The organism is Microbispora sp. ATCC PTA-5024 (assembly GCF_000511135.2).
Taxonomy (GTDB): domain Bacteria; phylum Actinomycetota; class Actinomycetes; order Streptosporangiales; family Streptosporangiaceae; genus Microbispora; species Microbispora corallina.
The window spans coordinates 160,242-217,912 of the sequence record NZ_KI866526.1 but is presented as its reverse complement, the minus strand read 5'-3'; the positions used below and the strand labels follow the sequence as shown (position 1 = coordinate 217,912).

Sequence of the window (57,671 nt, the reverse complement as noted above, 5' to 3'; positions counted from 1 at the left end):
CCGAGCTCGCCAGAGACTGGGTGGCGCGCAACCCGCCCGGCGGGCGCACCACCAGCCCGTACGCCTGGTCGGAGCACCCGATCGCGCTGCGCGCGCCCGCCCTGGTCTGCCTGAGCAGGCACGTTCCCGACCGCTGGCTGAAGGACAGCCTGGCCGTCCACGCGAAGATGCTGTCCGACCCGCGGCATTATGACGCCGGCCACAACCACGGCCTCGACCAGGACATCGGCCTGCTGCGGATCGGCTGCCGCTACCGGCAGAAGAGCTGGCAGCGGCTCGCGCTGACCCGGATGGCGCGCTCCGCGAAGCTCGACATCGACTCCGAGGGCTCGCTGCGGGAGCAGGCCCCGCGCTACGCCCTGTACGTCTACGACCGGCTCAGGGTGGCCGTCGACACGATCGGCGACTGCGGCCTCGCGGTCCCGGCCGACCTGGCCACCCGCTGGAAGCGGCTGCCCGAGCACATCAGCGCCGCCACCCAGCCCAACGGCTACCTCGTGCCGATCGGCGACGGGCCCGCCAACGTGCAGCCGGCCGGGTTCGCCCACGCCGACGCCACCGTCCAGGTGTTCAAGGCCGGGTACGTCTTCGGCCGCACGGCCTGGGGTGACCCCCAGTCGGCCTACTACTCGATCCGCTTCGGGCCGGGACAGAAGTTCCACGGCCACGAAGACCATCTGGGCGTCACCTACTACGCCCAGGGCCGGTCGATCCTCACCGAGGCGGGCTTCGTCTCCTACGAGGGCACGCCGTACCGGCGGTGGACGCAGTCGCCGGAGGCCCACAACGTGCCGGTCGTGGCGGGGGTGAAGCTGCGCCCGCGCACCGCGACCGCCCTCACGCACCGCTCGATCGGCGCGGACCGGCAGTCGTTCACGCTGACCGACCGGGCGTACGGCGTCCGCCGCACCCGATCGGTGCTGGTCAACCACCACGACGATGTGATGGCCGTGCTCGACACCGCGGAGCGGCCCATGCGCGACCTGTGGCACCTCGACCCCGCACTGACGGTCGTCTCCTCCGGCAAGGGCAAGGTCGTGGTCGCCAACGGCTCGTGGCGGGCCTCGCTGGTCCAGCTGTCGCTGCCGTCGTGCAGGCCGGCGGGCGGGCAGAAGGTCGTGCGCGGGCGGACGAGTCCCTACCAGGGGTGGGTCTCACCGGCGTACCTGCAGCGGGTGCCCGCCTCCGTCGTGGTCTCGCCCACGGCGAAGGCCCTGCTCACGATCGTCGTCCCGGGTACGGACGACCCCCGTGTGACGTGCTCCGGCCACACGGTGATCGTGCACGCCCCCGGCGGGCCGGTCACCCTGCGGACGACGTCCTCGGGAGGCCTGGCGTAGGCCGTCCTCAGCGCGGCGAGGAGCCGTTGAGGACCTGCCGGCCCTGGTCGGGGATGTGCCCGAGCTTGCCGACCTCCTGGGCCAGCCCCTCCAGCACCGAGCGCAGCTGCACCTGGGTGACCTCGGCGAACGTCCGCAGGTAGGCGATCCGCCGCTCCAGCTCCTCGGCCTCGGCGCTGTGCGCGCCCTCGCCCGAGCGGTAGGCGCCGACCGCCTGGTTGGCGGCCTCCTCGGCCTGCCGCTGCGCCTCCTGGAGGATCTCCTCGTACTGCTGGCGGGCCTGGCCCACGATCCGCCGGGCGTAGTCCTCCGCCTCGGCGATCTGGGCGTCGGCGGTCTGCTGCGCGCGGGACAGGATGTTGATCGCGTCGACGCTGAGGCCCTGCTGCTGGGGGACGGCCTGCTCCGGGCTGAGACCGTGCTCCTTGTACCACTGCCTCATGCGCTCGATGTAGGCGCGCAGGTCGGCCTTCTCCTTGTCGCCGGCCGCCATGTCGTCCGCGATCCGGTACAGGAACGAGCGCACCTCGTCCTCGCTGTAGCCGCGGCGCCCGAGCGCGGTGCGCGAGAACTCCTGCTTGCGCACCCGATCCGGGGTGAGGGGCTGGCGGTCGCGCAGCGGGCGATCTCCCCAGGACGTCTCTGCCGTCATGACTCCCGACCTCTGTCGCTCGTGAACTCGTCGAAGTGGACCTGCTCGGGGGGCACGCCGGCGTCCAGCAGCCGCCCAACGGTGCCCTGAACCATCTCCTCCGAGCCGCAGACGAAGACCTGCTGGCCACGCCACGCCTGCAGTGCGACGTCCACCGCGTTGCCCCGGGTTCCGCGGTAGAAGGGGTCGTGGGAGACGGCCGGGACGACATTCAGCCACGGATGCTCGGCGGCCATCTTGGACAGCGCCTCGAGGTCGTAGAGCTCCCGGGAGTTACGGGCGCCCACGACGAGGTCGACCCTGCGCGACGGCCCCTCGTACATCACCTGCTCCACCAGCGCCCTCAGCGGCGCGAGGCCCGTGCCGCCGGCGACGAGCAGCAGGTCGCCCGGGGTGTCGGCGGAGATCGTCAGCCTGTCGCCCACCGGCGCCCCCACCCGCAGGACGTCGCCGCGCCGCGCGCCCATGACCAGGGCGGCGCTCAGCGCCCCGCCGTCGACCATGCGCACGTGGAAATCGACGGTGTTGTCCTGCCGGGGCGCGTTGGCGAAGGAGTAGAACCGCCAGATGCGCGGCCGCATCGAGTACGACACCGAGGCCGACTGGCCCGGACGGTAGGGGTACTGGTAGTTCAGCCGGGCCCGGATCACCGCGATGCCCAGGGCGCGCGTCTCGTGGCTGATGATCTCGCCCTCCCACCAGGGCGGCGAGGTCTTGGCCGCGTCGTCGGCGGCGTCCGCCATCACCTGCGCCACCAGGCCGTACGCCTGGGCCCAGTCCTGGGCCAGGGCGGGCGTCCACCGGTCGGCGAGGAAGTGCTCCAGCGTGGCGAGCAGCGCCCTGCCGACCGCCGGGTAGTGCTCCGCCACGACGGCGAACTTGCGATGGTCCCGGCCCAGCTGCTGCAGGAACGGGACCAGCTCGTCGACCCGGTCGACGTTGCTGACGACGTGCCCGAGCGCGTTGACGAGCCGGTCGCGCTGGCGGGCCATCGACACCGGGAACAGGTCCCGCGTCTCCGGGTTGGCGAGGAACAGTGCCGAGTAGAAGTACAGCGGCACCTGGTCGCCGGACCGGGCGACCAGGTGCCAGCTGTCCTTCAGAGCCTGCGTGTCCACTCAGTCGGCCGTCTCTGCGGGCTCGGCGACGATGGACGACTCCACCTTGTTCAGGGTCAGCACCACGTGCTGCAGGATCTCGTCGCCCACCCCGGCCTCCCGCAGGACGGACAGCAGGTGCTCCCCGACCTTCGCGTAGTGCTCCGGGGTGATGCCCATGCCGCGGTGCGCCTCGGCCAGGTCACGGCCCTCGTACGGCTCGGGGCCGCCGAGGACGGAGCACAGCAGCACCACCATGTGCCGCTTCAGCCTGGGCATGTCGACGCCGGCGAAGTAGGGCCTCAGATCGGCGTCGTCGAGGACGCGCACATAGAAACCGTCGACGACGGTGCGGACGGCCGGCGCGCCGCCGACCTGCTCGTAGTAGGACAGCGAGGTTGTCACAGGGCCTCCAAATGGGCGTGCGTCGAGAGACCGGTTGACTGTGTTCGATGATTTGTCGAACTCACCACGGTCATGACGCGGAACGTGCTGAACGGGCGCAGCCTGGCACCCGGGACGCTGGAATCAGGGCGCCCTCGAGTGGTGGGGATGAGTGATGGTCGTGTGCTTCCTGCCGTCACCCTCCGTCGCGACCAGAGCTCGGTACGCCGGGGCGGCCTCCGTGACCGACGGTCACGGTGGGGACACCGCCTCGGAGACTCCGCTTATCTAAGCAGCATTCGCACCATATGTCACAGCAACAACACGCCTTTTCACGATAAATCTGACTTGCGGCCGTCCTGGGGTGTTCGGAACCGGCAGAACGACCAGGGCCGGCCCCGCCTGCCGCGGCGGAGCCGGCCCTCTCCCCGCCCGGAGCCGGCCGGGCTGCCGGATCAGACGCTGTGCCCGGCCCGCAGGAGGCCGTACGTGACGGCCTGCTCCAGGGCGTGCCAGGACGCCTCGATGATGTTCTCGTCGACGCCGACGGTGGCCCACTCGCCGGTGGCGTCGCTGGAGGTGATGAGGACGCGGGTGACGGCGTCGGTGCCGTGCGCGCCCTCCAGGATGCGGACCTTGAAGTCGATCAGCTCGACCTCGGCGAGCTCGGGGTAGAGCTTCTCCAGCGCGAGCCGCACGGCCTTGTCGAGGGCGTTGACCGGGCCGTTCCCCTCGCCCGTGGCGACGATCCGCTCCCCCTTGGCGTGCAGCTTCACGGTCGCCTCGCTGACGACGTCCCCGCCCGGGCGGCGCTCGACGATCACCCGCCAGGACTCGACGGTGAAGTAGCGCGTGGGCTGCCCGCTGACCGTGCCGCGCAGCAGGAGCTCGAACGACGCGTCGGCCGCCTCGAAGGTGTGGCCGCGGGACTCCAGCTCCTTGACCCGGTCGACGAGCGCGCGCGACTGCTCGGCGGTCAGCTCGTAGCCCAGTTCGCGGCCCTTGAGCTCGACCGACGCCCGGCCCGCCATGTCGGAGACCAGCATGCGCATGTCGTTGCCGACCTCGGCCGGGTCGATGTGCTGGTAGAGGTTCGGGTCCACCTTGATCGCCGAGGCGTGCAGGCCGGCCTTGTGCGCGAAGGCGGAGGTCCCGACGTACGGCTGGTGGGAGTTCGGCGTGACGTTGGTGACCTCGGTGATGGCGTGCGCGATGCGGGTCATGTCCCGCAGCGACTGCGGCGGGACCAGGTCGAACCCCCGCTTGAGCTGGAGATTGGCCACCACCGTGAACAGGTTGGCGTTGCCCGACCGCTCGCCGTACCCGTTGGCGCAGCCCTGGACGTGCGTGGCCCCGGCCGCGACGGCCGCGAGGGTGTTGGCCACCGCGCAGCCGGTGTCGTCGTGGCAGTGGATGCCGACCCGCGCGCCCGTGGAGACGGCCTCGTGGACGACGTCGGCCAGTTCGTCGGGGAGCATGCCCCCGTTGGTGTCGCACAGCGCGATCACCGACGCCCCGGCCTCGGCCGCCGTGCGCACGACCTCCAGCGCGTACGCCGGGTTGGACGCGTAGCCGTCGAAGAAGTGCTCGGCGTCGAGGAAGACGCGCCGGCCCTCCGCACTCAGGTGGGAGACGGTGTCGCGGATCATCGCGAGGTTCTCCCCCAGCGTCGTGCGGAGGGCCAGCTCCACGTGCCGGTCGTGGCTCTTGGCCACAAGGGTCACGATCGGCGCGCCGGAGTCGCGCAGGGCGGCCACCAATGGGTCGTCGGCGGCCTTCACACCGGCCCGGCGGGTCGCGCCGAACGCGGCGAGTTGCGCGTGCTTCAGGTCGAGCTCGGTCTGTGCCCGCCTGAAGAACTCCGTGTCCTTGGGGTTGGCGCCCGGCCATCCGCCCTCGATGAAGCCGACGCCGAGGCCGTCCAGGTGACGCGCGATGGCCAGCTTGTCGGCCACCGTGAGGTTCAGCCCCTCCTGCTGCGCCCCGTCGCGGAGCGTCGTGTCGTACACATGGAAGCCGTCGTCGGCCATCGTGTCTCCTTCGCGGATGTCATCTCGCCGCGCGCGCTCACCGGTTCACCGGCCCAAACAAAAAGACCCCTCACGGACGTGAGAGGTCTGCGCGCCGGCGTTGTCCTTTTCAGCCGGCGCGCCTGCCGATAATGAGCAGACCGTAGCGCATGGTGCCTTGGAGTCTGCCACACGCCTTCACCATCTGGCACGTCGATCTCATACTACGAGACGACCGAGGGTGTTCCCGCAGCTCAGCGGCCTTGCTCCAGGACGGGAAACCGGACGTCCCCGCGCGCCCGCCCCAGCCGTCCTAAGGTGATGGCCATGAAGGCTGCCTCCTACATCTCCCCCGCCGTCGCCGAGTACGCCGCCGCCCACACCACGCCGCCCGACGACCTGCTGCTCAGCCTCGCGGACGAGACCCGCCGGCTCGCCGGCGACCGATTCAGCATGCAGATCGCGCCGGAGCAGGGCACGCTGCTCACGATGCTCGTCCGGCTGACCGGCGCCCGCCGCGCGGTCGAGGTGGGGACCTTCACCGGCTACTCCTCGATCTGCATCGCCCGCGGCCTGCCCGAGGACGGCCGGCTGCTCGCCTGCGACGTGAGCGAGGAGTGGACCTCGGTCGCCCGGCGCTACTGGGACAAGGCCGGCGTCGCCGGGAAGATCGAGCTTCGCCTCGGCCCGGCGGCGGACACCCTCCGCGCCCTCCCCCGCGAGGAGCTGTTCGACTTCGCCTTCATCGACGCCGACAAGTCCGGCTACCCGGTCTACTACGAGGAGGTCCTCGTACGGCTGGCCCCCGGCGGCCTCATCGCGGTCGACAACACCCTGCAGCACGGCGAGATCACCGACCCCTCCGCCGGCGGCAACGTGCCCGGCATGCGCGCCTTCAACGACCTCGTCGCCGCCGACGACCGGGTGACCGGCGCCCTGCTCCCGGTCGCCGACGGCCTCACCCTCGTCCGGAAGAACTGACTTTCGAATCCCCCGCCGGGGCGGGCCGGTTTGCGATTACATTACGTGTCGCGCCGATCACGTTACGACCGCCCCCCGGAGGAGATGATGAGTGCATGGCCAAGGTTCTGGACCGGCACGAGACGCCTGCCGAGATCAAATCGGCCGAGCTGCTGCGGCGGTATCGGGAGGTGTGCGACCTCCTGCCCGATGCGCGGGTGGAGGTCATCGACGGCCGGATCGTGGTGAGGGAGGTGCCGACCGGCGAGCACAACGACGTGGTATCTCGTCTGATCCTGCAGGTGGCCGCCCTGGTGGCGAGCCGCGGATGGAGCCTGTGGACCAACATCAAGCTGTTCCTGGGGCCGCAGGTCGACCGGTACATCCCCGACCTCACGATCGTCCCGAAGGACCGCCGCATGTGGGGGGAGGACGAGGTCTACGGCGCCAGCACACTCCTGGTGGTCGAGGTCGTCTCGAAGAGCAGCGTGCGGGACGACCATGTGGTCAAGCCTGAGAGTTGTGCGATCGCGGGCGTGCCGCTCTTCCTCGTCATCGACACGTTCACGGCCACGGCACGCCTCCTGTCCCAACCGGACGGCGGCACGTACCGGACGGAGGTCGAGGTGGCATTGGGCGACCCACTGGAACTCCCGAGCCCGTGGGACCTCACCGTCGACACGAAGGCGCTGACCGGGCAGTGAGCGTCAGGGGAGGCGGCGGGCCACCCGGAGCTCGGCCAGGTACCGCTTGGTGACGCGGCCGCCGTGGCGGGTGTCGATCAGACGGGCGATGCACGCGAGCAGTCCCTCGCGCGCGACCGGGTCGAGCGCCCGGTGCCCGGAGTACGTCAGGAGCAGGTCGAGGTACTCGGCGGTCGAGTACGACAGCTCCCACTCGTGCCGGCGGAAGACGGGCGGGCCGAACCGGCCCGAGCGCTCCAGTTCCCCGTCGTCGTCGTACGGGATCTCGGCGGCGGGCCGCAGGCGCAGCCCGGGCGCCGTGGCGGGGTCGAACCGCTCGTAGCAGTCCTGGACCCGGGCGAAGAAGTCCTCGGTGCCGCCCGCCACGTGATGCGTGACCACGGTCGCGAGGGCGCCGCCGGGCCGCAGCGCGTCGGCGCACCGGCCCATCCGCACGGCCGGGTCGAGCCAGTGGAATGCGGTCGCGCACACGACGAGGTCGAACGGCTCGTCCGGCGCCGGCCACTCCTCGAAGCTGGCCGTCACCACCTCCACCAGCGGGAAGGCGGCAAGGTTGCGCCGGGCCACGGACGCCATCCGGCTGCCCAGCTCGACCGCGACCACGGCGCAGCCGCGCTCGGCCAGTGGCCGCGTGGCCTGGCCCGTCCCGCACCCGATCTCCAGCACCCGGCTGCCCGGACCTGCCTCCGTCAGCGCGGTGAGGTCGTCGAACAGCGGCTCCGGATACCGGGGACGGGCACGGTCGTACAGGTCGGCCACCTGCGTGAAGGTCTCCCGCAGCCGTTCCCGCTCGTCCCGCGACCGCTCGTCCCGTGACCGCTCGTCCCGTGACCGCTCGTCCCGTGACCGCTCGTCCCGTGACCGCGCGGCGTCGCGGGTCATCGGCGTTCTCTCCTTCGAGGGCCGGGGTGCGGAAGGGTCCCCACCCGGGATCAGCAGATCTTGTGGATCCAGTCGTGGGTGTCGGGGCGGTTGCCGTACTGGATGCCGACGAGCTCCTCCCGGATGCGGTTGGTGACGGGACCGGGGGTGCCGTCGCCGACGGTCCAGGCGCGGTCGACGCCCTTGACGGAGCCGACGGGGGTCACGACGGCCGCGGTGCCGCAGGCGAACACCTCGGTCAGCTCGCCCGACTCGCAGCCCGCCTGCCACTCCTCGATCGAGATCTTGCCCTCCTCGACCTTGTAGCCGAGCTCGCCGGCCAGGCTGAGGATCGAGTCGCGGGTGATGCCGGGCAGCAGGGTGCCGGTGAGCGCGGGGGTGACGAGCCGGTCGCCGAAGACGAAGAACAGGTTCATCCCGCCCATCTCCTCGACCCAGCGGTGCTCGAACGCGTCGAGCCAGACGACCTGGTCGCAGCCCTCCTGGACGGCCTGGCGCTGGGCGACGAATGCGGCCGCGTAGTTGCCGCCGCACTTGGCGAAGCCGGTCCCGCCGGGGGCGGCGCGGGTGTACTCGGTGGACAGCCAGACCGAGACCGGCTTGACTCCTCCGGTGAAGTACGACGCGGCGGGCGAGGCGATCACCATGTACTTGTACGTCCGCGAGGGGTGGTTCACCCCGAGCGCGACCTGCGTCGCGATCATGAACGGGCGCAGGTAGAGGCTGTGCCCCTCGGTGGTCGGCACCCACTCCCTGTCGGTCTGGACGAGCAGCTCCAGCGACTCGACGAACGCGTCCTCGGGCAGCTCGGGCATGGCCATCCGCAGCGCCGACTGGTTGAACCGCGCCGCGTTCGCGTACGGCCGGAAGGCGACGATCGAGCCGTTCGCCTGCCGGTACGCCTTGAGGCCCTCGAACAGCTCCTGGGCGTAGTGGAAGACGGCGGTCGCCGGGTCGAGGAGGAGCGGGGCGTACGGCTGGAGCCGGGCGTCGTGCCAGCCGGTGCCCTCGGTCCAGTCGATGGAGATCATGTGGTCGGTGAAGGTCTGCCCGAAGCCGGGGCTCGCCAGGGCCTGCTCCCGCTCGGCCGCGCTGCGGGCCTGCTGATTGAGCTGCACGTCGAACCTGAGGTGGGTGGTCATGGCGAGGATCCTTCTTTCTACGTCGTCATAGTCATTGTGCGACGGCGGGGCTAACGGAAAACTAGGGCATTTGGAAGGTATGAAAAAGCGCATGGCGGCCCGAACCGGGCCGCCATGCGCGTTGATCGGGGAGTAGCGGCCCGGATCAGCCGGCTACTCGGGCGGCGATGTCGTCGCCGATCTCACGGGTCGTCCGCGGCGTCCAGGCGGTCTGACGCTCCAGCAGGTCGTCGGCGACGGCCTGCTCCACCCGGCCCGCGGCCTCGGTCAGGCCGAGGTGGTCGAGGAGCATGGCGACCGACAGGATCGTGGCCGTCGGGTCGGCCTTGCCCTGGCCCGCGATGTCCGGCGCGCTGCCGTGGACGGGCTCGAACATGGAGGGGGCGGTGCGGGCCGGGTTGACGTTGCCGCTGGCCGCCAGCCCGATGCCGCCCGCGACGGCGGCGCCGATGTCGGTGAGGATGTCGCCGAACAGGTTGTCGGTGACGATGACGTCGAAGCGCTGCGGCTGGTTGACGAAGAACATCGAGGCGGCGTCGACGTGGCAGTAGTCGGTCTCCACCTCGGGGAACTCGAGGCTGAGCCGGTCGACGGTGCGGGCCCACAGGTCGCCCGCGTAGGTCAGCACGTTGGTCTTGTGGACCAGGGTCAGCTTGCGGCGCGGCCGGGACAGCGCCTTCTCGAACGCGTACCGAACGACGCGCTCGACGCCGTACGCCGTGTTGAGGGACTCCTGGGTGGCGATCTCGTGCGGGGTGCCGCGGCGCATGACGCCGCCGGCCCCGGCGTACGGGCCCTCGGTGCCCTCGCGGACCACGATCATGTCGATGTCCTCGGGACCGGCCTCTCCCAGCGGCGTGGCCACGCCGGGGAAGAGCTTGACCGGGCGGAGGTTCACGTAGTGGTCGAGCTCGAAGCGGAGCCGGAGCAGCAGGTCGCGCTCCAGGACGCCCGGCGGGACGCTGGGGTCGCCGACCGCGCCGAGGAGGATGGCGTCGTAGCCGCGCAGCTCGTCCAGCACGGCGTCGGGCAGGGTCTCCCCGCTCGCGTGGTAGCGTCGCGCTCCGAGGTCGTACTCGCTGGTCTCGGCCTTGACGCCCACGGCGTTCAGCACCTTGAGGCCCTCGGCGACGACCTCGGTGCCGATCCCGTCACCGGGGATGACGGCCAGACGGATGTTGCTCGACTCCATGCGATTACCTTACCGGGTGTCTCGGAGCTTGAACACCAGTCTCACTATTCGGTCCTATCGGGCGCGTCTCAGCGCGCCGGGCCGGCGACCGCCCGTTCGAAGACCAGGTCGCGGGCCGTGGCCAGGCCCACGGCGAGCGCCCCGAGGAGGACGGCGTCGGGGCCGAGCGTGGACACCTCGATCCGCGGGGGCCGCAGCGCCACCAGCGACTCCAGCCGTTCGGACACCGGCCGGATCAGCAGATCGCCGGCCTGCGCGCCGATCCCGCCGCCGAGCACGACGAGCTCGGGGTCGAGGACCGCGATGACCCCGGCGAGGGCGTGGGCCACGTGGTCGGCCTCGGCCGCGACGGCCTTGAGCGCCGCCTCGTTGCCCGCGCGGGCCGCCTCGAACACGTCCTTGGCCGTGCCCGTGGACAGCCCGAGCCGCTCGGCGATGGCCACCACGCCGTCGGCGGAGGCGACCGACTCGAACATGCCCCGGCCGAGGTCGACCAGCGGGTCGCCCTCTCCCACCGGCAGATAGGAGATCTCCCCGGCCGCGCCCTGGGACCCCCGGTAGAGCTTGCCGTCGATGACCACGCCCATGCCGATGCCGGTCCCGATCGAGACGAACACGAAGTGGGACACGCCCTCGCCGAGGCCGTACGCCCCCTCGCCCACGGCGGCCAGGTCGACGTCGTTCTCCAGCACGTACGGCGACTCGGTGACGACGGCGAGCCGCTCGACGGCGCCCGGCCGCTCCCACCCGGGCAGGTTGGGGGCGAGCCGCAGCGCCCCCGTCTCCTTGTCGTGGATCCCCGGCGTGCCGAACACGGCCACGGTGACGTCGCCGGGCGCGAGCCCGGCCTGGGCGGTGAGGCCGGCGACCATCCGGGAGAGCTGGTCGAGCAGGCCGTCGAGTGACTCGGCCCGGGACGGCTCCTCGGCGCGGGCGGCGATCTCGCCGACCAGGTCGGCCAGCGCGAGCCGGACGTAGGCCCGGCCGACGTCGACCGCCAGCACCCAGCCGGCCTCCGGACGGATCTCGTACAGCAGCGCCGCCCGCCCGGCGTTGCCGGTGCGCAGTCCCACAGGCCGCACGAGTCTGGCACGCTCCAGATCCGCCAGGGCGACCGAGATCGTGGGCTTCGACAGGCCGGTCGCCTGGGCGAGCTCGGGCCGGGAGACCTTCCCCAGACGGAAGATCTCCGCGAAAACCGCCCGCTCGTTCATCACCCGGAGCAGGCTGGTCGTGTTGGCGGGCCCGCCGCCGATGCTCACCACGCTCCCAAGATTGGCATACCTTCCGCGGAAGGCGGGCCAGTTGACCTCCAGTGGATCCCAGCGCACAGTCCGCCCTCCACCATCCTCGCCACCCTCAGGGGCTAGCCATCCGGCTGATAGTAAAATACCTTTTTAATCAATGCATCGGGGGCCGTGAAGAAAGGATCCGGTGACATGCGTCGAGGGTTGGTGGCCATATCCGTCGCGGCGCTCCTGGCCGCGACCGCCTGCCAGAGCGGTTCGACCACGGCGACCCCCTCCGGGAGCCAGGGGGGCACCCGGACGATCGCCCTGTTCCTGCCAGAGTCGAAGACGACACGCTACGAGGCGTTCGACCGGCCGCTGTTCGAGGCCAAGGTGAAGGCGCTGTGCGCCGACTGCAAGCTGCTGTACAGCAACGCCGACCAGGACGCGGCCAAGCAGCAGCAGCAGGTCGAGGCGGCCCTCACCCAGGGGGCGAACGTGCTCGTCCTCGACGCCGTCGACGCCGCCGCGGTCGCGCCGCTGGTGAACCAGGCCAAGCAGCGGAAGGTTCCGGTGATCGCCTACGACCGGCTGATCTCGGGCATCGGCTACGAGTACTACGTCTCCTTCAACAACGTCCGGGTGGGCGAGATGCAGGGCCAGGCCCTGCTCGACGCCCTCAAGGCCAACGGGACCGCGGACAAGGGCGAGATCGTCATGATCCACGGGTCGCCCACCGACCCCAGCTCCGCCGACTACAAGAAGGGCGCGCACAACGTCCTCGACGGCAAGGTCAAGATCGGGCGCGAGTTCGACACCCCCGACTGGAGCCCCGACAAGGCCCAGCAGGAGATGGAGCAGGCCATCACCGCGCTCGGCCGCGACAACATCGTGGGCGTGCTGTCAGCCAACGACGGCATGGCCAGCGGCGCCATCGCGGCCATGAAGCGGGCCGGGTACGCCAAGATCCCGCCGATCACCGGCCAGGACTCGGAGCTGGCGGCCGTACAGCGCATCCTCGGCGGCGAGCAGTACATGACGATCTACCTCGACATCCGTTCGGAGGCCGAGAAGTCGGCCGAGCTGGCGGTCGCCCTGGCCAAGGGGGACAAGCCCGCGGCCCCGACGACCGTGAACAACGGCACGGCGGACGTCCCGTCCTTCCTGCTCGACCCCATCGCGGTCACCGCCGACAAGATCGCCGGAACGATCGTCAAGGACGGCTTCTACAAGGCGTCCGAGATCTGCACCCCCGAGCTCAAGGACGCGTGCGCGAAGGCGGGCATCCAGTAGATGATCTCGGTGACGGACGTCTCGAAGCGGTACGGCGCGGTCCAGGCCCTCCAGGGGGTGAGCCTGGACCTGCGTCCCGGCGAGGTCGTGGCGCTGGTCGGTGACAACGGCGCGGGCAAGTCGACGCTGGTCAAGGTCATCGCGGGGGTGGTCGCCGCCGACTCGGGCGCGATCGCCATCGACGGGGAGCGGGTCCGGGTGGGCAGCCCGCACGACGCCCAGCGGCTCGGCATCTCGACCGTGTACCAGGACCTCGCGCTCTGCGAGAACCTCGACGTGGTGGCCAACCTCTTCCTCGGCTCCGAGCCCCGGAGATGGTCGCTGCTGCGCCACATCCGCATGGAGCGGGCCACCCGCGACCTGCTGACCTCGCTCGACGTGCGGATCAAGGACATCCGGGTGCCCGTGGCGATGCTGTCGGGCGGCCAGCGCCAGTCGGTGGCGATCGCCCGCGCGCTGCTCGGCGAGCCCCGGCTGGTGATCCTCGACGAGCCCACGGCCGCCCTGGGCGTCGAGCAGACCGCCCAGGTGCTCGACCTGGTCAGGCGGCTGCGCGAGCGCGGCCTGGCCGTGCTCCTCATCAGTCACAACCTCGCCGACGTGCGGGCCGTGAGCGACCGCGTCGTGGTCCTGCGCCTGGGCCGCAACGCCGGCGAGTTCCGCACGGCAGAGGCCACACAGGAGTCGATCGTGGCCGCGATCACGGGAGCAGCCGCATGACCCAGGCAGCCGCGATCACGCGGGAGCCGTACACGCCGAAGGGCGCGCTCGACCGGTTGCGGCACGGCGACCTCGGCGCGTGGCCCGTCGTGGGCGGGCTCGTCGCCATCGCCGTCGTCTTCGGGACGCTGAACGAGCACTTCCTGTCGCCGGAGAACCTGACCAACCTGGCGCTGCAGATGGCGGCCACCGGGACGATCTCTCTTGGGATCATCATGGTCCTGCTGCTCGGCGAGATCGACCTGTCGGCCGGCTCGGTGAGCGGCCTGTGCGCGGTCGTCATGGCCATCCTGTCCGTACGGCAGGGCTGGAACCCCCTGCTGGCCATCGTCGTGGCCCTGGTGGCGGGGGCCCTCATCGGGCTGCTGCACGGGCTGATGTTCACCCGGCTCCGGATGCCGTCGTTCGTGGTCACGCTGGCCGGGCTGATCGGCTGGCAGGGCCTGCTGCTCTACCTGCTCGGGCAGGGCGGCATCGTCAACCTGCCGTTCGACGGGTTCGTGGCCAAGCTCAGCGACACCTGGCTCACCCCGTTGGCGGCGTGGCTCCTCACCCTCGTCCTGGTCGCGGTCTTCGCGGCGTCGAACCTGGTCACCCGCAGGATGCGGCTCGCCGCGGACCTGCCCGTCACGCCCGCCTGGTGGCTCGGCGTGAAGGTGGCCGGCCTCGCGGTGGTGCTGGTCGCGGCCGTGGCCGTCATGTCCGCCGACCGCGGCGTGCCGCTGCTGCTGGTGATCTTCGGCACGCTTGTGGTGGTGTTCGACCTGGTCCTGCGGCACACGGCGTTCGGCCGGTGGATGTATGCCGTCGGCGGCAACGTCGAGGCCGCCCGCCGCGCCGGCATCGACGTGCGGCGTATCCGCGTGCTCGCGTTCGTGCTGTCGTCGACGCTCGCGGCGTTCGGCGGCATCCTGTCGGCGAGCCGCCTGGCGGCCGTCAACCAGGGCTCGGGCGGCAGCGACATCCTGCTCATGGCGATCGCCGCCGCCGTCATCGGCGGGACGTCGCTGTTCGGCGGCCGCGGCCGGACCTACGCGGCGCTGCTCGGCATCCTGGTGATCCAGTCGATCACGAACGGGATGTTCCTGCTCAGCGTCGACTCCTCGGTCCGGTACATGGTCACCGCGGCCGTCCTCGCGCTGGCCGTGGCCATCGACTCGCTCAGCCGCCGCGGCGGCACGGCCTGAGGTCCCCGCCCTCGTCTCCCGCCGCCCGCCGGCGGCGGGCACGGGAGCCTCGCGGAGGGGAGGCCGCGGGAAACGGGAACGGTCTAGCGCTGGGGCACGCCACCGTTGTCGCGGCGGTCCAGCGCCGTCTGCAACGCCGCCGCGGCCTCGTCCTCGGCGTCCTCGGGTCGGTTCCAGGGATACATCTCGTACATGGCGGATCTCATTTCGGCGCTCGAAGGCTCGGCAGGGTGCGTCGTCGAGAGCGGATCCGCGAGGGCGGACCCGGCTGGCGTGCACGGCTCCGGGATCGGACGCGGGTCACGCGTCGTCGGCCGTTGGAGCCGGTGGCCGGAGGCGGCAGCGCCGCACACCGCGGCGGGCCGGCCTACCTGATCAGGCCCCGCCGCGGCAGGTGAGGAGTACGGACACCTGGCGCTTCATTACCGTTCACACTACCCCAGAATCTCGTAGGACGACCTAGTATCTCGCTATTCGAGACAGGGCAGGTGCGGACGCGTACCGATCCGGTCTTGGGAGTCTCCAGCCCCGGACATGACTCGGCCGGCCCCCGTCGAGGACGGGGGCCGGCCGTGTTCGTGTTGTCCGGCGCGGGCGCCGGGGGCGTCAGTCCGCCAGGTCGACCGTGCGGCCGCTGTCGGCGCCGATCTCGCCCGCGATCTGCTCCACGACGTCGGACGGGATGGCCGAGTCGACGGTCAGGGCGATCAGCGCCTTGCCGCCCTTGACGTCCCGGGAGACCTGCATCGAGGCGATGTTGACGCCGTGCTCGCCGAGCAGGCGGCCGACGATGCCGACGATGCCGGGGCGGTCGGTGTAGGTGAAGAACGCCAGGTGCTCGGTGGGCTCGATCTCCATGGCGTAGCCGTTCACCTCGACGATCTTGGTGATCTGCCGGGGGCCGGAGAGCGTGCCGGAGACCGACACCGTGCGGCCGTCGGCCAGGACGCCGCGCACGCTGATCACGTTGCGCCAGTCGGGGCTCTCCGAGCTGGTCACGAGCTCCACGACGGTGCCGCGGTCGCGGGCGAGCAGCGGCGCGTTGACGTAGGTCACCGCGTCCTCGACGACGTCGGTGAACACGCCCTTGAGCGCGGCCAGCTCCAGCACCCGCACGTCATGGGAGGCGATCTCGCCCCGGACGTCCACGTCGAGCCGGGTGGCCACCTCGCCGGCGAGGGCGGTGAAGATGCGGCCGAGCTTCTCGGTCAGCGGCAGGCCCGGCTTGACGTCCTCGGCCACCGCGCCGCCCTGGACGTTCACCGCGTCGGGCACGAACTCGCCGGCGAGGGCGAGCTTCACGCTGCGGGCGACCTGGGTGCCGGCCTTCTCCTGGGCCTCGTGGGTGGACGCGCCGAGGTGCGGCGTCACCAGGACCTGGTCGAACTCGAACAGCGGGCTGTCGGTGCACGGCTCCTTGGCGAACACGTCGATGCCTGCGCCGGCCACGCGGCCCTCCTTGAGGGCCGAGTAGAGGGCGTTCTCGTCGATGATCCCGCCGCGGGCGACGTTGATCAGGCGGACGGACGGCTTGACCAGGTGCAGCTCGCGGTCGCCGATCAGGCCGACGGTCTCCTTGGACTTCGGCAGGTGCACGGTGATGAAGTCGGACTGCTGGAGGATCTCCTCCAGCGACACCAGGCGCACGCCCATCTGCGCGGCCCGGGCCGGCTGCAGGTAGGGGTCGTACGCGATGATCTCGACGCCGAACGGCTGGAGCCGCTGGGCGACGAGCTGGCCGATCTTGCCGAGGCCGAGGATGCCGACGACCTTCTCGTCGAGCTCGACGCCGGTGTACTTGGAGCGCTTCCACTCGCCGCCCTTGAGCGCGGAGTGGGCCTGGGCGACGTTGCGGGCGCTGGCGAGGATCAGCGCGACCGTGTGCTCGGCGGCGCTGGTGATGTTGGAGGTCGGGGCGTTCACGACCATGACGCCGGCCTTGGTGGCGGCCTCCACGTCGACGTTGTCGAGGCCGACTCCCGCGCGCGCCACCACCCGCAGCTTCGGCGCGGCCGCGACGGCCTCGGCGTCCACCTGGGTGGCGCTGCGCACGATGAGGGCGTCCACGTCGGCGAGCGCGGGCAGCAGCTGCGAGCGGTCGGAGCCGTCGGTGTGACGGACCTCGAAGTCCGCGCCGAGCACGGCGAGGCCCGCTTCGGAGAGCTCTTCTGCGACAAGTACGACGGGCTTGTTCACTGGTGAGTCCTTCGGAAAGTGCGATGGCACGGACAGCGGTGAGTCTATCGGTGCTTGTGAAAGCCCTCACGAGCGATCCGGCATCCGAGACGGGGCGGGGGGCGGGACCCGTGTCCGTTCCACGGTTCCCGGTGCCGATGTGACGTCAGAGAGTCGTGAGACTCGCTCATATATTCGGCCAGTCGGTCGGTGTACCCGGGTTGGACCGGTCCCATCCACACAGCCGCTTTCTTGGTATTGATCGCACCTAATCTTCACGATTAGCCTGATTCGCCATGGTCCAGTCCCTATCGTTCAGGCTATGAGCATCGGGAACCCCTCCCTAGGCGACGTTCTCGCGCGGCACGGCAGCCCCCAGCAACTGCTGGCGGCCCTCGCGGAGTGGGGCATCCTGGTGGCCGTACGGCCCGACCGCTCGGTGGTGCTCGGCACGACCCAGAGCGGCGAGCGCGTGCTGCTCGGATACACGGGACCGGGGACCTACGCCCGGCACCGCGGCGGCCACTCCCTGTCGGTCTGCGACGCCGACACCATCATCGACATCCAGCGCGTCACCGGCGTGCGGGACATCGTGATCGACGCGGCCGGGCCGGCGGCGGCGGCCGTCCCGATCGACGATCTCAAGCGCTACCTCCAGGCCACCAGGACCGGACCGGCCCACGCGCTGTCCGCGCTCGGGTCTCCCATGGCGGCCCCCACGGCGTACGCGACGGGTGCGATGGCGACGGTGACCCGCGCCCAGGTGGTGCACGGCGCGCCGCCGCCCCCGGCCCCCGCCGCCCCCGCTCCCGTCCAGCAGCCCGTGCCGGCCGCGAACCAGTGGATCCCCGCGCCGCGCCAGCACCTGTCGGGGGCCATGCAGGTGGTGGACCCCGGCTACCGCAGGACGTCCCACCCGATCCTGCCCGCCCTGCGGGTGGCGATCGGCGAACTGCTGCGCGACTACCCCCTCGTGCACCACGTGTGGATCTCCGAGGCGCGGACGGTCTCCGGGTCGTGGGGGATCATGCTCCACGTCAAGGTGCACACGCTGTCGGCCGAGGACATCGTGCGCGACCTGCACCGGCGGGTGCGGGCCCGGCTGCCGCAGCTCGCCGCGAGCGAGGCGCCGGTGCTCATGGCCCGGGTGACCGACGCGCACACGGAACGGCGCATGATCGAGATCGGCGCCCACGTCGTCTGCGCCGACGTACGCGACTGACCCCTGGCCCCGTCCTGACCGGGGCCAGGCGTGGTCTGTTTGTGATGGTTTGACCTTCCGATCGGGTGCATGCTCGGCTTGAATGTCGCGCATGGTCTCCTCGGCGGCGACGCCCTCCCCCACCAACGTGCCCCTCGGGGTGCGCCTCGGCTACGCCGTCGGCTCGTTCTGCACGGCCAACTTCTCCACGATCCCCGGGCTCCTGCTGCTCTTCTACATGACGAACGTGCTGGCGGTGCCCGCCTTCCTCGCGGGCGTCGTGCTGTTCCTGCCCAAGGCGTGGGACCTGGTCGCCAACCCGCTCGTCGGCCGGTGGTCGGACCGCACGGCCGGCCGCTGGGGCCCGCGGCGCCCGTGGCTGCTGGCCGGGGCCGTCGTGCTGCCGCTGACGTTCGCCCTCATGTTCGCCGGCCTCCCGCTGCGGGGCGGCCCGGCCGCCGTCTACGTGGGCGTCATGTTCCTGCTCGCCGCGACCGGCTACGCCCTCTACGAGGTGCCGTACAAGGCCATGCCGGCCGAGATGACGACCGACTACCACGAGCGCACCTCGCTGCTCCAATGGCGGATGGTGTTCATCGCGATCTCGGTGGCCCTGAGCGGCATCGTGGCACCGATGATCGCGGGCCAGACGCTCGACGGCCACCGTCTGATGGGTGTGGTCTTCGGCGTGATCCTGCTCGTCGCGATGCTCGGGTCGTTCTTCGGCACCGCCCGCGCGCCCTTCACCGGGCAGCAGCGCTCGGAGGGCACCCTGCGCGCCCAGATCGCCGCGGCCCGCACCAGCAGGCCGTTCATGTGGCTGCTCGGGCTCAGTTCGGCGCAGAACCTCGCCGCCGGGATCATGCTGGCGGGCGCGCCCTACTTCGCCGCCTACACGCTGAACGACCCCGACGCCACCAGCACGCTGTTCGCCGCCCTCGTCGGGCCCATGCTGGTCACGATGCCGCTGTGGGTCTGGCTGGCCCGCAGGCTCGACAAGCGCGGCGCGATGGTCCTGGCCGGGTCGCTGTTCACGGGCGGCGCGGTCCTGGTCGTCGCTGCCCCCGCGTTCGGCTCGCTGTGGTCCCACCTGGTCGTGATGATCGTGGGCCTCGGCTACGCCGGGCTCCAGCTTCTCCAGTTCTCGATGCTCGCCGACGTGATCGCGTACGACGGGGCCGTGAGCGGGGAGCGGCGCGGCGGCGTGTTCACCGGGCTGTGGACGGCCGTCGAGAACGCGGTCTCCGCCCTCGGGGCGACGATCTACGGCTGGGTGCTGGCGCTGGGCGGGTTCCTGGCCTCCGACCCCGACAACCCGGTGACCCAGCCCGGCAGCGCCCACGTGGCCGTCGTCGTCGGCCTGTCCGTGGTCCCGGCCCTCATCACGCTCGCCGGCGTCGTGATGACGCTGAAGTACGACCTCACCGCGGGCCGGGTGGCCGCCGCCGTGCGCGCTCCCTCCGCCGCCCCCGGCCCCGTCGAGGCCTGACACCCGGGGATCACCCCGACATCCCCCGCTGACCTGGGCGTACGGGGGTGATTGGGCATGTTTCTGGTGGGGCAGAAGGTATAAGTGAGCCTTAAGGGATGGTAGATATTTTAGTCAAAGCAGTGATTTTTTCGGACAAGTGGGGTCCGAGCGCACCATAATGACGACTTCCATCCAGCGTCTAACCCCCACTGGAGGAATGATCGTGAACAGAGCGCTCGGAGCGGTCCTGTGCCTCGGGAGCGTCGCGGCTTTCGGCGTGTCCGCCGTGCCCGCTCAGGCCCAGGCCCAGCCCACGGGCTGCCGGGTCGCCTCCGCGAAGCCGAAGGTCGCCGCGGACGGGAAGATCCACGCGGCGGGCTCGCGGGCCGGCTGCTTCGACACCGCCCGATTCCGGGTCCGCATCTGGAAGGCGCAGCCCGGTCCCGATCGCGTCGTGAAGAGCGGGTCGAAGGCCGTCAGGAACGCCCGGATCACCGTGACCCTGCCCTGCGCGCGCGGCGTCTACTACACCGTCGTCACCGACTACCGCGGCCACTCGTCGCGGTCGAAGCCGGTGCGGCTGACGTCCTGCGCGCCCACCCCGACCCCCACGCCGACGGGGACCGCCTCAGGAACCCCGGCTCCCACCCCGACCGCCACCCCGACCTCCGGGGCCACCGTCGGCACGGACATCGAGAACGAGGTCCTGCGCCTGACCAACATCGAGCGGGCCAAGGCCGGCTGCGGCGCGCTGAAGCACGACGCGAAGCTCCACGCCGCGGCCTACGCCCACTCCGCGGACATGTCGGCCAAGAACTACTTCGACCACACGTCCCAGGACGGCCGGACCTTCGCGGACCGGATCAAGGCCTCCGGCTACTCGTTCACGGCCGCCGCCGAGAACATCGCCAAGGGCTACCCGAACGCCCAGGCCGTCGTGGACGGGTGGATGAACAGCCCCGGCCACCGGCAGAACATCCTCAACTGCGCCTACACCGACATCGGTGTCGGCTACGTCGCCGCCGGCGGGCCGTACTGGACGCAGGACTTCGGCAGGCACTGATCGCCGTTCCGGTGAGGCGGGGGCGCCGCCCGCGCGGGGCCCCCGACCCTCCCGGACGTCCGCGAGTTGTGGATTGGGAGGGAATGCACCGGTCTTCTGGACACCTCACGGCGCTCCAGCGGATACTCCAATCATGAGCTCTCCCCCGGTTCGCGCCTCGGACGGGGACCGCGACCGCGCGCTCAGCGAGCTCCGGGACCGTGCCGCCGAAGGCCGGCTGTCCATGGAGACCTTCGTCGGGCGCGTCGACATGGCGCTGCGGGCGCGCAGCCGCAGCGAGCTCGACGAGCTGATCGCGGACCTCCCGCACCGCGGGCGCTGGCGCAGGCGCATCACGGACGCCGTGTCGTCGGTCTCGGACCTCACCCGCCGCGTCGAGTCGGCCTGGCGCCGTCCGCGGATGCCCCGGCTCGCCCTGCCCGCGGACGGACGCACGCGCTACGTGGTCGGACGTGGCTCGGGCTGCGACCTCGTGCTCGCCGACCTCACGGTCTCCCGCGTCCACGCGGAGCTCAGGAGGGACGACGACGCCTGGATGCTGGTCGACCTCGGGTCGATGAACGGCACCCGGCTCAACGGCTGGCGGCTGGTGGGCCCGGCGAAGGTCCGCGCGGGCGACGAGGTGGCCTTCGGCGACTGCGTCTTCCTGGTGTCGGCTCCCGTCGTCTGATCCACGGCCCCAAGCCCAGATACGCATATTTCCGTATTGATGCCCCGGGCGGTCTCTCCGACGATCGCGGAAAGCCACTCACTCGGGAGCCTGCTGTGCGGTTGTCACGACGAACCACGATCACGCTCGCCGCCGTCGTCCTCGTCACCGGGATCGCGGGCTCCGGCGTCCCCGCCGGGGCGCTCGACCCGCCGCCGGGCGTGACCGACCTGACGCACGACCTCGACCGGATCCTCGGCGACTCCCGCCTGGCGCCCGCCCGCGCCGGGGTCGTCGTCCGCGACGCGGACACCGGCGAGGAGCTGTACTCCCTGGACGCGGGCAAGCTGTTCGCCCCGGCGTCCAACACCAAGCTGCTGACCTCGGCCGCCGCGCTGGACACGCTCGGCACCGACTACCGCTTCACCACCCAGGTCCTCGCCACGCCGAAGGCCGGGAAGGCCGTCGTGGGCGACCTCGTCCTCAAGGGCAGCGGCGACCCGACGATGCTGGCGGCCGACTACGACGCGCTCGCGGCCCAGGTGGCCGCCGCCGGGGTCAAGGTCGTCACCGGACGGCTGGTCGCCGACGACACCTGGTTCGACGACGTGCGGCTCGGCACCGACTGGGCCTGGGACGACGAGCCGTACTACTACGCCGGGCAGATATCGGCCCTGACGGCGGCGCCCGACACCGACTACGACGCCGGCTCGGTCATCGTGTCGGTCAGCCCCGGGGACGCCCCCGGCGCGCCGGCGAAGGTCGCCACCACGCCCGAGACCGACTACGTGACGATCGTGAACCGGGCGACCACGGGCGCCGAGACCGACGTCGCCGTCGTCCGGGAGCACGGCGGCAACACCGTGGTCGTCAGCGGGACGGTCGCCGACGAGTACGACGAGTGGGTGGCCGTCTGGGACCCCACGCTCTACGCGGCCTCGCTGTTCCGCCGGGGCCTGGCCGCCCATGGCGTGCGGGTGCTCGGGCCGACCGCGCGAGGGGCGGCGCCGGCCGGCGCCGCGGCGGTGGCGTCACACGAGTCGATGCCGCTCAGCCGCCTGCTGACGCCGTTCCTGAAGCTGAGCAACAACATGCACGCCGAGATCCTCACCAAGGCCATGGGACGGAAGGCCGCGGGCCGGGGCACCTGGGACGCCGGGCTGGCCGTCACGACGGCGTTCGCCCGGGCCAACGGCGTGCAGACGCTGCGGCTGCGCGACGGCTCCGGCCTGTCCCGGGTGGACGCGCTCACCCCGTCGGGCATCACGTCGCTGCTCCGCGCCGTCCGCGGCAAGCCCTGGTTCCGCACCTGGTACGACGCCCTGCCGGTGGCGGGCGTGCCGGACCGGATGGTCGGCGGCACGCTGCGCAGCAGGATGCAGGGCACACCGGCGGCCGGGAACGTCCACGCCAAGACGGGCTCCCTGACCGGCGTGTCGGCGCTGTCGGGGTACGTGACCGCGGCCGACGGCGAGCCGCTGGTCTTCTCCGTCGTGACGAACGGCTTCCTGGCCTCCTCGACCAAGGACATCGAGGACGCGATCGCCATCCGGCTGGCCCGGTTCAGCCGGGCCGCGGCGGTGGACACCGCGGACACGGCGCCGGCCCTCAGGTCCGCGGCGCCCGGCGGCGCCGACCTCGAGTGCTCCTGGCGCAAGCCCGCCGCCTGCTGACCTCTCGGCGGCCGAGCTCCCGGTGACGCGACGCCGGGAACGCGACGCGGCGCCGCCCCCGAGGGGACGGCGCCGCGTTCGCGACAGCCGGGAGGGTGTCAGTCCTGGGCGCCCTTGAGCCAGCTCATCATCGGGCGCAGCTTCGCGCCGGTCTGCTCGATCGGGTGGCCGGCCAGCTCCTCGCGGAAGCGCTTGAAGTTGGTCTGGCCGGAGTCGAACTCCTCGACCAGCTCGCGGGCGAAGCGGCCGTCCTGGACCTCGTCGAGGATGCGGCGCATCTCCTTCTTGGTCTCGGCGTTCACCACGCGCGGGCCGCGGGTGTAGCCGCCGTACTCAGCCGTGTCGGAGACCGACCAGTACATCTTGGACACGCCGCCCTCGTACATCAGGTCGACGATCAGCTTCATCTCGTGGAGGCACTCGAAGTACGCGACCTCGGGCTGGTAGCCCGCCTCGATCAGCGTCTCGAAACCGGCCTTGATCAGCTCGGACACGCCGCCGCAGAGCACGGCCTGCTCGCCGAACAGGTCGGTCTCGGTCTCCTCGGTGAACGTGGTCTTGAGCGCGCCGGCCCGGGTGCCGCCGATGCCCTTGGCGTACGACAGGACGAGCGGCCAGGCGTCGCCCGTGGCGTCGCGCTCGACGGCCACCAGACACGGCACGCCGCGGCCGGCGGCGTACTGGCGGCGGACGAGGTGGCCGGGGCCCTTGGGCGCCACCATGGCGACGTCGACGCCCTCCGGGGCCTCGATGAGGCCGTACCGGATGTTGAGGCCGTGGCCGAAGAACAGCGCGTCGCCCTCGACGAGGTTCGGCGCGACGTGCTCGGCGTACAGGTGCCGCTGGACGTGGTCGGGCGCGAGGATCATGGTGAGGTCGGCCTCTTCGACGGCCTCCGACGGCGTGAGCACGCGCAGCCCGTCGGCCTCGGCCTTCTCCCTGCTCTTCGACCCCTCCGGCAGGCCGACGCGCACGTCCACGCCCGAGTCGCGCAGGCTCAGCGCGTGGGCGTGGCCCTGGCTGCCGTAGCCCAGGACGGCGACGTGGCGGCCCTGGATGATCGACAGGTCGGCGTCGTCGTCGTAGAAGATCTCAGTCACAAGCTTGCCTTTCGGAATTGGTCTGTCGCGACGTGCGTGGCTCGACGCCGTACGGCTAGGCGCTGCGGTCGAGGGCGCGAAGCGAGCGGTCGGTGATGGAACGGGCGCCGCGGCCGATGGCCACCATGCCCGACTGCACGAGCTCCTTGATGCCGTACGGCTCAAGGACCCGGACGAAGGCCTCCAGCTTGTCGGTGGTGCCGGTGACCTCGATCGTCACGGCGTCCGGGGCGACGTCGACGCAGCGCGCCCGGAACAGGTTCACCAGCTCCAGCACGTGGGACCGGCTGTCGGAGTCGGTCCGCACCTTGATCAGCATCAGCTCGCGCTGCACCGACTGCGTGTTGTCGAGCTCCACGATCTTGATGACGTTGACCAGCTTGTTGAGCTGCTTGGTGACCTGCTCCAGCGGGAGCTCCTCCACGTTGACGACGATCGTCATCCGGGAGATGTCGTCGTGCTCCGTCTGCCCGACGGCCAGCGAGTCGATGTTGAACCCGCGGCGGCTGAACAGAGCCGCGACCCGGGCCAGGACGCCGGGCTTGTTCTCCACGAGAACGGACAGCGTGTGCCTGCTCATGCCGACCTCCCCGATGCGCCGGTCCGGTTGCTCCGCTCGTTCATTCTTCGCTCTCCCACTTCGGCGCCATGTCGCGGGCGTACTTGATGTCGTCGTTGCTCGTCCCGGCCGCCACCATCGGCCAGACCATCGCGTCCTGATGCACGACGAAGTCGATCACCACGGGCACGTCGTTGATCTCCATGGCCTTGCGGATGGTGGCGTCGACGTCCTCCGGCCGCTCGCACCGCAGGCCGACACAACCGTACGCGTCGGCGAGCTTCACGAAGTCGGGAATCCGCTTGACCCTGTTCAGGTCGCTGTTGGAGTACCGCTCCTCGTAGAAGAGCGTCTGCCACTGCCTGATCATGCCGAGGTTGCCGTTGTTGATGACCGCCACCTTGATCGGCACGCCCTCGAGGGCGCAGGTGGCCAGCTCCTGGTTGGTCATCTGGAAGCAGCCGTCGCCGTCGACGCACCACACCGTGGCGTCCGGCCGGCCCATCTTGGCGCCCATCGCGGCCGGGACGGCGAAGCCCATCGTCCCCGCGCCGCCAGAGTTGATGAACGTCCCCGGATTCTCGTAGCCGATGAACTGCGCCGCCCACATCTGGTGCTGGCCGACGCCCGCGACGTAGTACGCGTCCGGGCCCACGAGCGCGCTCAGCCGCTCCATGACGTACTGCGGGGCCAGGGAGCCGTCCTCGTACTGGTCGTAGCCCAGCGGGTAGGTCTCCTTGTAGCCGTTGAGGACCCGCCACCAGTCGGCGTAGTCGCCCTTGCGGCCCTCGTTCTGCTCGTTGCGCACCGCGTTGATCAGGTCGCCGATCACCTCGCGGCAGTCGCCCACGATCGGGACGTCCGCATGGCGGTTCTTGGAGATCTCCGCCGGGTCGATGTCGGCGTGGATGACCTTGGCGTTCGGGGCGAAGCTGGACAGCTGACCCGTCACGCGGTCGTCGAACCGGGTGCCGAGCGCGATCAGCAGGTCGGAGCGCTGCAGGGTGCCCACAGCCGAGACGCTGCCGTGCATGCCCGGCATGCCCATGTGCTGCGGGTGGCTGTCGGGGAACGTGCCGCGCGCCATCAGCGTCGTGACGACCGGGATGCCGGTCAGCTCGGCCAGCTCCCGCAGCTCGGCCGACGCCCGGGCCTTGTGCACGCCGCCGCCGACGTACAGGACCGGCCGGCGGGCCTCGGTGATCAGCCGGGCGGCCTCGCGGATCTGCTTGGAGTGCGGCCGGGTCACCGGGCGGTAGCCGGGCAGCTGCATGACCGGCGGCCACGAGAACGTCGTCAGCGACTGCAGGGCGTCCTTGGCGATGTCCACCAGCACCGGGCCCGGACGGCCCGTGGAGGCGATGTGGAACGCCTCGGCGATCGTCCGGGGGATGTCCTCGGCCTTCGTGACAAGGAAGTTGTGCTTGGTGATCGGCATCGTGATGCCGGAGATGTCCGCCTCCTGGAAGGCGTCCGTCCCGATGAGCGGGGTGGCCACCTGCCCGGTGATCGCCACGATCGGCACCGAGTCCATGTAGGCGTCGGCGAGCGGGGTGACCAGGTTGGTCGCCCCCGGCCCGCTGGTGGCCATGCACACTCCGACCTTGCCGGTCGCCTGCGCGTAGCCCTCGGCCGCGTGGCCGGCGCCCTGCTCGTGCCGTACGAGCACGTGCCGGACCTTGACCGAGTCGTAGAGGGGATCGTAGGCGGGGAGGATGGCACCGCCCGGGATCCCGAACACCGTGTCGACCCCGACGTGCTCCAGCGCCCTCACGAGGGCCTGGGCACCTGTCATCTGTTCGGTCATCGGCTCGTTCCTTGTGGCTGAGCTGGCGTGGCTGGAGTGTCTTCCGGCATAAAAAATGCCCCACCCGCCGGAGCGGAGCTGGGGCGCGCGCAGGACCTAGTGCTTCGTCAGGCTGCGCGCCTGCGAAGTACTACGAGGATCCCACCGCTATGCATGGCTACACCATGTCCGATGCACGCCCTCCACGTCAAATCATGTGGGACGCCGATCTCACACTGTGGACGGCGCGAGCCGGGAGGAGGCGGACGCTACGCGGTGTTCTGCAGGGTGGTGCGCATGAGGGAGTCGACGCCGCGGGCGGCCATCGGGCGGGCGACCAGGTAGCCCTGGCCCCGGGTGCAGCCCATCTCGCGCAGCAGTTCCAGCTGCTCGGGCCGTTCGATGCCCTCGGCGACGACGATGAGCCCGAGGTCGTGGCCGAGCCGGACGATCGTTCGGGTGAGCAGGGTCAGCGTCTCGTCCTGCCCGAGCCCCGCGACGAACGACGGGTCGATCTTGATCATGTCGACGGGCAGCTGGCGGAGGAACGCGAGCGAGGCGTAGCCGGTGCCGAAGTCGTCGATGGCCAGCCGCACGCCGAGGGCGCGCAGCTCCGACAACTTGGCGACGGTCTCCTCGGCGTCCTCGACCAGCATCTCCTCGATCACCTCGAGGGTGAGCGCGCTGGCCGGCAGGCCGCTTTCCGCGAGCGCCTCGGAGACGGTCTCGACGAACCGGGGCGCCAGGATCTGCCGGGCGGACAGGTTCAGCGACAGCCCGATGTCCCACGAGGAGGCCCGCCAGGCGGCCACCTCGCGGCAGGCCTCCCGGAGGATCCACTCGCTGAGCGGCACGATGATGCCGGTGTCCTCGGCCGGCCCGAGGAACTGCTCGGGCGGCACGAACGTGCTCCCCCGCCACCAGCGGACCAAGGCCTCCACGGCGGTCACCCGGGAGGTGGCGAGGTCGACGACGGGCTGGTACTCCACGGCGAACTGGTTCTCGTGCAGCGCCCGCTGGAGGTCGGAGGCGATCTCCAGGCGGCGTACGACGTCGGCGTGCATGTGCGTGGCGAAGACCTCGACACGTCGCCCGCCGAGCTCCTTGGCCCGCGACATCGCCACGTCGGCGTTGCGCAGGAGGTCGCCCGCGGGCAGGCCGTCCTCGGCGAAGGCGACGCCGACGCTCGCGGTGAGCGCGATGTCCCGGTCGGCGACCCGGAACGGCTCGTTCGAGACCGCGCGGACGAGCCGCTCGGCCAGGTCGATCGCGGTCTGCGCGTCGGATCCCGCGGAGGTCCCGCCCTCCAGCAGCACGGCGAACTCGTCCCCGCCCCACCGGGCGAGGGTGTCGTCGGCCCGTACGGCCGAGCGGAGGCGGCGGGCGGCCTGCCCGAGCAGGTAGTCGCCGCTGGCATGGCCCACGGAGTCGTTGACGGCGGTGAAGCCGTCGAGGTCGAGGAAGACCGCGGCGGTGCCGCCCGCGCCACGGCGGGTCAGCAGGTCGCGGGCGCGCTCCTCGAAGTACGCCCGGTTGGGCAGGCCGGTGACCCCGTCGTGGAAGGTCAGGTGGGTGACCTGGTTGCGCAGGGCGACCTGGTCGCTCAGGTCGCGCACGGTGACCAGGATCAGGTCGTCGCCCCTGACGTGGCGGGTGGCCACCGACTCGGTCGGCCGCCACGTGCCGTCGGCGGCGCGGACCCGGCAGGAGACCCGGCAGCTGCCGTGCTTGTCGGGCCCGTCCTCCTCCGCGGCCAGGCGGCGCAGCAGCGACTGGATGCCGGGGACGTCCTCGGGGTGCATGTAGTCGAAGACGGGGTGGCAGATCAGCTCGTCGGGGGGGTAGCCGTAGGTGGCCTCGACCCCCGGGCCGATCTCCTGGATGATCCCGTCCAGGTCGCAGACGAGCACGACGTCGCCGGTGTTCTCGGCGAGCTGGCGCAGTTGCTGCTCGCCCACGTCGACCAGGCGGCGCATCCCCGCGGTCTCCACGAGCAGCACGAACAGCCGTCCGAGCAGGACGAGGACCGCCGAGGCCGCCACCAGGGCCAGCGCGGCGTCACGGCCGCCGGCAGCGTGCAGCGCCACGACGACGGTCGCGACGGCCACCATGACGAGCGGCGCGGCGGCCGCGAGCGCCGCGGGCGGCGACCGCCGGGGCCGCGGGTCCCGGCGCACCCAGGGCACGACGGCGAGGACGAGGAAGGCGGCGGGCGCGACGAGGACGGCCGGGAGCGGCGGGGAGTCGCCGTTGATCCGGGCGAGGGCCGTCGCGGTCTCGGCGACCGTGACCGCGGCGAGCACGCCGATCCCGGTGAGGCCGACGAGACGGCCGCCCGACCGGGACGTGGCCACGGCCGGGGTGACGGCGCACGCGGCGAGCAGGCAGACGACCGGCAGCGCCAGCGTGAAGAAGAAGGCGCCCGGCTCCTCCGCCTTGGCGAACGCGGGGCCCAGCACGGTGACCCACGTCACCGAGAGGATGGAGGCCGCGCCCAGGTAGGCGTCGGTGGCCTGTCTCAGCACCCCCCTGCTGTACGCCGGGGGTTTGACCGACAGCCCGCAGCCGATGGCCAGGAGCAGCGACCCCGCCAGCATCACCAGGTCGGCGAAGGTCAGCACGAACGGGGTGCCGTCGGCCACCGGCCGCACCCCGATGCCGACGAGCCACGTGAACGCGCCGGCCGACAGCCACCGCCACGCGGCGGGCTGGCGGCCGTGACCGGGGACGACGCGGGAGGCCGCGGCGTTCAGGGAGGCGGCCGCGAGGAGGCCGGTGACGACCCCGGACACGGCCGCCACGACGGAGGCCGAGGCGCCCGCGAGGAGGGCGGCCGCGATCGCCGCCGCGCCGAGCCCGGCCGCGGCGCTGAGGGAGACCCGGGGGTCCCGCCTGCCGTTCACGTGCGTCGCCTCTGTACGTGTCGTCGGAACCGCCGTGACGGCGGCGCCGGTGCCGATGCCGATCGCCCCGGCCGTCGGCCCGTCAGGAGCGTCCGGTTCGGAGGCGGCCATGCCCGTCGCCTCGGCGACCGGGGACGGAGTCGTGTCGGCGTCGCCGAGTCCGGCGGGGTCTGACATCACTGCCCCTCCCGTCCTCGACTCGGCTTTACTCTCCCTGTCACATGGCAAGTGTGCGCACAGCCGCTGATCGACAGGAGGACAACGACCGAGTCGTCACCGATCTGATAACCAGCCGTGCGATGTGCATCACCGTACGCACCCCAGGTCACGGGGCAGCCACGTTCCGGAATCCTTAACGGAGCGGTCAGTAATGCCCGGTGATCATGTTAGCGAGCGGCTCGCCCGTGAGGTGGCGGATCACCTGCTCCCGCACCAGCTTCACGGTCCGCCGTACGGAGGCGGGCGTGCTGCCCGCCACGTGCGGGGTGATGAACACGCCGGGGGCGGTCCACAACGGGTGATCGGCGGGCAGCGGTTCGACCGGCGTGACGTCGAGGGCGGCCCGCAGGCGGCCCGACTCGAGTTCGGCCAGCAGGGCGGCGGTGTCCACGACCGAGCCGCGGGCGGCGTTCACGAGCAGCGCGCCGTCCTTCATCGCGGCCAGGAACCGGGCGTCGGCCAGGCCCGCGGTGGACACGGTCGCGGGCACCAGCAGCACGACGACGTCGGCGCGCGGCAGCAGGGCGGGCAGTTCGTCCTGGCCGTGCACGCCCGGACGGGCCGTCCGGGCCACCCGGACGATCTCCACCTCGAACCCGGCCAGGCGCCGCTCCACCGCCTCGCCGATCGAGCCGTACCCCACGATGAGCACGGTCGCGTCGGCCAGCACGCCGGTGTGGTGGTAGGTCCACTCGCGGCGCGCCTGGGCGGCGGCGAAGCCGGGGAACTCGCGCAACACGGCGATCATGGCGCCCACCGCCCACTCGGCCGTGCCGGCGTCGTGCACACCCCGGGCGTTGCACAGGACGGCGTGCTCGGGCACGTGCGGCAGGTACGGCTCCACGCCCGCGGTCACGGTCTGGAGCAGGCGCAGCTTGCCCATCCGGCCGAGCAGCCCGGGGATGTCGGGCACCGGCACGAGCGGCGGCACCCAGACCTCGACCTCCTCGGGACGGCCGGGCAGCGGTCCCTTCCCGTCGTACACCGAACAGTCGAGAGCCGGCATGCCTTCCGGCAGGCCGGACAGGGCGTCGGCGATGGCCTGTGAGGCGACCCAGATCTTCACGAGGACAAACCTAGGGAACCTTCCCGGGCAGACGCGAGTATGGAGGGGACGAGGAGGTCGCAATCATGGTCGGTACGGGCCGCGGAGCCCTGCTCCTGGCGGTGGCGGTGGGCGCGGCGGCGCTGACGGGATGCTCGCAGGGCGGCGTCGGCACGGCGCGCACGCCCGCCCCTCTCGACGCGGCGACGGCCACCGGCGCGACGACGCCGGCGGCCGCCGGCACCCCGCAGGCGTCGCCCGCGACGCCGCGGACGCTGGTCACCGATCTCGCCGTGCCCTGGGCGATCGCGTTCCTGCCCGGCGGCGACGCCCTCGTCACCGAGCGGGACTCGGCGCGGCTGCTGCGGGTCTCCGCGGACGGCCGCGTCCAGCGGGTGGCGGTCGTCGACGGCGTCGACCCCAGCGGGGAGGGCGGCCTGCTCGGCGTAGCCGTCTCGCCGGGCTTCGCCACCGATCACCGGGTGTTCCTGTACGTCACCTCCGCCGGCGACAACCGGGTGGTCCGGTACCGGTACGACGGCGGCCTGACCGACCCCGTTCCGATCGTCACCGGCATCCCCAAGGGCACCATCCACAACGGCGGCCGCCTCGCCTTCGGCCCCGACGGCTACCTCTACGCGTCCACCGGGGAGACCGGCGAGCGGGGGCTGGCCCAGGACAAGGGGTCCCTCGGCGGCAAGATCCTCCGGATGACGGCGGACGGCCGGCCCGCCCCCGGGAACCCCTTCGGCACGCTCGTGTGGACCTACGGCCACCGCAACGTCCAGGGGATGGCCTGGGACGGCCACGGGCACATGTACGCCAGCGAGTTCGGCCAGAACACCTACGACGAGATCAACCTGATCGAGAAGGGCCGCAACTACGGGTGGCCCGAGGTCGAGGGGGTCGGCGGGCGGCCGGGCTACACCGACCCCCTGCTCACCTGGTCGACCGACGAGGCGTCGCCCTCCGGCCTCGCCTACGCCGCAGGGTCGCTGTGGGCGGGGGCGCTGCGCGGGGAGCGGTTGTGGCAGATCCCCGTCGACGCGTCCGGCCGGGCCGGCCGCCCCGTCGCCCGGTTCACCGGCCAGTACGGCCGGCTGCGGGCCGTCGCCGCGGCCCCCGACGGCACGCTGTGGGTCTCCACCAGCAACCGCGACGGCCGCGGATCCCCCCGGCGGGGCGACGACCGGATCCTCGTGGTCAAACCCGGGTGAGGACGCTTCGTGACGGCGTGACGGGGGGTGCGGCGGATCAGGAGCAGACGACCTGGGCCTGCGGCCGGTAGACGGTGCGGAACGTCTGGCGGCCGACCACTGTGCCGTCGTGCCGCAAGATCCGCGTCACCTCGGCCGTGAACCCGTCCTGCCGCGGCACGGGCACGCAGCCGTCGCCGCCGCCCCGGACGACCGGCAGGCTCGTCACCGCGCCCTTGATCGGGTCCTGGATCTCCACGTCGTACCGCTTGGTGCTCCACAGCCGGACGGTCAGCGAGCTTCCCGTGGCGGACGCCTGCACCAGCACGCCGTACGGCGAGTCGTTCTTCCAGGAGAAGTCGGGATCGGGGTAGCTGACGGCCGCCTCCGTCCCGGCGGGGAGCTGGGAGGCGTGCACGTCCGGCGGCGTGAAGTCGGACACCTGGAGGCCGGCCCGCAGCACCGCGTTCAGCAGGGCCGTGGCCACCTGCGACATCCCGGGCACGTCGGTTCCGGTGCGCCCGCGGATCGTCGTCGGGCCGAGCCCGCCGAACCCGGCGGTCGCGTCCCGCCTGCCCAGCGCGGCGTTGAACGAGAACGTCTCCCCCGGCTTCACCAGGCGGCCGTCCAGCATCCCGGCCGCGGTCTTGATGTTGGCCGCGCGGGTCACGCAGCAGGGGAAGGAGGTGGTGAACCGGCCCACCTCCTCCTTGACGCCCATGCCGAGCGCGTCCTGGTCGGAGATCTCCGGCTGGCCGTCCACGACCGACACGGCGACCGTGCGGTCCCCGCTCCCGAGCGCCTGGACCAGGTCGGACGCGAGGCGGTCGGCGTCGATCCGCTTGCCGGGGCGGGCGTGGACCAGCTCCGGCGTCCCGTCCGCGATTGTGAAGGTGGCGTCCCGGGCGGCGTCCGCGGGGTCGACCAGCCGCGCCTCGAGCCCGGCGAGGGCTCCCGCGGCGTCGAAGTGGGGCCGCAGCGTCGCGCCGTCGGGCACGAAGGTCAGGTGCCGCGCGATCGTCTCCGGCGGCAGCAGCGCGGTCGCCGATCCGTTCGCGAGCGTGACCGGGCCGGCGACGGCCTCGCGGGCCCAGGCCAGCGCCCGCCGTACCTCCGCGCGGCTCACGTGCGGCTGCTGGCGGAGCGTGGGCACGACCACCGTGACGTCCGGGCTGAGGTAGGCCTTCTGGAGCTCGCTCGCGACGGCGGCCGCGTCGACCCTGCGTCCCGGCCGGGGGAACTGCGGCACCGGGACGACGCCCCTGAACGTGACCCCGCCCTCCTGGCCGGGCTCCTCCAGGTGCCCGGCGACGTCGCGGGCGACCGCCACCGCCAGCTTCGCCCTGTCCACCGACACCACGGGACCGATCTCGTGGGTGCCGGTCAGCGCCGTCCACACCTGGACCGGGCTGGGGAACCGGGTCATCGCCCGGGACACCGTCTGCTCCACGTCGAGCGCGAGACCGGCGTCCTCCGGGTTGACGGTCAGCCGCCGCATGCCCTGCCGGACGATGATGGGCGCCCGCGTCTGGGCGTACAGGCGCTCGCGCAGCGTCTCGGCCGCCTCCTGCTGGCCCTGGCCGCCCAGGTCGACGCCGAGGACGGTGGTGCCGGGCAGGATGCGCCCGGCCATCGAGACGGCGGGCAGGAGGTAGGCGAGCACGAGCAGCCCGAACAGCGCGACCATCGCGAAGCGCAGCGTACGGCCCCGGGACTCCGGCTCGGGGTCGATGAGGATGACCGGCGGCTCCTCCTGGACCTTCCGCTCGACCACCACCCACGGCTCGACGGGCGGGGCGGGCGGGGGCAGGGAGCTCTTGCGTGGGCCGCGAGCCGCCGCGGGTACGGGATGGGTCCGCTCGCCGAAGATGTCCGCCGAGACCCCGCGCGGAAGCGACGCCGACGCCAGGCGCACCGGATGTTTGGGGCCGGGGACCGCTGAGCCGGCTCCGGGGGCGTCGTCGGGCGCCGCCGCGGACGGATCCGTCGGCGGGTCGATGGACGCTCCGGCGTTCCGCACGCCTGGGTCTCCTCCGGCTCATGGGTAACTCCGGTCAGTTAACCCTAAAGCACCCTCTGCTGGATATGTCAGAAAACAACGGTCTTCTTACAGGTGTCGGATGTGTAGCTCCAGACCGTCGAAATCGGCCGCACCACATCCGTCTCCGCAGCCCGCCGGTTTCACGGAGAAAGGCCGTAACGGAGCCCTCCGCCGCCTCTGACACGCGGGCGGCGGAGGGGCCGGAGCCTACTCCTCGACGCCGAGCTTCTGCAGGATCAGCTCGCGGGCGCGGCCGGCGTCGGCCTTGCCACGGCTGGCCTTCATGACGCCGCCGACCAGCGCGCCCACGGCCGCGATCTTGCCGCCGCGCACCTTGTCCGCGGCGTCGGCGTTGTCCGCCAGCACCTGGTCGATCAGCGCCGCCAGCTCGCCCTCGTCGTTGACGATCCGCAGGCCGCGCCTCTCGACGACCTCGTCCGGGCCGCCCTCACCGGCGAGGACGCCTTCGAGCACCTGGCGGGCCAGCTTGTCGTTGAGCGCGCCCGAGGCGACCAGCGCGGTCACCCGGGCGACCTGCTCGGGCGTGATCGGGAGGTCGGCGAGCGGCGTGGCCGACTCGTTGGCCCGGCGGGCCAGCTCGCCCATCCACCACTTACGCGCGTCGGCGGGCGGGGCCCCGGCGGACACGGTCGCCTCGACCAGGTCGATCGCGTCCGCGTTGTGCATGGCCTCCATGTCGAGGTCGGACACGCCCCACTCCCGCTGCAGGCGCTTGCGCCGTACGGACGGGAGCTCGGGCAGCGCGGCCCGGAGCGCCTCGACCCACTCGGGGTCGGGGGCGATGGGCAGCAGGTCGGGCTCCGGGAAGTACCGGTAGTCCTGCGCCTCCTCCTTCGACCGGCCGGACGTGGTCTGCCCGGTGTCCTCGTGGAAGTGCCGGGTCTCCTGGATGATCCGCCCGCCCTCGGCGAGGATGGCGGCCTGGCGCTCGATCTCGCCCCGGACGGCCCGCTCGACGCTGCGCAGCGAGTTGACGTTCTTGGTCTCGGTGCGGGTGCCCCACTCGGACGAGCCGCGCGGCATGAGCGACACGTTCACGTCGCAGCGCATCGAGCCCTGCTCCATCCGCACGTCCGAGACGCCCAGGGAGCGCATCACCTCGCGGAGCTCGGTGACGTACGCGCGGGCGACCTCGGGGGCGAGCCGGTCGGTGCCGGCGATCGGCTTGGTGACGATCTCGACGAGCGGGATGCCGGCCCGGTTGTAGTCGACGATCGAGTAGTCGGCGCCGTGGATCCGGCCGGTGGCCCCGCCCACGTGGGTGGACTTGCCGGTGTCCTCCTCCAGGTGCACCCGCTCGATCTCCACCCGGATGGTCCGGCCGTCCACCTCGACGTCCAGGTAGCCGTCGGTGCACAGCGGCTCGTCGTACTGGCTGATCTGGTAGTTCTTCGGCATGTCCGGATAGAAGTAGTTCTTCCGGGCGAACCGGCACCACGAGGCGATCGAACAGTTCAGCGCGAGGCCGATCCGGATCGTCGACTCGATGGCCTTCTCGTTCGCCACCGGCAGCGAGCCGGGCAGCGCCAGGCACACCGGGCACACGTGCGTGTTCGGCGGCGCGCCGAACGTCGTCGGGCAGCCGCAGAACATCTTCGACTCGGTGCCCAGCTCGACGTGCGTCTCCAGCCCCAGCACCGGCTCGAAGCGCTCCAGCGCCTCGTCGTACGGCATGAGCGTCGCGGTATCAGCCATAACGGAAACCCAGATTCTCCAGTGCGTTGGTCATGTCGGTCCACCAGCAGGCGAAAGCAGGCAACTTTCGCAGTCTGCCGATCTCTATCTGTTCTGCCAGCCGGTCCAGGAAGTCCTGCTGGAACTCCGTGTGCTGGTTCGGCCTCGCGGCGCCCACGGCCTCGCCTATGAACGTGGCCAGATGGTTCTTCGGGTCCTGAAGCTGCTCGACCGTTCCCCGCATGTCGGCGGCACGCTCGTTCATCACCCGGGGAGGCAGTGCGAGCACCCGGCGCAGTGCTTCGAGGTCCGAGAGAGCCCACGCCTCGGTCTCGCGCACCGGCACAACGGCGACGAGCGGCTCGCTCGCAGCCGACTCCCGCCAGGCGTCCCGCATCCGCCGGAGCACCTCCTCCGACTTCGCCGGCGGAGCGCCGTCACGGTGGAAGAGCAGAACGTCGAAGGCCCCGCGTACGTCCTCGGCGGCGGCGATCACTGTCGAGGGCCGCTGCGTATCGGCGTCCAGGCACAGCACCGGCAGCACTTCGACGATCCCGTCGAATTCCTCCGCGCACAGGTGCTCGACGGCCCGGCGGAGCAACGGCGCGAGGAACCACTCGTCGGAGATGCCTTCCCTGACCAGCGCACAACTCAATACCCGCATCAGCCGCCCCTAGCCGCGACACGGAACCGCTCCAGCTCCGCGTCGGACACCGCCGGGACTCCAGAGGCGTCCCGCCGTGGCGCCTCCCCGGCGGCGGCGAGGCGGCGAGGCCGGGTCACGGCGCTGGGGGCGACACCGCCACCCACGCGGGTCGCACTTTCCAGGAAGACGACCTCGTCCCGGGGGACGACGTCCAGCAGCACCGGCGAGTGGCTGGTCACGAGCACCTGGGCACCACGGACACCGTCGTCAGGGGCGCGCCAAGCCCGCAGCCAGTCGCGCTCGCGCGTCTCGTCCCGTGCTATCCCGATAAGATCGCGCAGCCGTTCCGGGAAAACGCCGTTCTCCGGCTCCTCGATCGCGAGAAGCCCTCTCCGACGGGGATCGTAGAGCACGGCCAGCATGGCCAAGAGGCGAAGCGTGCCGTCGGAGGCCTGCTCCGCCTCGAAACCCGCATGATGCCGTGACATGAACCGCAGCCGGACGTCACCGCGCAGCGGGTCGGTGACGAGATCGAAGTCCGTGACCTCCCTGACCATCCGGGTGAGCCGGGCCTTGATGAGCGGAAGCACGCCTTCGGGACGCGCGTCGCTCGCCGTCGCCTCCACGATGCCTTGGAGATAGCCGGCCAATCCCGCCCCAGCCGCAGACAGGCCCACCTCGTGCCCGAGAGGACTGGGCCGAGCCAGTTCCGTCGGCTCCAGCCGGAGCACCGCCACCGATTCGAGCTCCTCGGCGCACACCGACCCGGGCACCCAGTCACGGTCCTCACCTGCATGAGGAAGCACACGATCAGGGATGTGAAGAAGATCGACTCCCTTGGCCATCCGCATCGCAGGGGGCGGGAACTGCTTGAGACCCGGAACTCCCCTGGAGGCGAGCGGAGAGAAGCTCTCCTCCACTACCTGCAGCACCTCACGCTTACCCCGTGGTACGAGACGCAACTCGGTCTCGTACCGCCATGAGGTCGGAAGGCGCCCTGCCTCCTCCTCGAGATCCCGTGCGTCCAGATCCGACCGAGACAGCAAGAACTCCAGCGCGAAGCGCATCCGCTCCACCGCTGTGCCGTCCGTCCTCCGGTGGAAGAGCGAGGCGGCGTCGCCCCGGGCCGCGGCGACGGCATCGACCAGCCGATCTCCGCGGGCCACCGCCACCGCGAACATCAGCGCGTCGAGCAGGTTGGACTTCCCACTGGCGTTTCTGCCGATGACGGCGAGGAACGGCGGGATGTCGAGCTGGAAGTCCAGGAAGGACTTGAAGCCGTCGATCTCGATGCGGGTGATCATGCCGCCGTTCCCCTCCCCTCGGCGACTAGAGCGCGGGCGCGCGGGACAGCAGCGGGCCGCCCCAGCGGCTCTCGAAGGCCTGCTCGACCGCGGCGCCGACCCGGTAGCAGCGGTCATCGCCCAGCACGGGGGCCATGATCTGCAGGCCCACCGGCAGGCCGTCCTCGTCGGCCAGGCCGCACGGCACGGAGATGGCCGCGTTGCCCGCGAGGTTGCTCGGGATCGTGCACAGGTCGGCCAGGTACATGGACATCGGGTCGTCGGCCCGCTCCCCGATCGGGAACGCCGTGGTCGGCGTCGTCGGCGAGACCAGGACGTCGACCTGCTGGAAGGCGGCGTCGAAGTCGCGCGAGATCAGCGTGCGGACCTTCTGCGCCTGGCCGTAGTAGGCGTCGTAGTAGCCCGACGACAGCGCGTACGTGCCGAGCATGATCCGCCGCTTGACCTCGGGGCCGAACCCGGCGGCCCGGGTCAGCGCCATGACCTCCTCGGCGCTGCGGGTGCCGTCGTCGCCGACGCGCAGGCCGTACCGCATGGCGTCGAAGCGGGCCAGGTTGGACGAGCACTCGGACGGCGCGATGAGGTAGTACGCGGGCAGGGCGTACCCGAACGTCGGGCACGACACCTCGAACACCTTGGCGCCCAGGGACTCCAGCAGTTCGACGGCCTCGTGGAAGCGCGCCAGCACGCCCGGCTGGTAGCCCTCGCCGCCGAACTCCTTGACCACGCCGATCCGCATGCCGGCGACGTCCGCCTGCCGCGCCGCCTCCACCACCGGCGGCACCGGCTGGTCGATCGAGGTCGAGTCGAGCGGGTCGTGGCCCGAGAACGCGGCCTGGAGCAGCGCCGCGTCGAGCACGTTCCGGGCGAACGGCCCCGGCGTGTCGAGCGAGGAGGCGAACGCGATCAGGCCGTACCGGGACGAGCCGCCGTACGTCGGCTTCATGCCGACGATGCCGGTGACGGCCGCCGGCTGGCGGATCGAGCCGCCGGTGTCGGTGCCGGTCGACAGGGGCGCCTCGTAGGCCGACACGGCCGCGGACGACCCGCCGGAGGAACCGCCCGGGATCCGGTTCAGGTCCCACGGGTTGCGGGTCGGCCCGTACGCCGAGTTCTCCGTGGAGGAGCCCATGGCGAACTCGTCGAGGTTGGTCTTCCCGAGGATCACCAGCCCGGCCTCGCGGAGACGGCCGGTCACGGTCGCGTCGTACGGCGGCCGCCAGTTCTCGAGGATCTTCGAGCCGGCCGTGGTCGGCATGTCGGCGGTCGTGAAGACGTCCTTGTGCGCGATCGGCACCCCGGCCAGCGGGCCGAGCGACTCGCCCCGGGCGATGCGCTCGTCGACCCGGCGGGCCTGGGCGAGCGCCACCTCGGCGTCCACGTGCAGGAACGCGTGGACCTCGCCGTCGACCTGGGCGATGCGGTCCAGGTGGGCCTGGGTCACGTCGACGGCCGAGACCTCGCCGGAGGCGACCAGCCGGCCGAGCTCGGCGGCGGTCTTGTGGATCAGGCTCACGCTTCCTCCCCCAGGATCCGCGGGACGCGGAACCGGTCCTCCTCCACGGCGGGAGCGCCCGACAGGGCCTCCTGCGGCGTGAGGGACGGGCGCAACTCGTCCGGGCGGAAGACGTTCGTCAGCGGCAGCGCGTGCGAGGACGGCGGGATGTCGTCGGCCGCGACCTCGGATACGCGGGCGACAGCGCCGACGATCTGGTCGAGCTGGGCGGCGAAGTGGTCGAGCTCGTCGTCGGCCAGCGCCAGCCGGGACAGCCGGGCGAGGTGAGCGACCTCATCGCGGGTTATGGCGGACATGAGTCGTCGAACCCGTTTCATGATGGAGATTGGACTTTCCCATCCTAGGGCTCGTCATCGGGCGGGGCCGACGCATTACCGGGCGCGCGTCGTTCCGCGTCCTCCCATGTCCCGCTCACTTCACGCCGCGACCCCTGGTGAATCCCCGCCGGAGGGGTGGTCAGTGCGAGGCGAGGCGGGCGCCGTCGGCGGGACGGGCGGTGAAGGCGGAGCTGAGCCTGGTGCGCAGCCACACCGTGGACTCGGCCGCCGGCATGGGCTTGGCGAGCCACCAGCCCTGACCGGCGTGGCAGCCCATCTCGCGCAACCGTGTCGCGACCTCGTGCGACTCGACGCCCTCGGCCACCGACCGCAGCCCGAGCGACCGCACGAGGTCGATGATCGACCGGACGATGCGCTCGTCGTCGCGCGACTCCACCACCCGCCGTACGAACGACGCGTCGATCTTGACCTCGGCGACCGGGAGGCGCTGGAGACGGACGAGCGAGGAGTAGCCGGTGCCGAAGTCGTCGAGCGACAGCTGGATGCCCAAACCGGCCAGGGTGCGGATCGTCTCCGCGCTGTAGGCCTGGTCGGTCATCAGGATGCGCTCGGTGACCTCCAGCTGGATCGCGGTGGCCGGCAGCTCCAGCTTCTCCAGCCCGCTCTCCAGCTGCTCGCGCAGCCCGGAGTCGAGCAGGTCGCGGGCCGAGACGTTCACCGAGATCGGCACCTCGATGCCCGCGTGCCACCACCGAGCCGCCTGCTGCAGGGCCCGCTGGATCACGTGCTGGGTGAGCTCGCGCATGAGATACGACTGCTCGGCCAGCGGGATGAACTCGACGGGCGAGACCGGCCCGCGGACCGGGTGCCACCACCGCAGCAGCGCCTCCACGCTCTCGACCCGCCCGTTCTCCAGGCTGACCTTGGGCTGGTAGTGGAGGTCCAGCTCGTCGGCGTCGATGGCCCGCCGCAGGTCGCCGAGCAGGCTCAGCCGCTCCGGCGAGTTGCGGTCCTTGGCCGGCAGGTAGAACTCGACGCCGGTACGGCCCTCCTTGGCCAGGTACATGGCCACGTCGGAGCGCTGCAGCAGCAGCTCGAAGTCGGGCGCGTGGTCGGGGTAGAGGGCGATGCCGATGGAGGCGTCCAGGTCGAAGGTCATGCCCTCCAGCCGTACGGGCTCGGTGAGCGCGACCCGCAGCCGGGAGGCGACCTCCTTGGCCGCCTGCGCGTCCCGGATGGACGGCAGCAGCACGGCGAACTCGTCGCCGCCGAGCCGGGCGACCACGTCGCCCGGGCGCACGCTGTGGGTGAGCCGGTGCGCCACCAGTTGCAGCAGCCGGTCGCCGACGGGGTGGCCCAGGGTGTCGTTGACCTCCTTGAACCGGTCGAGGTCGAGCAGCAGCAGCCCCACCCGCTCGTTGGCGCGGGCCTCGGTGAGGGCCTCCTCCGTGCGCAGGATCAGCATCTTCCGGTTCGGGAGGCCGGTGAGCCCGTCGTGGGTCGCCTGGTGGTCACGGCGCAACGAGAGCGTCGCGGTGAAGTAGACGGCCGCCAGGGGCGCGAGGAACAACGGGACCAGGGCGGAGGAGTGGGCCATCACGACGACGACGAGGGGGGCGAGGCCGAGCAGCGCGGCGTACACGAGCGCCTGGGGACCGATCGACGCCCGCAGCACGCGGCTGATCGGCCGCCGCTCGTGCAGCGCGACGGCGCCGCAGACGAGGAACGCCCGGACCGCGAAGTACGCCCCGCCGGCCAGCACGATGGCCGGGATGTCCGGGCCGTCCGGCGTCCAGAGCGAGCCGGGCGCCGGGTGGATCCCGAACGCGCCGAAGGCGACGGCCGCGGCCGTGCACGCCAGCGTGACCTGGGACAGGTTGAACAGCACGCGGTGCCATGCCCGGCGGTGCACGAGCCCACTCACCACGACCGCCGCCGCCTGGAGCAGCGCCGCCGTCGGCAGGCCGTAGTACATGAGCACGGCGAACGCGAACATCGTCGAGGTGGGGGTGCCGCCCACGAGGGTGGAGGAGCTCACCGTGACCGGCCGCAGCTCCCCGAGCACCACGAGCACGGCGAGCATCCAGAACAGCGGGGTGCGGGCGATCTCCGCCAGCTCGCCGAGGCCCAGGCGTACCTGGGCGACGGCCAGCGCGGTGGAGCCGACCGCGATGACGGCCGTGAGGTAGGCCCACAGGGGCGAGCCGGGGCGCGGGCCGGTGTCGCGCGTGTCGATGGGCACCGTCAGGCCGCCGAGGTCCGCGGCCGGCATCAGCGTGCGCGGCAGCCCGGAAAGCGGCATGAGGCTGCGAGTCAGCGTCATCGGTAAGAAACCCCCCAAGAGGTCACTATGGGAGGGTACGGCCTCTGGGCCACTTCGCGAAACCGGTTGGGCACAGTCCGTTACCACCAATTTCTGGAGATCGGTCGATCACAGCGGTTTCGCGCGTCTTGTGGTGAAAGTTTCACCGGCCCCCTGGAGGCGGGACGCGATGTGCCTGCGGCTATTACGTTTCGACTCCAGCCTTATTACGGCACGCCCTTCTGGGACCGTCGGGCGGTACCTACGATCCGGGATGACTCGGTGGGAGCGCTCCCACCTTACCCGGACGGAGTAATCCATGTCTCGCAGAAGGCCCGTGCTGGCGGCCGTTCTCGCTGTGGCCGCCACGGCCGCGGCCGGGGCGGCCGTCTTCACCTCGTCCGCCGCCCAGGCCGCCGACTCCGCTTTCTACGTCGACCCGACGACCAACGCGGCCAAGTGGGTCGCGGCCAACCCCGGCGACAGCCGTACGGCGGTCATCAGGGACCGCGTCGCGGCCGTCCCGCAGGGCCGGTGGTTCGCCAGCTACAACCCCACCACGGTGCGCGGCCAGGTCGACGCGTACGTCGGCGCCGCGGCGGCCGCGGGCAAGATCCCGATCATGGTGGTCTACGACATCCCGAACCGTGACTGCGGCGGCGCCAGCGCGGGCGGCGCGCCCGACCACACGGCGTACCGCGCCTGGGTCGACGAGATCGCCGCCGGCCTCGGCGGGCGTCCGGCGGAGATCATCCTGGAGCCCGACGCGCTGTCGATCATGACGAACTGCATGAACGCGTCGCAGCAGGCCGAGGTCGAGGCCTCGCTGGCGTACGCGGGCAAGAAGTTCAAGGGCACGTCGTCGCAGGTGAAGGTGTACTTCGACGCCGGGCACGACGCCTGGGTCGGGGCCTCGGACATGGCCAACCGGCTCAGGGCCGCCGACGTCGGCAACAGCGCGGACGGCATCGCCCTCAACGTCTCCAACTACCGGTCCACGCCGGGCCTGGTGTCGTACGCCAAGAGCGTCATCGCCGCGACCGGGATCTCGAAGCTGCACGCCGTCATCGACACCAGCCGCAACGGCAACGGCCCGTCGGGCAGCGAGTGGTGCGACCCGGCGGGCCGGGCGACGGGCACCTGGAGCACGACCAACACCGGCGACAGCGCGATCGACGCGTTCCTCTGGGTGAAGCCGCCGGGCGAGTCGGACGGCTGCATCGCGCCGGCGGGCCAGTTCGTGCCGCAGCGGGCCTACGACCTGGCCATCGCCGCGCCCCCGCCCACCAACACCCCGACTCCGACTCCCACGCCGACGCGGACGCCGACTCCCACTCCGACTCCCACGCCCACCCCGACGCCTACTCCCACGCCTACTCCGACGCCGACCCCCACTCCCACGCCCACTCCCACGGGTGGCAAGAGCTGCACAGCCACGTACAAGGTGGTCAGCCAGTGGCAGGGCGGCTTCCAGGGCGAGGTCGCGGTGAAGAGCGGATCGGCGGCGATCAGCGGCTGGAAGGTCCAGTGGACGTTCCCCAACGGCCAGACGATCACCCAGCTCTGGAACGGCACCCCCACCACCAGCGGCAGCAGCGTGACGGTCACCAACCTGAGCTGGAACGGGAGCCTCGGGGCCGGGGCGTCGACCACGTTCGGCTTCCTGGCGAACTGGAACAGCGCCAACGGCACCCCGTCGACGGTCTCCTGCGCCGCCTCCTGAGGCGGCCGGGCTCCCGGGCCGGGTTCTCGTGACGGAGGCCCGGCCCGGCGGGCCTTCCACCTCTGCGTGGGCATGCCGGAGCCAGGCCTTGTAAGGCCGACAGGCCGGAGCCGGGCCTCGTGAGGCCGACAGGCCGGAGCCGGGCCTCGTGAGGTGGGCCCGGCTCCGGCCGTCCGCCGACCGAACCCCTGCACGCCACTCCCCCGGGGCGTGCAGGGGTTCATCCATGTTCAGCGAGGCCGCGCCACCGTGAACCGTGCCGCCAAGAACCGCCGGGCGGGGGCCGTCACTCCTGGGGTTGGAGGGCGACGGCCCTGGCGGCGTCGGGGCCCTCGGCCAGGAGGGTCCGGAAGCCCTGCTCGTCGAGGATGGGGACGCCGAGCTTGACGGCCTTGTCGTACTTGGAACCCGGATTCTCCCCGACCACCACGAAGCCGGTCTTCTTCGAGACCGAGCTGGACACCTTGCCGCCCCTGGCCGTGATGGCCTCGCCGGCCTCGTCGCGGCTGAACTCGGCGAGCGTGCCGGTGACGACCAGCGTCATGCCCTCCAGCGTGCGGGGACCCTGGTCGGCGGGGGCCTCGTCGGCCATCCGGACGCCCGCGGCCCCCCACCGGTCGATGATCTCCCGGTGCCAGTCGACCTCGAACCACTCCTTGATGGTGGCGGCGACCCGGGGGCCGATGCCCTCGACCGCCGCGAGCTCCTCCTCGGAGGCCGCGGCGATCGCGTCGATCGACCGGAACGCGTCGGCCAGCGCCCGCGCGGTCGGCGGCCCGATGTGCCGGATGCTCAGCGCCACCAGCACCCGCCAGAGGGGCTGCTCCTTCTTCTTCCGCTCGAGCTCCTCCAGCATCAGCTCGGCGTTCTTGCTGGGAGCGCCGGACGTGGTGCCGAAGAACGAGACGACCTTCGGCTCCCCCGTCTTGAGGTCGATCTTCGGCAGGCCCGAGTCGGGGTCGCGGACGACGGACCTGATGGGCAGCAGCTGCTCCATCGTGAGGTCGAACAGGTCGGCCTCGGTCCGCACCGGAGGCTCCTGGGGCGGCAGCGGCTGCGTCAGCGCGGTCGCCGCGACGTAGCCCAGTCCCTCGATGTCGAAGGCGCTCCGCCCGGCCGCGAAGTAGATCCGCTCGCGCAGCTGGGCGGGGCAGGCGCGGGTGTTGGGGCAGCGCAGGTCGGCGTCGCCCTCCCGCTCGTAGGCCAGCTCGGTGCCGCACTCCGGGCAGTGGGTGGGCATCACGAAGGCCCGCTCGGACCCGTCGCGCAGATCGGCCACCGGGCCGACGATCTCGGGGATGACGTCGCCGGCCTTGCGCAGGACCACCGTGTCGCCGATCAGCACGCCCTTGCGCTCCACCTCGGAGCCGTTGTGCAGGGTCGCGCGCTCCACGGTGGACCCGGAGACCACGACCGGGCTCATCACGCCGAACGGCGTGATCCTCCCCGTCCTGCCCACCCCGACCTGGATGTCCAGGAGCTTGGTGGTGACCTCCTCCGGCGGGTACTTGAACGCGATGGCCCACCGCGGCGCCCGGCTCGTCGAGCCGAGCTGCCGCTGCAGGGGGATCCGATCGACCTTGACCACGACGCCGTCGATCTCGTACTCCGGGTCGTGGCGGTGCTCTCGATAGTGCTCGATGAAGTCGTGGATCTCCTCCGGCGACCGGACCACGCGGTAGCGGTCGCTCACCGGCAGGCCGAAGCTCCGCAACCGGTCGTACATCTCGGACTGCGTCTTGGGCGGCTCCGCGCCCTCCCACTTGCCCACGCCGTGGACGATGAGCCGCAGCGGGCGCTGCGCCGTGATGCGGGGATCCTTCTGGCGCAACGAGCCGGCGGCCGAGTTGCGCGGGTTGGCGAAGGGCGGCTTGCCCTCGTCCATGAGCTGCTCGTTGAGCTTCTTGAAGCCCTCGACAGGCAGGAAGACCTCGCCGCGCACCTCGACGAGGTCGGGCACGTCGTCGCCGGTCAGCCGCTGGGGGACGTCGCGGAGCGTGCGGATGTTGGGGGTGACGTCGTCACCGCTGCGCCCGTCGCCGCGGGTCGCCCCCCGCACGAGGCGGCCCTTCTCGTAGACCAGCGCCACGGCCAGGCCGTCGATCTTGAGCTCGCACAGGTACGGCCCGGGGTCGGCCTCGATCAGCCGCTCCGCCCTGGCCTGCCAGGCGGCGAGCTCGTCCTGGCTGAAGGCGTTGTCGAGGCTCTCCATCCGCTGTAGGTGCGCGACGGGCGCGAACTCGGAGGAGACCGGGGCGCCCACCTTCTGCGTCGGCGAGTCGGGCGTCCGCAGGTCCGGATACCGTTCCTCGAGCGCGGTGATCTCCCGCATCCACGTGTCGTACTCCGCGTCGGCGACGGTCGGGGAGTCGAGCACGTAGTAGCGCCAGTTGGCCTCCTCGATCAGCTCCGCGAGCTCCGCGTGCCGCTCGCGCGCCTCCGAGGGCGCGGCCTCAACCTCGTTCACCTGATCGGTCACGTCGCGTCTCCCCTCGTCAACCGCCCAGGGAAACCGTATCTCCGGCCACCGACATCTTCCGCCCCCATCGCGCGAGCGCGCATCCGCCCGCGTGCGCACACCGGCACGACTCGTCCCCGCACACCGGCTCTCGCACCGCCCGCCCCCGCATGCCGGCCCTCGTACGCGCACACGGCACCGCGTGCACCGTCGGGTCTCGCGGAGGCTTACATGGGCGCGGGAGCCGCTCCGAGGACGCGGGCGGCTCCCGCCGATCCGACCCACCCGAGGCCCGCTCCAGACCAAGCGCGGGACCCCGTCGAGGAGTGATCACTGAATACGGTAGTCGGCCCGCGGCCGACTTTCATTCCTTTTTGTCCGTCTCGCCGATCAGGGTGGCACGGTCCACGACCGACCGGGATCAGGCCGGGAGCAGGCCCGGAGGCGAGCCGGTCCGGCCGTCACTCCCCCGGGTCCTCCCGCAGGACCAGCGCCGCCTCCCGGCACCGGGCCAGGGCCGCCCGCGCGTACGCCGGGGACGCGCCCGCGAGGCCGCACGCGGGGGTCAGCACGACCTGATCGGCCAGCATGGCGGGGGCGAAGCCGAGCCTGCGCCACAGCTCCGTGGCGGGTTTGGCCACGACGCCCTTGTCCGGCAGCCGGGTGCCGGTGCCCGGGACGACGCCCAGGAAGAGCGCGACGCCCGCCTCGACCGTCTCCCCGATCTGGTCCTCGTCCCGGCGGCGCAGCCGCGCGACGTCGAGGGAGACACCCCGCGCCCCCGCCGTACGGAGGACCTCGAAGGGGACGTCGGGCGCGCAGCAGTGGACGATCGGGAACGCGGGGGCGAGGGCGTCGATCACGGTCTGCAGCCGCTCGCGGGCGACCGGGGCCTCGACGGCGGCCAGCCGGCCGAAGCCGGACGCGGTCGGCACCGTCCCGGCCAGCACGCCCGGCAGCCCCGGCTCGTCGAGCTGGACCACCAGCCGGGCCCCCGGAACGCGTCGCCGCACGTCGGCAACGTGCTGCGCGAGCCCCTCGGCCAGCGACTCGGCCAGATCCCGTACGGCTCCCGGGTCGGCCAGCACCTTGTCGCCGTACCGCAGCTCGACCGCGCCGGCGAGCGTCCACGGGCCGCAGGCCTGGATCTTCAGCGGCCCCTCGTACCCCTGGGAGACCTCCTCCAGGCCGTCGAGGTCGCGGCGCAGGTGGTCGAGGGCGCGCTTGAGGTCGCGGCCGGGCCGGTCGGTGAGCCTCCACCCGGAGGGCTGGACCTCGACCGGCAGCTCGACCAGCAGCGCCGCCGTCCGGCCGATCATGTCGGCGCCGACGCCGCGAGCGGGAAGCTCGGGAAGGTACGGCATCGGGAGCTCGCCGAACGCCGTCCGGAGCGCCTCCACGTGGTCGTCGCCCGGGTACGACCCCACGCCTGTGGCGGTCGCCTCACTCCATGGATGCTCGTTCACGGGGACTAGCTTAGGGATTATGAAACTCACCAAACTCGGGCACGCGTGCTGGCGGCTGGAGAAGGACGGATCCACGCTGGTCATCGACCCCGGCTCGTTCAGCGGCGAGGGCCTGCTCGACGGCGCGGACGCGGTGCTGATCACGCATGAGCACTTCGACCACGTCGACGCCGGCCTGCTGCGCGGTGCGGCCCCAGGCCTCGAGGTGTGGACCTGCCAGGCGGTGGCCGACCAGCTGGGCGACATCCCCGCCAAGGTCCAGGTGGTCCGGGAGGGCGACGCCTTCACCACCGCCGGCTTCGGCGTGAAGGCGATCGGCGAGTGGCACGCGCCCAACCATCCCGACCTGCCGATCGTGCAGAACGTCGGCTTCCTCGTGGACGAGGAGGTCTTCTATCCCGGCGACGCGCTGACCGTGCCGGGCGTCGAGGTGCCGACGCTGCTCGTCCCGAGCAACGCGCCCTGGCTCAAGGCGTACGAGATGATCGTCTACCTGCGCGAGGTGCGTCCGGCCCGGGCGTACTCCACGCACGACGGCCTCGTCAACGAGATCGGCCAGATGCTCATCGACAACTTCCTCGGCGGGGAGGGCGACAAGCAGAAGGGCGACTTCCGCCGCATCCCCGTGGGCGAGTCGGTCGAGCTGGCCTGACGGCCGTCAGACCGCCGAGGCGATCGTGGCGGAGCCGATGACGGCGTCGCCGTCGTAGAGGACGGCGCCCTGGCCCGCCGCGACGCCCGCGGCCGGCGTGTCGAGCGCGATGTGCAGCTCGCCGCCGGACAGCTGGGCGCGGCAGCCGTACACCTCGCCGTGGGCGCGCAGCTGCACGCTGCAGGCGATCGGCTCGTACGGCTCGCCGGCCGGGCCGTTCCACACCGGCCGCTCGCCGACGATGTCGCGCACCTCCAGCGAGGTCCGCGGGCCGACGGTCACGGTGTTGGACACCGGCTCGACCGACAGCACGTAGCGCGGCCGCCCGTCGGTGGCCGGCCGGTCGATCCGCAGCCCCTTGCGCTGGCCGATCGTGAAGCCGTACGCGCCCTGGTGCGTGCCGACGACCTGCCCGGTCAGCGCGTCGACGATGGGCCCCTCCGACGCGCCGAGACGGTCGGCCAGGAACGCCCGGGTGTCGCCGTCGGCGATGAAGCAGATGTCGTGGCTGTCCGGCTTGTCCGCCACGGTCAGCCCGCGGCGGCCCGCCTCGGCGCGCACCTCGGCCTTGGTCGAGTCGCCGAGGGGGAAGATCGCGTGGGAGAGCTGCTCGCGCGTGAGCACGCCGAGCACGTACGACTGGTCCTTGGCCTCGTCGACGCTGCGGCGCAGCACGCCGCCCTCCAGGCGGGCGTGGTGGCCGGTCGCCACCGCGTCGAAGCCCAGGGCGAGGGCCCGGTCGAGCACGGCCTCGAACTTGATCTTCTCGTTGCAGCGCAGGCACGGGTTGGGCGTGCGGCCCGCGGCGTACTCGCTGACGAAGTCCTCCACGACGTCGCGGTGGAACCGCTCCGCCATGTCCCACACGTAGAACGGGATGCCGATCACGTCGGCGGCCCGGCGCGCGTCGCGGGCGTCTTCGAGCGTGCAGCAGCCGCGCGCGCCGGTGCGGTAGGACCGGGGGTTCGACGAGAGCGCCAGGTGGACGCCGGTCACGTCGTGGCCCGCCTCGGCGATCCGGGCGGCGGCGACGGCGGAGTCCACGCCGCCGGACATGGCGGCGAGCACGCGGAGCCGTGGTGTGGGACTCATAGCAGTTCGAGACTACCCGTACGGCGCGCCCTCCCGCTGCGGCGCGTCCGCCCCTGTGGACGACCGGCCGCGCCCCGGACGACCGGCCGCGCCCGGCTCCCCGCCGCCTCCGGCGCCCGCGCCACCTCGGCGTCCGTCCCGGTCCCTCGCCGGTCCCTCACCGCGGCCGCGCCGTGTCGCGGTCGCGTTGGCAGAGCGGGAGGCGAACTGGGAGGATGCGGGGTCATGCGACTGTTCGGGCGCAAGAGCGAGCCGGTTGAGCCGGCCGAGGCCATCGCCGGCTTCTGGACCTGGTGGGCCGAGACCCGCCCCCTGATCGACGGTCACGTCGAGGCCGAGGACGCCGAGGCGCTGGCCGAGACGATCGGACCGGCCGTCACGGCGTTGGATCCGTCCCTGGTCTGGGAGATCGCCCCGGGGACCCTCGCCAGGCACGCCCTGGTGGTCAGCGCGTCCGGCGACCCGGAGTTGCGGTCGTTCGCGCACCGGTGGGCCCTGGCGGCCCCTCCGGCGGACGAGCTGTGGGAGTTCCACCCCTCCCGCCAGGCGAACCCCCAGGCGTCCGCGCTGACCGTCGACGTCGGCGGCCGGGAGTTCGGGCTCGACAGGCTGGTGCTGGGCCTGCGCGTGCCGCCGGGCACGCCCCGCGTGGACGTCTCCGCCTTTCACCCGATATTTCCGGATATCGATGACGACACTCGGATGGAGGCCACCCTCCTCGCGCTCGACTGGCTGCTGGGCGAGGACGAGGTGGCCCGCTGGGTGGGCGACATCGTGGCCGCCGAGTTCGAGCCGATCGACGCCGTCCCGGCCGTTCACCTGCCCGCCGTCGTGGCTGACGTGGCCGGCGGCTTCAAGGACGAGCAGTGGGCGCTGCTGGAGGGCCAGACCGCGAACGGCGGCAAACTGGCCGCCGCCGCCCGCTACCCCCTCCGGCCGGTCGACCACCCGCTCTTCGACCAGCACGTCGCGATCACCCTGCCGTACGCGAACGCCGACGCGGACGGGCTGCCCGCGGGCGCGTCGCTCGGGTCGCTGCGCGACTTCGAGGTGAACCTGACCGAACGCCTCGGCGCGCTCGGCACGGCCGCGCTGGTGGCCCACCTCAGCGCGGAGCGCAGCAGGGTGCTGCACGTGTACGCCGACCCGGCGGGCGACGCCGCGCGGGCGGTGCGTGAGCTGGCCGCGGCCTGGAAGGAGGGGCGCGCCACGGTGGAGGTCGCCGACGACCCCTCGTGGAGCGCGGTCGCCCACTTCCTCACCTGAGCGGCCCCGGCCGCCCGGGGGACCCCGCCGGCCTCAGGTGAGGCCGGCCCGGCGGGCGCGTTCGACGACGTGCGGGATCACGTCGGCCACCCGGTCGACGTCCTCCTCCGTGGAGGTGTGGCCGAACGAGAAGCGGAGGGACCCCCGCGCCCGGGCGCCGTCCTGGCCCATCGCGAGCAGCACGTGGGACGGCTGCGCCACGCCGGCCGAGCACGCGGAGCCGGTCGAGCACTCCACACCCTTGGCGTCCAGCAGCATGAGCAGGGCGTCGCCCTCGCAGCCCGGGAACGAGAAGTGGGCGTTGCCCGGGAGCCGGTCGCCCGGGTCGCCGTTGAGGATGACGTCCGGCACGGCCCGCCGTACGCGCTCGATCAGGTCGTCGCGCAGGACGGTGAGACGCTCCGCCGTGGCGTCCTGGTGCTTCACGGCGGCCTCGACCGCCGCGGCGAACCCGGCGATGGCGGGGGCGTCGAGCGTGCCGGACCGGATGTCGCGCTCCTGGCCGCCGCCGTGCAGCACGGGCACGGGGTCGACGCCCCGGGCCAGCAGCAGCGCGCCGACACCGATCGGGCCGCCGACCTTGTGGCCGGACACGGTCATGGCGTCCACGCCCGACTCGGCGAACGAGACCGGGAGCTGGCCCACGGCCTGCACGGCGTCGGTGTGGAACGGGATGCCGTACTCGTGGGCGATGGCGGCCAGCACGCGGACCGGCTGCACCGTCCCCACCTCGTTGTTGGCCCACATGACGCTGACGAGGGCGACGTCGCCGGGGTCGCGCTCGATGGCGGCGCGCAACGTCTCCGGGTGGACGCGGCCGCGGTCGTCGACCTCCAGCAGCTCCACCACCGCGCCGTGGTGGTCGGCCAGCCAGTGGGCCGGGTCGAGGACGGCGTGGTGCTCGACGGCGCTCAGCAGGACGCGCGGGCGCCTGCGGGCCCAGAAGAGCCCCTTCACGGCGAGGTTGTCGGCCTCGGTGCCGCCGGCCGTGAAGACGACCTCGCTCGGCCGGGCGCCGAGCGCGCACGCGATCGTCTCGCGCGACTCCTCCACGACCCGCCGCGCCCGCCGTCCGGCGGCGTGCAGCGACGAGGGGTTGCCCACCTGGCGGAGTTGCGCGGTCATCGCCTCGATGGCCTCGGGGAGCATCGGTGTGGTCGAGGCATGGTCCAGATACGCAGTTCCCACGGCCCCTCCCAGAACGATCCTCGGCCAACCAAGCCTATCCGGATGTCCGATCCTCGCTATCCCCCGGCTTTGCCACTGAACCGTCCAGACGGTACAGTAAGCGTCATGAGGAGGGACGAACTGCTCGACGCGGCCGAGTGCCTGCTGCAGGACCAGGGCGTCCAGGCCCTGACCCTGTCGGCGGTCGCCGAGCGCGCCGGCGTGAGCAAGGGCGGTCTCCTCTACCACTTCTCCAGCAAGGACGCGCTGATCAAGGGCATGGTCGAACGGCTGATCGCCGAGTTCGACGCCCTTGTCGAGGCCCAGCACGAGAGCACGTACACCAGGGCCTACCTGGCGGCGACCTTCGAGGCCGTCGAGACCGGCCGGCTGCGGCGCTGGGCGGTGGTCACCGGCGCCGCCGGCGATCCCGCGCTGCTCGCGCCGCTGCGCGAGGCCATGGCGCGCTGGCACCTGCACGGGCTGGAGGACGAACCCGACCCGGTGGCGTCGCAGGTCGTGCGGCTGGCGTGTGAGGGCGTCTGGGAGGTCGCGACCCACAGCCCCGGCATCGTCGACTACGGCGCGGTCAAACGCCGCCTGCTCGGCCTTCTCTGACCCCGCCCGGACCCGGGCATGGCGGTCGCCCTTCCGGCAATGCGCCGTAAAGGGCGACCTAACGGAGTGTGCCCGCTCCCCCCTCATCGGAAACCGTATTCACCGACCCCGAAAGGAAGTTGTGATGACCCGCGCCCTGAGGACGGCCCGTGCCGGGGCGATCCTCACCTTCGTCCTGGCCGGCCTCATGTGCGGCACGTTCACGGTGCGCCTGCCCGCGCTGGCCGGACGGCTCCATCTGTCGGAGTCGTCGGTCGGCCTCGCCCTGCTCTCCTGGGGGGTCGGCGCGCTGGTGACCATGCAGCTCATGCGTGTGGTCATGGCGAGGGCCGGCAGCGGCGGCGTCCTGCGGATCGGCGCCCCGCTGTGCGCGGCCTCCCTCGTGCTGCTCGCCTTCGTGCCGTCGTTCCCCGCCCTCGTCGCGGCGTCCGCGCTGTTCGGCATGGCCTTCGGCGCGGTGGACGTGGCCATGAACGCGCAGGGCTCGGCCGTGGAGCGGGCGTACGGCAGGCCGATCATGAGCGGGATGCACGCGGGGTGGTGCGTCGGGGCGATCTCCGCCGGGCTCGCGGGCACCGCGGCCATCGCGGCCGGGCTGTCGTTCACGGTCCACCTGCTGCTGGTGGCGGCGGTGTCGCTGCCCGTGTCGCTCGTCCTCAGCCGCACCTACCTGCCCGACCCGGCCGCCGAGACCGCCGGGCCGTCCGGCACGCGGGACGGGCGTCGCGGGAGGCTGCCCGGCGTCGTCTACCTGCTTGGAGCGATCACCTTCGCCGCCTTCATGGTCGAGGGCGTGGTGGCCGACTGGAACGGCCTCTACCTGATCGGCACGCTCGGCGCCCCCGAGGCCGTCGCCGCGCTCGGATACCCGGTGTTCGAGGCCGGGATGCTGGTCGCCCGGCTCGGCGGCGACCGCCTCCGGGGCAGGTTCGGCGCCCGGGCGCTCATCGTGTCGTCCGGCGCCGCCACGGCCGCCACCTACCTGGTCGTGATCGCCGCGCCCTCCGCCTTCGCCGCGGTGGCCGCCATGTTCCTCATCGGCCTGTCGGTCGCGACGATCTCGCCGATGGCGATGTCGCTGGCCGGGACGGCCACGGCCACGCCCGGCCCCGCCATCGCCCAGGCGGGCGCGATGGGCTACGCGGGGCTGCTGCTCGGTCCGGTGGTGATCGGCTTCGTGTCGACCCTGACGTCCCTGCGCGCGGCGATGGTCACCGCGGTGGTCCTCGGCCTGCTCATCGCCGTCGCCGCCCGGTTCCTCCCGGCGTCCCGGACGCTGCCGTTCCGGCGGGTGCCGCGGGCCCTTGACGGCCGTACGGCGGAGGACGGCGACGAGCCGCTCCCCCGGGCGGCCTGACCGCCGGGGCGCTCCCGCCTCCGTGACAAAAGTCCCGGGAAGGTCCGTACATCCGTTCTCGCCGCGACGGGACGGGGTGCGGGACGCTGGGACGCGTGATGACCAGACCGTTCCCCTGGGCGACGACGGCCGTCCTGGCCGTCACCGCCGTGCCGAGCCTCGCGCAGATCGCGGTCCCGGCGCTGACCGGCGCGCTCGAGCGCCATCCGGACCTGATCCGCGCGGGCGAGTGGTGGCGTCTGGTCACCTCGCTCGTCGTGCAGGACGGTGGTCTCGCGGGGACCGCCTTCAACCTGGCGACCCTGCTGGTGGTGGGCGTGCTCGCCGAGCGGGCGCTCGGTCCCGGGCGGTGGCTCGCCCTCTACCTGGTGGGGGCCGCGGCCGGGCAGACGGCCGGCCTGGTCTTCGGCACGGTGGGCGCGGGCAACTCGATCGCGGTGTGCGGGCTCGCCGGAGGCTTGGCGGCCGCCCTCCTCGGCCGTGCCGGCGACCTGCGATCACCGGGCGCGGCGCCCTCGGGGACAGCGTCCGCACAAGCGGCCTCGCAGGCGGCGCACTCGGGCACCGCGCCGCCGCCGTCGCGAGCGGCGCTGTCGCCGTTGAAGGCTTTCGCCAGGGAGGCCGGACCGCGGCCGGCGGCGGCGGTCGCGGCCTGGTACGCGCTGATCATGATCGCGACGGCCGCGGAGGGAGCCGCGGCGATCGTGGTGGGCGCGGTGACCGCGACGGCCGGCGCCCAGCTCGTGCTGCGGCGCGACCGGCTGCCCCGATGGGCGCCCGCGCTGGCCGTGCTCGCCGCGGGCGCCGTGCTCTCCGCCCTCGCCAACCTGCACGGACCGGCGCTGCTCGGCGGCCTGGCGGCCGGCGCCGTTCTCGCTCTCACCGCCCCGGCCCTCCCCCGGGCCACCAGGACGGCCTGACGACGCCGACGGGCATGACGAAAGGCGCCGCACCCCTCCGGGGGATGCGGCGCCTCCGGCGGCCGAACGGCTACTTGCGCTTCTCGATCTCCTCGGTCAGCTGCGGGACGACCTGGAAGAGGTCGCCCACGACGCCGAAGTCGGCGATCTCGAAGATCGGCGCCTCGGGATCCTTGTTGATCACGACGATGGTCTTCGAGGTCTGCATGCCGGCCCGGTGCTGGATGGCACCGGAGATGCCGGCCGCGATGTAGAGCTGCGGCGAGACGGTCTTGCCCGTCTGGCCGACCTGGAACGCGTGCGGGTACCAGCCCGCGTCGGTGGCGGCGCGGGAGGCGCCCACCGCCGCGCCCAGCGAGTCGGCCAGCTTCTCGATGATCGAGAAGTTGTCGGCCGAGCCGACGCCCCGGCCGCCCGAGACCACGATCGCGGCCTCGGTCAGCTCCGGACGCCCGCCCTTCTCCTGGACGACCCGCTCCACGATCCTGGCGGCGCGGGCGGCGTCGGAGAGGGCGACCTCCACCTTCTCCTCGGCGCCCGCGGCCGGGGCGGCCACGGGGGCGGTGGCGTTCGGGCGGACCGCGATGATCGGGGTGCCCTTGACGACCCGGCTGCGCACGTTGACGCCGCCACCGAAGATCGACAGCTCGGCGACGAAGTCGCCGTCCACGCCCACGGCGTCGGTGATCACGCCCGAGTCGGTCTTGACGGCCAGCCGTCCGGCGATCTCCTTGCCCTCGCCGGTCGCGGCGACGAGCACCCCGGCCGGGGCCTTGTCCGCGACGAGCCGGGCCAGCAGCTCGGCCTTGGGGGCCACCACGTACTGCGCGATCTCCTCGGAGTCGGCCACGTAGATCTTCTCGGCGCCGTACTCGGCGAGCCTCGCCTTGGCGGCGTCGGAGTAGCCGGGGCCGGCCCAGACGGCCGACGGCGTGCCCAGCGACCGGGCCAGCGTCAGGAGTTCGAGGGTGACCTTCTTGATCTCACCCTCGACGTGGTCGACGAGAACCAGAACCTCACTCATGCCCAGCCCCTCACACGAACTTCTTCGACGCGAGGAACTCGGCGGCCTTGGCGCCGCCGTCGCCCTCGTCCTTGATGACCGTGCCGGCGGCGCGCGGAGGCGCCGGGGCGAAGTCAACGACCTCGCTCCAGGCGTTCGCCAGGCCCACCTGGTCGAGGGCGATCTCCGCGTCCGCGACGCCGAGCGTCTCGACCGGCTTCTTCTTGGCCGCCATGATGCCCTTGAAGGACGGGTACCGCGGCTCGTTGATCTTCTCGATGACCGACACGACGGCGGGCAGCGTGGCCTCCACCTTGTCGTGGCCGTAGTCGGTGAGCCGCTCGACGGTGATGTCCGAGCCGTTCACCTCGACCTTGCCGGCGAGCGTGAGCTGCGGGGCGCCGAGCCGCTCGGCCAGCATCGCGGCGAGCATGCCGGTGCGGGCGTCGGTCGACTCCGAGCCGAGGATGACCAGGTCGAACCCGATCTTCTTCAGCGCCTGGGCGATGGCGTACGAGGTGGACAGGGCGTCGGACCCGTGCAGGGCGTCATCGTGCAGGTGGACGGCCTTGTCCGCGCCCATGGCGAGAGCCTTGCGGATGGTCTCGGCCGCCTTCGCGGGACCCATGCTCAGGACGGTGACCTCGCCCCCGTGGGCCTCCTTGAGCCGCAGCGCCTCTTCGACCGCGTACTCGTCGAGCTCGTTCACGACGCCGTCGGCGGCGTCGCGGTCGAGCGTCTTGTCATCGGACCTCAGCTTGCGCTCGGTCGCCGTGTCGGGGACCTGCTTCACGCAGACGACGATGTTCATGGCCGGTGGCCGACCTCCCCTTTCCGTACGGCTGACGCCGCGGGTTCTCGGTTCGTGGCGCGGGGTACGCGCACGTGATGCCAGACTGCCAGGCGCTCATGGGCGTGGTGACAGTGGGTGGCCCGGGCGTCGCGCTCTCCCTGGTCCCCCGCTGTCATGTTACCCATCAGTAGCTTAGACGCAAACTCCCCGGTCTTTACGGCGCGGCGGGCACGCCGGGGGACCCGAAAACGGAGGTGACGCCTCCTCCACGATACCGAACTTTATTCCAAACGAGACCCGGGGACTCAGGCCAGGGACAGCGCCGCCAGGGCGGCGTTCACAATGTGCCCAGGCAGGAGGTCGTGCAGCTCGTAGAGCTCCCGTACGCTACCCGACTCGCCGAACCGGTCGACCCCGAGCGGCACGCAGGGCACGCCGAGGGCGGAGCCGAGCCAGGCCATGGCGTGGGACGCGGCGTCGTGCACGGTGACGATCGGCGCACGGTCCCGGAAGGCCGCCCGCAGGCTACCTGGCAGGGCCGGAACGCTCGCGCCGCGGACGCCTTCGGCGAGGGCGCGCCGCCAGCCGGTGTAGAGGCGGTCGAGCGAGGTCACGTCGACGACGTGGGCGGCCACGCCCTCCTCCGCGAGCTCCGCGGCGGCCGCGAGCACCTCGGGCAGCACGGCCCCGGAGGCGGCCAGGTGGACGACCGGCGCACCCGGCCCGCGCAGCTCGGGATGGGCGTCGTGGGCGTCCACCAGCCGGTACGCCCCGGCCAGCACCTGGGCGCGCAGCACCGCGTCGCCGAGCCGGGCCCGCGCGGCCTGGAACGGGGCCTGATCGACCGGGCGGGTCGTCAGCCGGAAGTAGTAGGAGCCCTCCGCGGACTCGGCCGCGGCGACGTGCGACAGCGCGTCGCACAGCAGCCAGTCGAGGGCGGCGCCGTAGGCGGGCTCGACGAGCGTGACCCCGGGCAGCTCCAGGCCGACCGAGGGGGTGATGGTGGACTGGTGGGCGCCGCCCTCCGGGGCCAGGGTGATCCCGGACGGGGTGCCGGCGACGACGAAACGCGCGCCGGAGTACGTGCCGTACAGGAAGGCGTCGAGACCGCGCAGGACGAAGGGGTCGTAGACGGTGCCCACGGGCAGCAGCGGCTGGTCGGACAGGTCCCACGACAGGCCGAGCTGCCCCAGGAGGAGGAACAGGTTCATCTCGGAGATGCCGAGCTCGATGTGCTGGCCGGAGGGGCTCTCCGCCCACCGCAGCACGCGGTCCTCGTTCCAGGAGCGCCGGTCGGCCGGGGCGAAGACGCCGGTCCTGTTGATGAAGCCGGCCAGGTTGGTGGACGTGGCGACGTCGGGGGCGGTGGTGACCAGGTACGGCGCCACGCCGGGGACGCGGCTCAGCTCCACCAGGACCCGGCCGAAGATCTCCTGGGTGGAGACCGGCTTGGCCGTGCGGACGTCGGTGGCGGCGGGCACGGAGACGGCCGGCCCCGGCCGCCGCGGGGGCCGGGCGAGTGCGCGGCCGCGGGCCTCCGCCC

At 72.1% G+C, this 57,671-nt stretch carries 46 protein-coding genes (1 of these 46 only partly in view); 18 read left to right on the top strand and 28 right to left on the bottom strand.

From position 1 onward, the window contains the following. On the top strand, positions 1 to 1,340 hold the 3' portion of the coding sequence (locus tag MPTA5024_RS31665) for a heparinase II/III domain-containing protein (RefSeq protein WP_036331296.1). It extends 331 nt beyond the left edge of the window; only the last 1,340 of its 1,671 coding nucleotides appear in the window; its start codon lies beyond the left edge, outside the window; it ends in the stop codon at positions 1,338 to 1,340. 7 nt (positions 1,341 to 1,347) lie between these two features. Here the strand turns inward: MPTA5024_RS31665 and MPTA5024_RS31660 are convergent, their stop codons facing one another. The 4 genes from MPTA5024_RS31660 to cimA form a co-directional block, all read right to left on the bottom strand. Next, entirely contained in the window at positions 1,348 to 1,992 is a 645-nt protein-coding gene (locus MPTA5024_RS31660; RefSeq protein WP_084370168.1) for a DivIVA domain-containing protein, read from the bottom strand. Further along, on the bottom strand, positions 1,989 to 3,110 hold the full coding sequence (locus MPTA5024_RS31655) for a globin domain-containing protein (protein WP_036331295.1): 1,122 nt from the start codon (positions 3,108 to 3,110) through the stop codon (positions 1,989 to 1,991). The genes MPTA5024_RS31660 and MPTA5024_RS31655 overlap by 4 nt, the downstream gene beginning before the upstream one ends. Further along, positions 3,111 to 3,494: a group I truncated hemoglobin gene (locus MPTA5024_RS31650; protein WP_036331294.1), complete on the bottom strand. Its 384-nt coding sequence runs from the start codon at positions 3,492 to 3,494 to the stop codon at positions 3,111 to 3,113. It abuts the gene before it with no gap. A 434-nt stretch (positions 3,495 to 3,928) separates the two neighbouring features. Then, positions 3,929 to 5,503, bottom strand: a complete 1,575-nt coding sequence (gene cimA, locus MPTA5024_RS31645; protein ID WP_051458915.1) for a citramalate synthase — start codon at positions 5,501 to 5,503, stop codon at positions 3,929 to 3,931. Positions 5,504 to 5,809: 306 nt separating this feature from the next. Here cimA and MPTA5024_RS31640 point away from each other — a divergent pair, with 306 nt between their 5' ends. Next, positions 5,810 to 6,463, top strand: coding sequence for an O-methyltransferase (locus MPTA5024_RS31640; RefSeq protein WP_036331291.1), 654 nt, complete (start codon positions 5,810 to 5,812; stop codon positions 6,461 to 6,463). Positions 6,464 to 6,558: 95 nt separating this feature from the next. Then, positions 6,559 to 7,146: a Uma2 family endonuclease gene (locus MPTA5024_RS31635; protein ID WP_051458914.1), complete on the top strand. Its 588-nt coding sequence runs from the start codon at positions 6,559 to 6,561 to the stop codon at positions 7,144 to 7,146. Between the two features lie 3 nt (positions 7,147 to 7,149). On the opposite strand, the gene MPTA5024_RS31630 is transcribed toward MPTA5024_RS31635, so the two are convergent. From MPTA5024_RS31630 to MPTA5024_RS31615, 4 genes are all read right to left on the bottom strand, one after another. Further along, positions 7,150 to 8,028: a class I SAM-dependent methyltransferase gene (locus MPTA5024_RS31630; protein ID WP_084370167.1), complete on the bottom strand. Its 879-nt coding sequence runs from the start codon at positions 8,026 to 8,028 to the stop codon at positions 7,150 to 7,152. A 50-nt stretch (positions 8,029 to 8,078) separates the two neighbouring features. After that, positions 8,079 to 9,170, bottom strand: a complete 1,092-nt coding sequence (locus MPTA5024_RS31625; RefSeq protein ID WP_036331290.1) for a branched-chain amino acid aminotransferase — start codon at positions 9,168 to 9,170, stop codon at positions 8,079 to 8,081. A 145-nt stretch (positions 9,171 to 9,315) separates the two neighbouring features. Beyond that, positions 9,316 to 10,362 carry a 3-isopropylmalate dehydrogenase gene (locus MPTA5024_RS31620; protein WP_036331288.1) on the bottom strand — a complete coding sequence of 349 codons (1,047 nt, stop codon included), beginning with the start codon at positions 10,360 to 10,362 and terminating at the stop codon, positions 9,316 to 9,318. A gap of 68 nt (positions 10,363 to 10,430) precedes the next feature. Further along, complete coding sequence (locus tag MPTA5024_RS31615) at positions 10,431 to 11,366, bottom strand: ROK family protein (protein WP_442922112.1); 936 nt, start codon at positions 11,364 to 11,366, stop codon at positions 10,431 to 10,433. Positions 11,367 to 11,801: 435 nt separating this feature from the next. On the opposite strand from MPTA5024_RS31615, the gene MPTA5024_RS31610 reads away from it, so the two are divergent. Genes MPTA5024_RS31610 through MPTA5024_RS31600 form a run of 3 tightly spaced genes read left to right on the top strand, consistent with a single transcriptional unit; the run spans position 11,802 to position 14,791 of the window. Next, positions 11,802 to 12,884 carry a sugar ABC transporter substrate-binding protein gene (locus MPTA5024_RS31610; protein ID WP_036331287.1) on the top strand — a complete coding sequence of 361 codons (1,083 nt, stop codon included), beginning with the start codon at positions 11,802 to 11,804 and terminating at the stop codon, positions 12,882 to 12,884. Continuing rightward, a complete protein-coding gene (locus tag MPTA5024_RS31605) occupies positions 12,885 to 13,604 on the top strand; it encodes an ATP-binding cassette domain-containing protein (RefSeq protein WP_036331285.1) in 720 nt (239 codons plus the stop codon). Beyond that, positions 13,601 to 14,791 carry a sugar ABC transporter permease gene (locus MPTA5024_RS31600; RefSeq protein ID WP_036331284.1) on the top strand — a complete coding sequence of 397 codons (1,191 nt, stop codon included), beginning with the start codon at positions 13,601 to 13,603 and terminating at the stop codon, positions 14,789 to 14,791. Before MPTA5024_RS31605 ends, MPTA5024_RS31600 begins: the two co-directional genes overlap by 4 nt. A 606-nt stretch (positions 14,792 to 15,397) precedes the next feature. Here MPTA5024_RS31600 and serA read toward each other — a convergent pair. Then, entirely contained in the window at positions 15,398 to 16,987 is a 1,590-nt protein-coding gene (gene serA / locus MPTA5024_RS31595) for a phosphoglycerate dehydrogenase (protein ID WP_036331283.1), read from the bottom strand. A 301-nt stretch (positions 16,988 to 17,288) separates the two neighbouring features. On the opposite strand from serA, the gene MPTA5024_RS31590 reads away from it, so the two are divergent. The 5 genes from MPTA5024_RS31590 to dacB all read left to right on the top strand — a co-directional run bounded on the left by MPTA5024_RS31590 (position 17,289) and on the right by dacB (position 23,023). After that, positions 17,289 to 18,188: a hypothetical protein gene (locus MPTA5024_RS31590; RefSeq protein WP_036331282.1), complete on the top strand. Its 900-nt coding sequence runs from the start codon at positions 17,289 to 17,291 to the stop codon at positions 18,186 to 18,188. 82 nt (positions 18,189 to 18,270) lie between these two features. Continuing rightward, positions 18,271 to 19,656 carry an MFS transporter gene (locus tag MPTA5024_RS31585; RefSeq protein WP_051458912.1) on the top strand — a complete coding sequence of 462 codons (1,386 nt, stop codon included), beginning with the start codon at positions 18,271 to 18,273 and terminating at the stop codon, positions 19,654 to 19,656. A 205-nt stretch (positions 19,657 to 19,861) separates the two neighbouring features. Continuing rightward, on the top strand, positions 19,862 to 20,701 hold the full coding sequence (locus MPTA5024_RS40250) for a CAP domain-containing protein (protein ID WP_232326726.1): 840 nt from the start codon (positions 19,862 to 19,864) through the stop codon (positions 20,699 to 20,701). Positions 20,702 to 20,834: 133 nt separating this feature from the next. After that, a complete protein-coding gene (locus MPTA5024_RS31575; RefSeq protein WP_036331281.1) occupies positions 20,835 to 21,371 on the top strand; it encodes a DUF1707 and FHA domain-containing protein in 537 nt (178 codons plus the stop codon). 95 nt (positions 21,372 to 21,466) lie between these two features. Further along, complete coding sequence (gene dacB, locus MPTA5024_RS31570; protein ID WP_051458911.1) at positions 21,467 to 23,023, top strand: D-alanyl-D-alanine carboxypeptidase/D-alanyl-D-alanine endopeptidase; 1,557 nt, start codon at positions 21,467 to 21,469, stop codon at positions 23,021 to 23,023. 98 nt (positions 23,024 to 23,121) lie between these two features. On the opposite strand, the gene ilvC is transcribed toward dacB, so the two are convergent. The 5 genes from ilvC to MPTA5024_RS31545 all read right to left on the bottom strand — a co-directional run bounded on the left by ilvC (position 23,122) and on the right by MPTA5024_RS31545 (position 30,656). Continuing rightward, complete coding sequence (gene ilvC, locus MPTA5024_RS31565; protein ID WP_036332013.1) at positions 23,122 to 24,114, bottom strand: ketol-acid reductoisomerase; 993 nt, start codon at positions 24,112 to 24,114, stop codon at positions 23,122 to 23,124. A 64-nt stretch (positions 24,115 to 24,178) separates the two neighbouring features. Next, positions 24,179 to 24,703, bottom strand: a complete 525-nt coding sequence (gene ilvN, locus MPTA5024_RS31560; RefSeq protein WP_036331280.1) for an acetolactate synthase small subunit — start codon at positions 24,701 to 24,703, stop codon at positions 24,179 to 24,181. A 40-nt stretch (positions 24,704 to 24,743) separates the two neighbouring features. Continuing rightward, positions 24,744 to 26,546: an acetolactate synthase large subunit gene (locus tag MPTA5024_RS31555; RefSeq protein ID WP_269750658.1), complete on the bottom strand. Its 1,803-nt coding sequence runs from the start codon at positions 26,544 to 26,546 to the stop codon at positions 24,744 to 24,746. 191 nt (positions 26,547 to 26,737) lie between these two features. Continuing rightward, positions 26,738 to 29,548: a putative bifunctional diguanylate cyclase/phosphodiesterase gene (locus MPTA5024_RS31550; protein ID WP_232326725.1), complete on the bottom strand. Its 2,811-nt coding sequence runs from the start codon at positions 29,546 to 29,548 to the stop codon at positions 26,738 to 26,740. 187 nt (positions 29,549 to 29,735) lie between these two features. Then, positions 29,736 to 30,656: a 2-hydroxyacid dehydrogenase gene (locus tag MPTA5024_RS31545; protein WP_036331278.1), complete on the bottom strand. Its 921-nt coding sequence runs from the start codon at positions 30,654 to 30,656 to the stop codon at positions 29,736 to 29,738. Positions 30,657 to 30,721: 65 nt separating this feature from the next. Here MPTA5024_RS31545 and MPTA5024_RS31540 point away from each other — a divergent pair, with 65 nt between their 5' ends. After that, a complete protein-coding gene (locus tag MPTA5024_RS31540) occupies positions 30,722 to 31,852 on the top strand; it encodes a PQQ-dependent sugar dehydrogenase (RefSeq protein ID WP_036331277.1) in 1,131 nt (376 codons plus the stop codon). A gap of 37 nt (positions 31,853 to 31,889) precedes the next feature. Here the strand turns inward: MPTA5024_RS31540 and MPTA5024_RS31535 are convergent, their stop codons facing one another. The 7 genes from MPTA5024_RS31535 to MPTA5024_RS31505 all read right to left on the bottom strand — a co-directional run bounded on the left by MPTA5024_RS31535 (position 31,890) and on the right by MPTA5024_RS31505 (position 41,583). Then, positions 31,890 to 33,851, bottom strand: coding sequence for a VanW family protein (locus MPTA5024_RS31535; RefSeq protein WP_036331276.1), 1,962 nt, complete (start codon positions 33,849 to 33,851; stop codon positions 31,890 to 31,892). Positions 33,852 to 34,079: 228 nt separating this feature from the next. Beyond that, positions 34,080 to 35,588, bottom strand: coding sequence for an Asp-tRNA(Asn)/Glu-tRNA(Gln) amidotransferase subunit GatB (gene gatB / locus MPTA5024_RS31530; RefSeq protein WP_036331275.1), 1,509 nt, complete (start codon positions 35,586 to 35,588; stop codon positions 34,080 to 34,082). After that, positions 35,581 to 36,231, bottom strand: a complete 651-nt coding sequence (locus MPTA5024_RS31525; RefSeq protein ID WP_036331274.1) for a DUF4276 family protein — start codon at positions 36,229 to 36,231, stop codon at positions 35,581 to 35,583. Before MPTA5024_RS31525 ends, gatB begins: the two co-directional genes overlap by 8 nt. After that, positions 36,231 to 37,517 (bottom strand): AAA family ATPase, encoded by a 1,287-nt coding sequence (locus tag MPTA5024_RS31520; RefSeq protein ID WP_036331273.1) that lies wholly within the window; start codon positions 37,515 to 37,517, stop codon positions 36,231 to 36,233. The genes MPTA5024_RS31525 and MPTA5024_RS31520 overlap by 1 nt, the downstream gene beginning before the upstream one ends. 25 nt (positions 37,518 to 37,542) lie before the next feature. After that, on the bottom strand, positions 37,543 to 39,033 hold the full coding sequence (gene gatA / locus MPTA5024_RS31515; protein WP_036331272.1) for an Asp-tRNA(Asn)/Glu-tRNA(Gln) amidotransferase subunit GatA: 1,491 nt from the start codon (positions 39,031 to 39,033) through the stop codon (positions 37,543 to 37,545). After that, positions 39,030 to 39,329 carry an Asp-tRNA(Asn)/Glu-tRNA(Gln) amidotransferase subunit GatC gene (gene gatC / locus MPTA5024_RS31510; protein ID WP_036331271.1) on the bottom strand — a complete coding sequence of 100 codons (300 nt, stop codon included), beginning with the start codon at positions 39,327 to 39,329 and terminating at the stop codon, positions 39,030 to 39,032. Before gatC ends, gatA begins: the two co-directional genes overlap by 4 nt. A gap of 160 nt (positions 39,330 to 39,489) precedes the next feature. Continuing rightward, a complete protein-coding gene (locus MPTA5024_RS31505) occupies positions 39,490 to 41,583 on the bottom strand; it encodes a putative bifunctional diguanylate cyclase/phosphodiesterase (RefSeq protein WP_036332011.1) in 2,094 nt (697 codons plus the stop codon). A 349-nt stretch (positions 41,584 to 41,932) separates the two neighbouring features. Here MPTA5024_RS31505 and MPTA5024_RS31500 point away from each other — a divergent pair, with 349 nt between their 5' ends. Next, a complete protein-coding gene (locus MPTA5024_RS31500) occupies positions 41,933 to 43,336 on the top strand; it encodes a glycoside hydrolase family 6 protein (RefSeq protein ID WP_036331270.1) in 1,404 nt (467 codons plus the stop codon). A 286-nt stretch (positions 43,337 to 43,622) separates the two neighbouring features. Here the strand turns inward: MPTA5024_RS31500 and ligA are convergent, their stop codons facing one another. Together ligA and MPTA5024_RS31490 are read right to left on the bottom strand one after the other, a co-directional pair. Beyond that, positions 43,623 to 45,815 carry an NAD-dependent DNA ligase LigA gene (ligA, locus tag MPTA5024_RS31495; RefSeq protein ID WP_036331269.1) on the bottom strand — a complete coding sequence of 731 codons (2,193 nt, stop codon included), beginning with the start codon at positions 45,813 to 45,815 and terminating at the stop codon, positions 43,623 to 43,625. Positions 45,816 to 46,255: 440 nt separating this feature from the next. Continuing rightward, positions 46,256 to 47,260 (bottom strand): methionine synthase, encoded by a 1,005-nt coding sequence (locus tag MPTA5024_RS31490; protein WP_036331268.1) that lies wholly within the window; start codon positions 47,258 to 47,260, stop codon positions 46,256 to 46,258. Between the two features lie 19 nt (positions 47,261 to 47,279). Here MPTA5024_RS31490 and MPTA5024_RS31485 point away from each other — a divergent pair, with 19 nt between their 5' ends. Beyond that, complete coding sequence (locus MPTA5024_RS31485) at positions 47,280 to 47,912, top strand: MBL fold metallo-hydrolase (RefSeq protein WP_036331267.1); 633 nt, start codon at positions 47,280 to 47,282, stop codon at positions 47,910 to 47,912. A gap of 6 nt (positions 47,913 to 47,918) precedes the next feature. On the opposite strand, the gene mnmA is transcribed toward MPTA5024_RS31485, so the two are convergent. Beyond that, positions 47,919 to 49,004, bottom strand: a complete 1,086-nt coding sequence (gene mnmA / locus MPTA5024_RS31480; RefSeq protein WP_036331266.1) for a tRNA 2-thiouridine(34) synthase MnmA — start codon at positions 49,002 to 49,004, stop codon at positions 47,919 to 47,921. Between the two features lie 225 nt (positions 49,005 to 49,229). On the opposite strand from mnmA, the gene MPTA5024_RS31475 reads away from it, so the two are divergent. After that, on the top strand, positions 49,230 to 50,270 hold the full coding sequence (locus MPTA5024_RS31475; RefSeq protein WP_036331265.1) for a DUF695 domain-containing protein: 1,041 nt from the start codon (positions 49,230 to 49,232) through the stop codon (positions 50,268 to 50,270). 33 nt (positions 50,271 to 50,303) lie between these two features. Here the strand turns inward: MPTA5024_RS31475 and MPTA5024_RS31470 are convergent, their stop codons facing one another. Beyond that, positions 50,304 to 51,458: a cysteine desulfurase family protein gene (locus MPTA5024_RS31470; protein ID WP_084370163.1), complete on the bottom strand. Its 1,155-nt coding sequence runs from the start codon at positions 51,456 to 51,458 to the stop codon at positions 50,304 to 50,306. Between the two features lie 105 nt (positions 51,459 to 51,563). On the opposite strand from MPTA5024_RS31470, the gene MPTA5024_RS31465 reads away from it, so the two are divergent. From MPTA5024_RS31465 to MPTA5024_RS42850, 3 genes are all read left to right on the top strand, one after another. After that, entirely contained in the window at positions 51,564 to 52,055 is a 492-nt protein-coding gene (locus MPTA5024_RS31465; protein WP_036331263.1) for a TetR/AcrR family transcriptional regulator, read from the top strand. A gap of 124 nt (positions 52,056 to 52,179) precedes the next feature. After that, a complete protein-coding gene (locus MPTA5024_RS31460) occupies positions 52,180 to 53,412 on the top strand; it encodes an MFS transporter (RefSeq protein ID WP_063794821.1) in 1,233 nt (410 codons plus the stop codon). Between the two features lie 98 nt (positions 53,413 to 53,510). Next, positions 53,511 to 54,332: a rhomboid family intramembrane serine protease gene (locus tag MPTA5024_RS42850; protein ID WP_051458910.1), complete on the top strand. Its 822-nt coding sequence runs from the start codon at positions 53,511 to 53,513 to the stop codon at positions 54,330 to 54,332. Positions 54,333 to 54,402: 70 nt separating this feature from the next. On the opposite strand, the gene MPTA5024_RS31450 is transcribed toward MPTA5024_RS42850, so the two are convergent. The 3 genes from MPTA5024_RS31450 to MPTA5024_RS42845 all read right to left on the bottom strand — a co-directional run. Continuing rightward, on the bottom strand, positions 54,403 to 55,356 hold the full coding sequence (locus MPTA5024_RS31450) for an electron transfer flavoprotein subunit alpha/FixB family protein (protein ID WP_036331262.1): 954 nt from the start codon (positions 55,354 to 55,356) through the stop codon (positions 54,403 to 54,405). Between the two features lie 10 nt (positions 55,357 to 55,366). Next, on the bottom strand, positions 55,367 to 56,146 hold the full coding sequence (locus MPTA5024_RS31445) for an electron transfer flavoprotein subunit beta/FixA family protein (protein WP_036331261.1): 780 nt from the start codon (positions 56,144 to 56,146) through the stop codon (positions 55,367 to 55,369). Positions 56,147 to 56,433: 287 nt separating this feature from the next. Then, positions 56,434 to 57,671: transketolase-like TK C-terminal-containing protein (locus MPTA5024_RS42845; protein WP_442922105.1), on the bottom strand; the 1,238-nt coding region annotated here is incomplete at its 5' end.

Excerpts from the sequence above, each read along its gene's own strand:
- MPTA5024_RS31660 (WP_084370168.1), bottom strand. The coding sequence starts at position 1,992 with ATGACGGCAGAGACGTCCTGGGGAGATCGCCCGCTGCGCGACCGCCAG.
- cimA (WP_051458915.1), bottom strand. The coding sequence starts at position 5,503 with ATGGCCGACGACGGCTTCCATGTGTACGACACGACGCTCCGCGACGGG.
- MPTA5024_RS31640 (WP_036331291.1), top strand. The coding sequence starts at position 5,810 with ATGAAGGCTGCCTCCTACATCTCCCCCGCCGTCGCCGAGTACGCCGCC.
- MPTA5024_RS31635 (WP_051458914.1), top strand. The coding sequence starts at position 6,559 with ATGGCCAAGGTTCTGGACCGGCACGAGACGCCTGCCGAGATCAAATCG.
- MPTA5024_RS31630 (WP_084370167.1), bottom strand. The coding sequence starts at position 8,028 with ATGACCCGCGACGCCGCGCGGTCACGGGACGAGCGGTCACGGGACGAG.
- MPTA5024_RS31625 (WP_036331290.1), bottom strand. The coding sequence starts at position 9,170 with ATGACCACCCACCTCAGGTTCGACGTGCAGCTCAATCAGCAGGCCCGC.
- MPTA5024_RS31620 (WP_036331288.1), bottom strand. The coding sequence starts at position 10,362 with ATGGAGTCGAGCAACATCCGTCTGGCCGTCATCCCCGGTGACGGGATC.
- MPTA5024_RS31610 (WP_036331287.1), top strand. The coding sequence starts at position 11,802 with ATGCGTCGAGGGTTGGTGGCCATATCCGTCGCGGCGCTCCTGGCCGCG.
- MPTA5024_RS31605 (WP_036331285.1), top strand. The coding sequence starts at position 12,885 with ATGATCTCGGTGACGGACGTCTCGAAGCGGTACGGCGCGGTCCAGGCC.
- MPTA5024_RS31600 (WP_036331284.1), top strand. The coding sequence starts at position 13,601 with ATGACCCAGGCAGCCGCGATCACGCGGGAGCCGTACACGCCGAAGGGC.
- MPTA5024_RS31590 (WP_036331282.1), top strand. The coding sequence starts at position 17,289 with ATGAGCATCGGGAACCCCTCCCTAGGCGACGTTCTCGCGCGGCACGGC.
- MPTA5024_RS31585 (WP_051458912.1), top strand. The coding sequence starts at position 18,271 with ATGTCGCGCATGGTCTCCTCGGCGGCGACGCCCTCCCCCACCAACGTG.
- MPTA5024_RS31575 (WP_036331281.1), top strand. The coding sequence starts at position 20,835 with ATGAGCTCTCCCCCGGTTCGCGCCTCGGACGGGGACCGCGACCGCGCG.
- ilvN (WP_036331280.1), bottom strand. The coding sequence starts at position 24,703 with ATGAGCAGGCACACGCTGTCCGTTCTCGTGGAGAACAAGCCCGGCGTC.
- MPTA5024_RS31550 (WP_232326725.1), bottom strand. The coding sequence starts at position 29,548 with ATGTCAGACCCCGCCGGACTCGGCGACGCCGACACGACTCCGTCCCCG.
- MPTA5024_RS31540 (WP_036331277.1), top strand. The coding sequence starts at position 30,722 with ATGGTCGGTACGGGCCGCGGAGCCCTGCTCCTGGCGGTGGCGGTGGGC.
- gatB (WP_036331275.1), bottom strand. The coding sequence starts at position 35,588 with ATGGCTGATACCGCGACGCTCATGCCGTACGACGAGGCGCTGGAGCGC.
- MPTA5024_RS31525 (WP_036331274.1), bottom strand. The coding sequence starts at position 36,231 with ATGCGGGTATTGAGTTGTGCGCTGGTCAGGGAAGGCATCTCCGACGAG.
- MPTA5024_RS31520 (WP_036331273.1), bottom strand. The coding sequence starts at position 37,517 with ATGATCACCCGCATCGAGATCGACGGCTTCAAGTCCTTCCTGGACTTC.
- gatC (WP_036331271.1), bottom strand. The coding sequence starts at position 39,329 with ATGTCCGCCATAACCCGCGATGAGGTCGCTCACCTCGCCCGGCTGTCC.
- MPTA5024_RS31505 (WP_036332011.1), bottom strand. The coding sequence starts at position 41,583 with ATGCCGGCCGCGGACCTCGGCGGCCTGACGGTGCCCATCGACACGCGC.
- MPTA5024_RS31500 (WP_036331270.1), top strand. The coding sequence starts at position 41,933 with ATGTCTCGCAGAAGGCCCGTGCTGGCGGCCGTTCTCGCTGTGGCCGCC.
- MPTA5024_RS31485 (WP_036331267.1), top strand. The coding sequence starts at position 47,280 with ATGAAACTCACCAAACTCGGGCACGCGTGCTGGCGGCTGGAGAAGGAC.
- mnmA (WP_036331266.1), bottom strand. The coding sequence starts at position 49,004 with ATGAGTCCCACACCACGGCTCCGCGTGCTCGCCGCCATGTCCGGCGGC.
- MPTA5024_RS31475 (WP_036331265.1), top strand. The coding sequence starts at position 49,230 with ATGCGACTGTTCGGGCGCAAGAGCGAGCCGGTTGAGCCGGCCGAGGCC.
- MPTA5024_RS31465 (WP_036331263.1), top strand. The coding sequence starts at position 51,564 with ATGAGGAGGGACGAACTGCTCGACGCGGCCGAGTGCCTGCTGCAGGAC.
- MPTA5024_RS31460 (WP_063794821.1), top strand. The coding sequence starts at position 52,180 with ATGACCCGCGCCCTGAGGACGGCCCGTGCCGGGGCGATCCTCACCTTC.
- MPTA5024_RS42850 (WP_051458910.1), top strand. The coding sequence starts at position 53,511 with ATGACCAGACCGTTCCCCTGGGCGACGACGGCCGTCCTGGCCGTCACC.
- MPTA5024_RS31450 (WP_036331262.1), bottom strand. The coding sequence starts at position 55,356 with ATGAGTGAGGTTCTGGTTCTCGTCGACCACGTCGAGGGTGAGATCAAG.
- MPTA5024_RS31445 (WP_036331261.1), bottom strand. The coding sequence starts at position 56,146 with ATGAACATCGTCGTCTGCGTGAAGCAGGTCCCCGACACGGCGACCGAG.